Source organism: Citrobacter sp. JUb117 (assembly GCF_024809055.1).
Taxonomy (GTDB): domain Bacteria; phylum Pseudomonadota; class Gammaproteobacteria; order Enterobacterales; family Enterobacteriaceae; genus Citrobacter; species Citrobacter gillenii.
Genome location: NZ_JANUFB010000004.1, coordinates 230,685 through 288,355 on the forward strand (window position 1 = coordinate 230,685; position 57,671 = coordinate 288,355).

The window sequence follows — 57,671 nt, forward strand, 5'->3', positions numbered from 1 at the left end:
GGGTGAAACCGTGAAACTGGCCTCCGTTGACCAGTTCCGTGACGCAATGGATAACAGCAAAACCGTGTGGGAAGAAGTGTCCGGCGGGCTGGATATCATGAAGATCGGCAACACCGAAATGCCAAGCCGCGCTTACGTAGGCCGCTTCAACTTCAAAGGTGTTGATCAGGGTAAACGCGTCGGCGAGTTGTCCGGTGGTGAGCGTGGTCGTCTGCACCTGGCGAAGCTGCTGCAGGTTGGCGGCAACATGCTGCTGCTCGATGAACCGACCAACGACCTGGATATCGAAACCCTGCGCGCGCTGGAAAACGCCCTGCTGGAGTTCCCGGGCTGCGCAATGGTTATCTCGCACGACCGTTGGTTCCTCGACCGTATTGCCACCCACATTCTGGATTACCAGGATGAAGGCAAAGTCGAGTTCTTCGAAGGTAACTTTACTGAATACGAAGAGTACAAGAAACGCACGCTGGGCGCAGATGCGCTGGAACCGAAGCGTATCAAGTACAAGCGTATTTCTAAGTAATTGCCGTTAAGTGCCGGATGGCGCTGTGCGTGTCCGGCCTACGAGGTGAGTGCAACTTGTAGGCCTGACAACGCGTTTACGCCGCCATCCGGCATTAAAATCTACCCCTGCTCACCCATCAATTCTTTCACCAGCTCCACGCAGCGCAGGAAGCGACCGTCATAGTCAGGCTCCTCGACGTGGACAAAATCGATGTTATTTTCCTGCAGCATTTCCACCAGCAGCGACTGAAACGCCTTCCGGTCAACCGAACTGCCCAGACTGCGTAGTCCATCTGCCACCCACGGCGTGTTATTTTCCAGCAGAATCACCAGGTCAAAGCGGTACTCGTCGATCAGCGCCTGCACAAACGGGTGCTCACGCCCTTCGTACTTTTTACAGAACGCCTGCGTCGTGACAAAGTCGGTGTCGATAAACGCCACTTTATTAGCATATTTAACTGCAAAATCAATGTATTGCGCTTGTCCAAGCGCGATTTTATCGTAATCGGAATACTGCAGAGCCATCTCATCGCCGCCCAAATGGGAGAAGACGTAATCACGGCCATATTCCCACGCACTGGTGGTGTTGAAGATATTGGCGAGTTTGTTCACCAGCGTCGATTTTCCGCTCGACTCACCGCCAAGGATCGCCACGGTGCGCACGAAAAACGGTTTCACCTCGGTGGGAATATACTCCCAGTAGCGAAACGGGTTCTCACGGATTTGCCCGCCGCTGATGCTCATGAATGTGCGCTTGGGATCGACCAGCACCGTTTCGATTCCCAGATGTTCCAGATACTGCGGCGCATCGGCTTCTTCAGAGGTGTAGATCCAGTTTGGCTGGATCCCTTTCTCCTGCATAAACGTTTTTATGCCGTTACTCCAGACATCCCAGCCGTGCGGATAGGGCTCCATGCCTTCTTCATTAAAGGCATGAATACGGATATTTTTCTGATATTTGAAGGTTTGCAGCAGCCAGCGAAGACGGTCAGAAACTGTGGGCTGCTGTGACATGGCGCTGTCTTCAAACAGGCTACGGTCGCGCGTTTCGTCATAGCCCATGATGATATGCAGCTCGTCAACCTGGCTACAGGCGCGCTGGATCAGATAGATATGCCCGGTATGCAGCGGATAAAACTTACCGAATACCACACCGATATTTTTCTGCTGACGGGGAAACTCAAGCCCGAGAAAACGGTGCAGCGCCTCCAGCTTTTGCGCGCTGGGGCTTTTGATTTTGGCATTCAGCAGTTGGCTTAAATATCCCTTGGTCATACCACTGGCATCCGCCACCTGTTGCAAGGTACAGCCCTTTTGCTTAATGGCGGTTTTGAGATAGTCGAACGATGACACAAGAGCCTCCTGCTGGAAAAATCGCGTAACACTGCCTGATGGCGCTTCGCTTATCAGGCCTACAGGGTGAAACAAATAATTACCCTATGGATTTCTGGTGGCAGCCAACATACCTGCCGACAGAAAGACGACGGGTAATGAATTATAAGTCGTCAAACACGTTTAACGCATCCGCGAGCTTTTTAACGCCAAAAACCTGCATTCCTTCCGGCACCTTTTTCGGCACATTGGCGGCAGGGACAATCGCCCGACGGAAACCGTGCTTCGCCGCTTCAGAAATTCGCTCCTGGCCGCTGGGAACCGGGCGAATCTCCCCCGCCAGCCCCACTTCGCCAAAGACCACGAGATCGTGCGGTAGCGGCCTGTCGCGCAGGCTGGAAACCATCGCCAGCAGTAACGCAAGATCGGCACTGGTTTCGGTGACTTTGACGCCACCAACCACGTTAACGAACACGTCCTGGTCAGACATTTGCAGGCCGCCGTGACGGTGCAACACTGCCAGCAAGATCGCCAAACGGTTTTGTTCCAATCCGACTGCTACGCGCCGAGGGTTCGCCATCATCGAGTGATCGACCAGCGCCTGAATCTCCACCAGCAGCGGACGCGTCCCTTCCCAGACCACCATCACCGAGCTGCCGGAGGTCACTTCATCGCCGCGGCTTAAGAAAATAGCGGAAGGGTTACTGACTTCGCGCAGGCCCTGTTCGGTCATGGCGAAGACGCCAAGCTCATTCACCGCACCAAAGCGGTTTTTATGGCTACGCAGGGTACGGAAACGAGAATCCGCATCGCCGTCAAGCAGCACCGAGCAGTCAATGCAGTGCTCCAGTACTTTTGGCCCAGCCAGAGAGCCATCTTTGGTGACGTGACCGACCATGACAATCGCCACGCCGCGCGTTTTAGCAAAGCGCGTCAGGTATGCGGCGGTTTCACGCACCTGCGCCACGCTGCCCGGCGAAGACTGAATATCCGCCATGTGCATCACCTGAATGGAGTCGATGACCATCAGCTTTGGCTGCTCTTCCTCTGCAATCAGGCAAATCTGCTCAATGCTGGTTTCTGACAGCATATTCAGATTTGCCGTCGGCAGACCGAGTCGATGGGCACGCATCGCCACCTGTTGCAGCGATTCTTCCCCGGTGACGTACAGGGTCTTCATCTGCTCGGCAAGCTTGCACAGCGTTTGCAGCAGCAGGGTGGATTTCCCGGCGCCTGGATTACCGCCGATCAGAATGGCACTGCCGGGCACCACACCGCCGCCCAACACGCGGTCAAACTCTTTAAAACCGGTAGAAAAACGCGGCAGCTCTTCCAGACTGATATCCGCCAGCTTTTGCACCTTAGCGACGCCTGCATTACCGGCATAGCCGCTGAGGCGCTCGTTACGTGCCACCGTCGGTGACGCCGCAAGACGCACCTCGGTGATGCTGTTCCAGGCCTGACAGGCGCTACATTGCCCCTGCCAGCGCGGATAATCGGCCCCGCATTCATTACATACAAAGGCGCGTTTAGGAGCTTTTGCCACGTTTTACCTCGTTATTTCTGGTTCATGCTGCCGGAGAGAATGCAGAACACCCCCATCAGGTCAGCGTGACGGATAGTAATCTCCGTCTTTTCATTCACTTTCGGCTTAGCATGGTAGGCGATCCCCAGCCCTGCCGTTTTGATCATCGGCAGATCGTTAGCGCCGTCGCCAATCGCCACCGTTTGTGTCATTGGGATTTCATATTCCTGCGCCAGTCGGGTCAGGGTGGTGGCCTTGTACTGAGCATCGACGATATCGCCAATCACGTTGCCGGTAAATTTCCCGTCCATGATCTCCAGCTCGTTCGCCACAACCGCCGTCAGGCGCAGCTTTTCGCGCAGATATTCAGCAAAGAAGGTAAAGCCACCGGAGGCTATCGCGACTTTCCAGCCCAGCGTTTCCAGCTTCAGCACCAGTTGCGTTAAGCCGGGCATCAGCGGGAGATTTTCACGTACCTGCATCAAAATATTGGCATCCGCACCCTTCAGCGTGGCGACGCGGCTGCGCAGGCTGGCGGTAAAATCCAGCTCCCCGCGCATCGCGCGTTCCGTCACTTCTGCGACCATCTCGCCGGTTCCGGCCAGTTTAGCGATTTCATCAATGCACTCGATCTGGATCGCCGTCGAATCCATGTCCATCACCAGCAGGCCTGGCGTGCGCAAATGCGGGATTTTCCCCAGCGGGGCAACATCCAGTTTGGCATCATGCGCCAGTTTTGTTGCCCGCGGCGTTAACGATCCCGCGAGGCGAATCACCTGATAATCCTCGACGCACCAGGCCGCCACAATCACCATCGCCGCCCCCAGTTTGCTCTGGTATTGCGTTAAGCGTTGTTTATCCAGCCCACGACCATACAGCAGCCAGCCGCTACGGCCCGCGTGGTAATCCAGTGGCATCACTTCATCACCACTTAAAGAGAGGGGCAGACCTGGCCACAGAGAGACATCTTCAGGTAGATCGCACCAGGTAATGTTAGGCATTAAAGCTCCTGTAAAATCGTTCGGGTCGGAATCATCAGGGGAAAATAACGCATGAGGCTACCCTGTAACCAGCGCTTCTGGCAACATTAAGTCTCAAATTTTCAGCAGGTGGAATATGGCTCGCGCAAAACTGAAATTCCGACTTCATCGTGCAGTGATTGTATTGTCCTGCCTCGCGCTGCTCGTCGCCCTGATGCAGGGCGCGTCGTGGTTTAGTCAAAACCATCAACAGCAGCGGAATCCGCAGCTGGAAGAGCTGGCCCGCACGCTGGCCCGCCAGGTTGCGTTAAACGTCGCGCCGCTGATGCGTACCGAAACGCCGGATGAAAAACGCATCGCTGTCGTGCTGCGCCAACTCACCGACGAGAGCCGTATTCTCGATGCGGGCGTCTATGATGAACAGGGCGATCTCATTACGCATGCCGGTGAGAGCGTGAATGTTCGCGACCGGCTGGCGCTGGACGGTAAAAAAGCCGGGGGCTATTTTAATCAGCAAATTGTCGAACCCATTCAGGGCAAAAATGGTCCGCTGGGCTACCTGCGCCTGACGCTGGATACCCACACCCTTGCCACCGAGGCCAAACAGGTGGATAACACCACCAACATTCTACGCCTGATGCTGCTCCTGTCACTGGCGATTGGCGTGGTATTAACCCGGACATTACTGCAAGGTAAGCGCACCCGCTGGCAACAATCGCCGTTCCTGCTGACCGCCAACAAACCGGTGCAGGAAGAAGACAGCGAGAAAAAAGAGTAATTCACCAGGAAGGAAATCAACCATGACCACATTACGCCTGCTTATCTCCGACTCTTACGATCCGTGGTTTAATCTGGCGGTTGAAGAGTGCATTTTTCGTCAAATGCCCGCCACGCAGCGCGTGCTGTTTTTATGGCGCAACGCCGATACGGTGGTCATTGGCCGGGCGCAAAACCCGTGGAAAGAGTGCAATACCCGACGCATGGAAGAGGATAACGTCCGGCTGGCTCGCCGTAGCAGCGGCGGCGGCGCGGTGTTTCACGATCTCGGTAATACCTGCTTTACCTTTATGGCAGGCAAACCGGAATACGACAAAACCATCTCCACCACTATCGTACTCAATGCCCTGAACGCACTGGGCGTCAACGCTGACGCCTCCGGGCGTAACGATCTGGTGGTCAAAACGGCCGAAGGCGATCGCAAAGTTTCAGGTTCGGCGTATCGAGAAACCAAAGATCGCGGGTTCCACCACGGTACGCTGTTGCTGAATGCCGACCTCAGTCGTCTGGCGAATTACCTCAACCCTGATCAGAAAAAGCTTCAGGCGAAGGGGATCACCTCCGTGCGTGGTCGGGTCGCGAATCTGGTTGAACTGCTGCCTGAGATCACTCATGAAAAAATCTGTGAAGCCGTGACCGACGCCTTTTTCCAACACTACGGCGAACGCGTAGCGGCTGAAATTATTTCCCCGGATAACACGCCGGATCTGCCCAACTTCGCCGAAACGTTTGCCCGCCAGAGCAGTTGGGAGTGGAACTTTGGTCAGGCCCCTGCCTTCTCTCATCTGCTGGATGAGCGTTTTACCTGGGGTGGCGTCGAGTTACATTTCGACGTGGAGAAAGGCCATATCACCCGCGCGCAGGTCTTTACCGACAGCCTCAATCCCGCGCCATTAGAAGCGCTGGCGGGCAGCTTGCAAGGGTGTCTGTATCGGGCGGACAGGCTGCAACAGGAGTGCGAGGCGTTGATTGGCGATTTCCCGCAACAGGAAAAAGAGCTACGAGAACTGTCGGCGTGGATAGCGAGCGCGGTACGCTAATAAAAAAGCCCGCTGGCGCTGTGCTTAGCGGGCTTACAAAACCGTAGGCCGGGTCAGGCGAAGCCGCCCCCCGGCACTAAAGATATTAATCTTTATCGCCCAGCAGCACGGATTCCAGCGCGATTTTGATCATGTCGTTGAAGGTCGTCTGACGTTCAGCAGCCGTGGTCTGCTCGTGAGTACGGATATGGTCGGACACGGTGCAAATGGTCAGCGCTTTCGCACCAAACTCAGCCGCAACACCGTAGATACCCGCCGCTTCCATTTCCACGCCCAGCACGCCGTATTTTTCCATCACGTCGAACATTTCGCCGTCCGGCGAGTAGAACAGGTCAGCGGAGAACAGGTTGCCCACGCGCGCGTCTACGCCCAGCGCTTTGGCCGCATCAACAGCATTACGCACCATGTCGAAGTCAGCAATAGCGGCAAAGTCATGATCTTTAAAGCGGATACGGTTAACTTTGGAGTCGGTGCAAGCACCCATTCCAATCACCACGTCACGTAGTTTGACGTCCATACGCACAGCGCCACAGGAGCCTACGCGGATGATTTTCTTCACGCCGAAATCGGTGATCAGTTCTTTGGTGTAGATGGAGCAGGATGGGATACCCATACCATGACCCATGACGGAGATCTTACGGCCTTTGTAAGTCCCGGTGAAACCTAACATGCCGCGAACGTTGTTCACTTCACGGACATCTTCGAGGAAAGTTTCAGCAATGTGCTTCGCACGCAGCGGGTCGCCAGGCATCAATACGACGTCAGCGAAATCACCCATTTCTGCATTAATATGTGGAGTTGCCATCTTTTATCCTTATTTCGTTGTTATTGCCTGATGGCGGCTACGCCTTATCAGGCCTACAAAACCGTAGGCCCGGTAAGCTTGCGCCACCGGGCAATTGCATTACAGCATGTTTTTACCGTAGTCCATCGGCGACGTGCCAAAGTAGCTCGCCAGCGTCTGACCGATATCCGCGAAGGTTTCGCGGTGACCCAGTGAACCCGGTTTGACTTTCGGGCCATAGATCAACACCGGAATGTGCTCACGAGTGTGGTCAGTGCCCGGCCAGCTTGGGTCACAGCCGTGGTCAGCGGTCAGGATCAGAATGTCATCTTCCCCCACCAGCTCCATCAGCTCAGGCAGGCGGCGGTCGAACAGCTCCAGGCCTGCGGCATAGCCGGCGATATCGCGACGATGGCCCCAGGAAGAGTCGAAGTCGACGAAGTTGGTGAAGACGATGGTCTCATCACCCGCTTCTTTCATCTCTTTGATGGTGGCGTCGAACAGCGCGTCCAGACCGGTCGCTTTCACTTTTTTAGTGATACCGCAGTTCGCGTAAATGTCAGCAATCTTACCGACAGAGACAACATGGCCTTTTTTCTCGTCGACCAGTTTCTGCAGAACGGTCGCCGCTGGCGGTTCTACGGCCAGATCGTGACGGTTACCGGTACGCTGGAAGTTACCAGCTTTATCACCAATAAACGGACGGGCGATCACGCGACCAATGTTGTAGCCGCCTTCGGTCAGTTCTTCACGGGCGATTTCGCACAGCTCGTAGAGTTTATCCAGACCGTAGGTCTCTTCGTGACAGGCAATCTGGAACACGGAGTCAGCGGAGGTATAGAAAATCGGCTTGCCGGTTTTCATATGTTCTTCGCCCAGTTGATCCAGAATGACCGTACCGGAAGAGTGGCAGTTGCCGAGGTAGCCCGGCAGGTTGGCGCGCTTAACCAGTTTGTCCAGCAGCTCCTGCGGGAAGCTGTTTTCATGATCGGAGAAGTAACCCCAGTCAAACAGCACCGGCACACCGGCGATTTCCCAGTGACCAGACGGCGTGTCTTTGCCGGAAGAGAGTTCATGCGCCCATGCGTAGGCACCGATCACTTCCGCATTACCGTCCATTCCGGCGGCAATTTTACCTGTAGAACCTTCGTGAGCTTTCACCAGGCCCAGACGGGTCAGGTTAGGCAAATTCAGCGGACCTTTGCGACCATTGTCAGCTTCGCCTTTCGCACAGGCTTCTGCAATATGCCCCATAGTATCGGCGCCAACGTCGCCAAAGCGGTCAGCGTCTTCAGTCGCACCTATACCAAAGGAGTCCAGCACCATAATAAATGCACGTTTCATATTATTCTCCGTACCTTTTGCGCCGCAAAAAAGCGATCAGATCAGTATACAGTTATTCGGTTATACGACGATAGACTGTCGGTGTAATTTCTGGCGCTTTGTCGTCAAGACTGATTGCCGCTTTGACCGCTTTCGCCGCTTCCTGCCAGCTGGCTTCATCTTTGGCATGGATCACCGCCAGCGGACGCTGCCCGTCTACGCTGTCGCCCAGACGCGCCATGTCGCTAAAGCCGACGCTGTAATCAATGGTGTCCGATGCCTGACGACGACCGCCGCCCATGGAAACTACCGCCATCCCCAGCGCACGGGTATCCATTGCGCTAACAAAACCTTCGGTATCAGCATATACCGCTTTGCTGAGCATTGCCGTCGGCAGATACTTCGCATAATTTTCCACGAAGTCGGTCGGACCTTTTTGCGCCGCGACCATGCGACCAAAAATTTCCGCCGCTTTACCGTTATCCAATACCGCCTGCAGCTTGGCGCGGGCTTCGGCATCGTCTTTCGCCAGTTTGCCGGAGATCAGCATTTCCACACTCAGCGCCATGGTGACGTCTAACAAACGTGGATTGCGGTATTCACCGGTCAGGAACTGCACGGCTTCGCGGACTTCTACTGCGTTACCGGCGCTGGAAGCCAGCACCTGGTTCATATCGGTTAACAGTGCGGTGGTACGCACGCCTGCCCCGTTCGCCACGCCGACAATTGCTTCAGCAAGGGCTTCTGAAAGTTCGTAGGTTGGCATAAAGGCGCCGCTACCAACTTTCACGTCCATGACCAGCGCATCCAGCCCTTCCGCCAGCTTTTTCGCCAGGATCGAACCGGTGATCAGCGGAATGGAATCCACCGTCGCGGTAATGTCGCGGGTGGCATAAAAACGTTTATCCGCCGGTGCGAGCGAGCTGGTTTGCCCAATAATCGCCACACCCACGTCTTTAATAATTTCACGGAAACGCGCGTCATCCGGGAAGATGTCAAATCCCGGGATCGCTTCCAGTTTATCCAGCGTACCGCCGGTATGACCCAGACCCCGCCCGGAAATCATCGGAATATAGCCGCCGCATGCTGCGACCATTGGACCTAACATCAGTGACGTTACATCACCCACGCCGCCGGTAGAGTGCTTATCCACAATCGGGCCGTTCAGCTGCAGACTCTTCCAGTCCAGCACGGTTCCTGAATCACGCATTGCCATGGTCAGTGAAACACGCTCAGGCATTGTCATATCGTGGAAGAAAATGGTCATCGCCAGGGCGGCGATTTGCCCTTCAGAGATGGTGTTGTCGCGAATACCGTTAATAAAGAAACGAATTTCTTCATCACTCAGCGCATGACCATCACGTTTTTTACGAATAATTTCTTGTGCGAGAAACAAGGGAACCTCCCGATTATGGGCCGGGTAAGCAATGCGCCACCCGGCAAGTCGTATTCATGCCGGATGGCGGCTTGCGCCTTATCCGGCCTACGATGGGCAATAAAAACTTAGTAGCTGCTTGCGCTCTTACCGTCGCCGTGACCCAGCGCCTTCAGCAAGCTTGCCAGCAGGCTGGATGCGCCAAAGCGATAGTGACGGGAATCCGCCCAGTCTGCGCCAAACAGTTCATCAGCAATGGCGAGGAATTGCTGCGCGTCTTCCGCAGTACGCACGCCGCCAGCCGGTTTGAAACCAACGGTTTTCGAAACGCCCATATCGCGGATCACTTCCATCATGATGCGTGCGCTTTCCGGCGTCGCATTAACCGGGACTTTACCGGTAGAGGTCTTGATGAAATCAGCCCCTGCTTTGATGGAGATTTCAGATGCTTTGCGAATCAACGCTTCTTCTTTCAGTTCACCGGTTTCGATGATCACTTTCAGCAGCACGTTTGCCGCTGCACACGCCTCTTTACAGGCTTTCACCAGGTCAAAACCGACCTGCTCATTACCGGCGATCAGCGCACGATACGGGAATACCACATCAACTTCGTCTGCGCCGTAGGCAATCGCTGCACGGGTTTCTGCCAGCGCAATATCGATGTCATCGTTGCCGTGCGGGAAGTTGGTTACCGTTGCAATACGGATATCCGGCGTGCCCTGCTCGTTCAGCGTTTTACGCGCAATAGGGATGAAACGCGGATAGATACAGATTGCCGCCGTGTTACCCACTGGGGTTTTTGCCTGATGACACAGCGCGATCACTTTTTCGTTGGTGTCGTCATCATTCAGGGTGGTCAGGTCCATCAGTTTCAGGGCACGCAGGCTGCTTGCTGTTAAATCGGTCATAACATTCTCCAACGGCATCGCCGTATAAAATTTCACCTTGCGAGTTTGTTAGTATTCTAACATCCGCTCGCTATTACACTTCGATATACATCACAGTTAATGAAAACCACATACAGATTTGCATTACTCTAATGAGATCTACTTCAAATAATCGAGCTTTACTGGCGAGAAGCGATGGCATCAGGCGCATCCGGATCAAAGGTTGAGGATCGGTTGCTTCCTACAATGTTGCTTAACCTTCGGCACATAAAGGAATCGACGATGCCCACTTCAAGCGAACTCGCGCTGCAACAGCGCTGCCAACAAATCGTGACCAGTCCGGTGCTCAGCCCTGAGCAGAAACGCCACTTTCTGGCGCTGGAGGCAGAAAACGCACTGCCTTATCCGCAGTTGCCTGCTGAAGCACGCCAGGCGTTGGATGACGGGGTTATCTGCGATATGTACGAAGGTCATGCCCCGTTCAAACCACGTTATGTTTTGCCCAATTATGCGCATTTTCTGGCCAACGGTTCAGCCTGGCTGGAGCTGGAAGGTGCACAGGATCTTGATGACGCCTTATCCTTGCTCACCATTCTGTACCACCATGTTCCGTCAGTGACGTCGATGCCGGTGTACCTTGGTCAGCTCGATGCCCTGCTGCAACCGTATGTTAGAATTCTAACACAAGAAGAGATCGATATTCGAATAAAACGTTTCTGGCGGTATCTCGACAGAACCCTGCCAGACGCCTTTATGCATGCCAATATTGGCCCGGCCGATACGCCGATCACCCGCGCCATTTTACGTGCAGATGCAGAGCTAAAGCAGGTCTCGCCTAATCTTACCTTTATTTATGATCCACAAATCACACCTGACGACCTGCTGCTGAACGTGGCACAAAATATTTGCGAATGCAGTAAACCGCATATTTCCAACGGTCCTGAAAATGATAAAATTTTCACAAAAGGCCATTATGGCGTCGTCAGTTGTTACAACTCGCTGCCGCTGGCGGGCGGCGGAAGTACACTGGTTAGGCTGAATCTGAAAGCCATCGCAGAGCGCAGCACGTCTGTCGATGACTTCTTTACGCACACCCTACCGCACTATTGCCAGCAGCAAATTGCCATCATTGATTCACGGTGTGAATTTCTCTATGAGAAATCACATTTCTTTGAGAATAGCTTCCTGGTGCAGGAAGGGTTGATTGATCCCGAACGTTTTGTGCCGATGTTTGGTATGTACGGCCTGGCGGAGGCGGTAAACCTGCTGTGTGAGAAGGCCGGGTTGCACGCACGCTACGGCAAAGATGAGAGCGCTAATGAGATAGGCTATCGGATCAGCGCCCAGCTTGCCGACTTTGTGGCCAACACTCCGGTGAAATACGGCTGGCAGCAGCGGGCGATGCTGCATGCGCAGTCGGGGATCAGTTCAGACATTGGCACCACGCCGGGCGCGCGTCTGCCGTATGGCGACGAGCCGGATCCTATTACTCATCTGCAAACCGTGGCCCCGCATCACGCGTATTATCACGCCGGGATCAGCGACATCCTCACGCTGGATGAAACCATCAAGCGTAACCCACAGGCGCTGGTACAGCTTTGCCTGGGCGCGTTTAAAGCCGGAATGCGTGAATTTACCGCCAACGTCAGCGGTAACGATCTGGTCCGCGTCACCGGTTATATGGTGCGCCTGTCGGATCTGGAAAAATACCGTGCCGAAGGCTCACGCACCAACACCACCTGGCTGGGCGAAGAGGCCGCTCGCAATACTCGCATTCTGGAACGTCAACCTCGCGTGATGAGTCATGAACAGCAGATGCGCTTCAGTAAGTAGGCTGATCCCTTTCTCCTGCGTCGACGGGCCGGGCAGTCGCCTGGCCCTGTTCCTACAAGGGTGCAATCTGCGCTGTAAAAATTGCCACAATCCGTGGACGATGGGGCGATGCAACGATTGCGGGGAGTGCGTACTGCATTGTCCACATGACGCCTTAAGTCTGAGTGCGGGAAAAGTGTGGTGGCAGTCCGATGTTTGCCAGCAGTGCGACACCTGCCTACAAATGTGCCCGCAGCAGGCCACGCCAATGACGCAGACGATGAGCGTCGATGAGGTGCTGCATCACATTCGTAAGGCATCGTTGTTTATTGAAGGGATAACCGTGAGCGGCGGTGAGGCGACAACGCAGCTTCCTTTCGTGATTGCGCTGTTCTCAGCGATCAAAGCCGATCCGCACCTGCAACACCTGACCTGCATGGTGGACAGCAACGGCATGCTGCGTGAAACCGGCTGGGAGAAGCTGCTGCCGGTTTGCGATGGTGTCATGCTAGATTTAAAAGCCTGGGACAGCGCATGTCATTTACAGCTCACCGGGCGCGATAACGCGGCAATCAAGCGCAGTATTCTCTTTCTGGCCGAGCGGGGAAAACTGGCGGAGCTTCGCCTGCTGGTCATTCCCGGACACGTTGATTACCTGCAGCACGTTGATGCGTTGGCCGCGTTTATTCACCGCCTGGGCAACATTCCCGTGCGGCTTAACGCGTTTCATGCGCATGGCGTGTATGGTGAAGCCAAAGCCTGGCCGAGCGCGACGCCAGAGGACGTGGAAGAATTGGCAAAGGAATTACGGGCACGCGAGGTTGATAACCTAATTTTCCCGGCGTTATATCTGTGACTTGCCGGATGCGACGCCAAAGCGTCTTATCCGGCCTACAAGCGGCGTCGCCCGCAGTCAAACATTAAACAATGCCGTCGTATTGCGATACAACGCCTCGGCGATGACCTCTGCGGGCTCCGGGCGCAGCTCACATAATACTTCAAACACCCTGGTGACCTGCTCCGGGCGATTGGGCTGACCCTGAAAGCCGTTGAGCGGCATATCCGGCGCATCGGTTTCCAGCAGCAAGGATCCCAGCGGCAGCCGCGCCATCACCTCGCGCGTTTTGCTGGCACGGGGATAGGTAATGGTTCCGCCCACGCCAATTTTATATCCCAGCTGCACAAAGCGTTCCGCCTGCTGCAAGCTCCCGGCAAAGCCATGCACTACGCCGGTACGCGGTAGCGCATGGCGCTTAAGGTGCATCGCCAGTTTGTCATGAGTACGTCGTGAATGCAGGATCACCGGCAGTTCGTAGCGCTTCGCCAGTTGAAGCTGCGCGTCCAGCATCCTTTCCTGCTTGTCGAACTGCGGATCATCACGATACAAATCCAGTCCTATCTCCCCTACCGCCACCACCTTCTGTACACGCTTTTCCAGCGCCTGTTGCAACTGGTCAAGGGCATCATCGTCATGATGTTCAATCACAATCGGATGTAAACCCAGAGCTGCAAATAGCGGGGGGTAGGTTTGCGCCAACGCCAGCACGCGGGAAAAGTTCGCCGCCTCGGTCGCCGGCATAATAATGCGGCTCACACCGGCTTCAATTGCCCGCTGAATGCTGGCAGGTTCGTCGCCGGTGAACGGCGGAAAATCAAAATGACAATGCGTATCGATAAACCGATAGCTCACGCCAGATCCTCATGGCTAAACGTCGTGTCGTTGGCCTGAGGTGCATCGGCCACCACGGGTATAAGGGCATCGTTGGCAACCGGTGCCGGAGGGACCACCACTGGTCCAGGCACCATAATCTTCGGCGTCTGGCGGGGCAACGGTGTGTTTTTCGCCAACAGTTTACCGACGGTCGCCAAAAAGTAACGTCCACACAGGCGTCCGGTTTTGTAGTCTTCCCGCAGGGCCGGAATTCGGCTTCCCAGCGCCATACTGTGGAGCGGCTTGGGCGGATAGATCTCAAAGATACGCAGCTTACCCGGCGGTTTTTCAATAAAACTCTGAATGGCGCGGTAGCTGGCCTCATGATGCTGCACCAGATTGACCAGCGGTTGCAGGCTACTTTCCCCCAGCCAACGTTCCATGCGTTTGAACCACTGCGGGGTGTAGTACATTTGCGAGGGCACGGTGCGGATCACCACCAGCGTTTTCGCCCCCTGCTTTACCGCCTGCTGAACGGGGATGGCGTCACTGACCCCACCATCCAGATAGTTCACGCCGTCCAGCGCTACCCCGCTACGATAAAATCCAGGAATGGCGCTGGACGCACGCAGAAGGTCGAGCCAGTTTTGTCGGTTCGGCGAAAAATAACCCGGCGTGTAGTCATCTCCGCGACAGGCGCACATGTAAAACGCTTTTCCCGCGGCAAATAATTGTTCGGCATGGTCTATCGCCAGCGGCATCTGCGCGGCGGTGGCCTCTACCAGCCAGTCGAGATCGATGAGATTTCCCCCGCGCACAAACCGCACCGGGTCAAAGAATTCACGTCGGGTGGTGTAGCGCATAATCACTTTGCGCCCGTAACCTGGCTGGTTACAGAGATAGGCCGACAGGTTTTGCGCACCAGCGGACGTCCCGTAGAAGAGATCAAAAGGATTAAACTGCGCGCGCATAAACTCGTCCAGCACGCCCGCGGTAAAAATGCCTCTTTGCCCTCCGCCCTCGCACACCAGCGCCATGCTGCCGGGTTGAAACGGACGTAACGATAACGGCGCAATATTACCGAGCGTGACGGGTATTCTCTGCCCCACCTCTGCCTTCCTGTTTTTTTTATGATAGAGCGACAAAGTAACGCAAATTACGTATCACTAAAACCGTAAAAGCCAGTCCGCTGGACTGGCTGAGTAGCAATTTTTCTTTACGGTTTACCAACTAGGGTCGTTTACGCCCGGTAAACAGGCTGACCAGGAACAAGATAATCCCCACCACGAAGACAATTTTCGCTGCACCTGCAGCGGTACCCGCCAGTCCACCAAAGCCCAGAGCGGCGGCAATTAACGCGATAACCAGAAATATGATGCCCCAACGAAACATACGCTTCTCCTTTACCATAGTTAATGTCAACCGCTTGATATGGGCGCTCAGGCCGCCCATTGCGATATTTTAGTGTGGTGCACAACGCGCCTTCCGACAAATATCAGGTTGGCGAATTAAGTCGAATTACTGAGTTTTGAGGTCGTTTTTAACGCTTTTCACGCCATCAACGGCTTTGGCGATACTCTCAGCGCGCTCGATTTGCGCCTGTGAGTCAACGGTGCCTGAAAGCTGAACCACGCCATCGGTGGTCTCCACTTTCACTTTGCGAGAAGGAACGATGTCATCAGCCAGCAATTTGGCTTTGACTTCACTGGTGGTTGCCGTATCGCCCGCATAGCCTTTTACAGAAGTGCTTTTGCTGTCACGCACGTGCAGTTTGTCGCTCACGGAGGTAACTCCCTCAACGCCTTTCGCCACTTTTACCGCTTCTTCTGCCTGCGCCTGGCTTTCAACAAATCCGCTTAACGTGACCACTTTCTGGTCTGTTTTAACCGAGATATCGGTGCTCTTAATGCTTTCGTGATCGACCAGCGCGGCTTTCACTTTTGCGGTTATGGAGCTGTCATCCATGAAATCGCCGACTTTATTCATCGAGCTATCGACTTTCTGCCCTGCGCTTTCAAGACCGGATTGCCCTTTATCGGTGGTCGCGTTTTCTGCAAATGCAGACCCCGTGGCAACAGCAGACGTCAGCATCACAGCCAGCAGCGTTTTTGAGATCTTCAGTTTTGTCATTGTCATCGATTTAATCCTTTTTTTGCTCATATCGATGCTCTGCCGCTTATCGGGCTGAGCCAGCAACTAATCTCGTAATCAAAATAAATATCAGCTAAAACAACTAAGATGAGAAAGTAGCGTAGAATTTAAAGCCGATATTTATGTCATCACATTGTTAAATATAGATCACAATTTTGATGCCGCAGACAAATACGGTCAAAAAATAGGCAAAATGAGGAAAAAGTGCGGGATTTAAGAACATTCCGTAAGGGATTAATAAGGCAGGGAAAGTCGCAGGGCACGGCATAAGCCGCACCCTGGAAGGTCGATTAGTGTTCGCGAGTTTTACGGAACGTCACGTCTGGATAACGTTCCTGGGTGAGGTTCAGGTTAACCATGGTCGGGGCGATATAGGTCAGGTTATCGCCGCCATCCAGCGCCAGCTGAATTTCGTTTTTACGCTTAAACTCTTCGAATTTCTTCACGTCTGAGCATTCTACCCAGCGCGCGGTCGCCACGTTGACCGATTCGTAGATCGCTTCAACGTTGTATTCGCTTTTCAGGCGGGAAACGACGACGTCAAACTGCAGCACACCAACGGCACCGACGATCAGGTCGTTGTTGGCAATTGGACGGAAGACCTGCACCGCACCTTCTTCAGACAGCTGTACCAGCCCTTTCAGCAGCTGTTTTTGCTTCAACGGATCTTTCAGGCGAATACGACGGAACAGTTCTGGCGCGAAGTTCGGAATACCGGTGAACTTCATCATCTCACCCTGGGTAAAGGTGTCGCCAATCTGAATGGTGCCGTGGTTGTGCAGACCGAGGATATCGCCCGGGTAGGCTTCTTCCACGTGAGAGCGGTCACCCGCCATAAAGGTCAGCGCATCAGAGATCACTACGTCTTTACCAATGCGCACCTGACGCATTTTCATGCCTTTCTCGTACTTGCCGGAAACCACACGCATGAACGCCACGCGGTCGCGGTGTTTCGGGTCCATATTGGCCTGAATTTTAAACACAAAACCGGTGAATTTCTCTTCAGATGCCTCAACGATGCGGGTGTCGGTTTTGCGCGGCATAGGCGCAGGCGCCCACTCCACCAAACCGTCAAGCATATGGTCAACGCCGAAGTTACCTAACGCGGTTCCGAAGAACACCGGAGTGATTTCACCGGCGAGGAACAATTCCTGGTCGAACTCGTTAGACGCGCCCTGCACCAGTTCCAGCTCGTCGCGCAGCTGCTGCGCCAGGTCTTCACCGACGGCGGCATCCAGCTCCGGATTATTCAGGCCTTTAACAATACGGACTTCTTGAATAGTGTGACCTTTACCGGTCTGGTACAGATAAGTTTCGTCTTTATACAGGTGGTAAACACCTTTGAACAATTTACCGCAGCCAATCGGCCAGGTAATTGGCGCGCAGCCAATTTTCAGTTCGTTTTCGACTTCATCCAGCAGCTCCATCGGATCGCGGATATCACGGTCGAGTTTGTTCATGAACGTCAGGATCGGCGTATCGCGCAGACGCGTTACTTCCATCAGCTTACGGGTACGGTCTTCTACACCTTTCGCGGCGTCGATAACCATCAGGCAGCAGTCCACCGCCGTCAGCGTACGGTAGGTATCTTCCGAGAAGTCTTCGTGCCCTGGGGTATCCAGCAGGTTTACCAGGCAGTCATGATACGGAAATTGCATCACAGAGGTGGTAATAGAGATACCACGCTGCTTTTCCATCTCCATCCAGTCTGATTTCGCGTGCTGGTTAGAGCCGCGGCCTTTAACGGTACCGGCGGTCTGGATTGCCTGTCCGAATAACAGCACCTTTTCGGTGATCGTCGTTTTACCGGCATCCGGGTGAGAAATAATGGCAAAGGTGCGGCGTTTGGCCACCTCTTGCAAATAAGGAGACAACGTCATAGTTCAATCTTCTTGAGTAAGCGCGGCTCTACGTCACGCATGTTGAATACGAAAAATTGCGGCTATTTTACCCATCAATGGGGGGGAGGCAATCAGTGTTTACACAGGAGTTGTTCCAGTTCGCTTAATGAAGCCACGGTCCAGGTCGGTTGAATGCCCACCGGCTGTTCGCGTTGGTGCGCATTTAGCCAGCAGGTTGATAGCCCGGAATTGATGCCACCCAGAATATCGGACTCCGCCGTGTCACCCACCATCAGCACGCGGGAGCGTTCGGGATTGCCCGCCTGCTCCAGCGCATAATCAAAAATACGCGGGTCGGGTTTTGCTACACCAACCTGCTCAGAAATAACCATCAGGTCAAAGTAATCGCGCAGACCGGTGCGCTCAAGACGGATTTGCTGCAACGCGGTAAACCCGTTGGTAATAATACCGATTTTCGTTTTGCCACGAATCGTATTCAGCAGCGACACCGCACCTGGCAACGGAGAGCAGATTTCTGCCATCGCATTAATAAACGCATCATTGAGCGACCCAGGCGGCACGTTCAGACGCTCAGCCCAGCTCAGGAAACGGGCATGCTGCAGTTGTAATGAGGTGATCGCACCGTTTTGATAATCCACCCACAGCGGTTTATTCACGGCCTGGTAGTCCTGAAAATCCTCAGCGGTAAAGGTAATGCTGTAGTCAAGAAACATCCGCTGTAGGCCGGTAAACGCGTCAAATGTGAACAGCGTTTCGTCGGCATCAAAGAAAATCCAGTCCCACTTCTTCATCATTACACCTTGTCTTACATACTGATTGGCAATGCCATAATAATGGCGTCTTCGTGGCCGTCGGCTGTCGGGTAGTAATTGCGGCGGATCGTCGCCTCGTTAAAGCCCAGGCTTTCGTACAGCGCAATCGCCGCAGCGTTCGAGGCGCGAACTTCTAACCACAGCGTCAGAATGCCGCGTTTTTCCAGCTCGTCGATCAGGTACTCCAGTAGCTCACGTCCCAGTCCCCGTCGCTGAAAATCAGGATCGACGGCAATGTTGAACAGCGTGGCTTCATCCAGCACGACCTGCGTTATCGCAAAGGCGGCCATCGTTCCATCAACGGTTAACTGATAGTTGAGATAGCGATCGCCCTGGTTGCTGGCAAATGTTTTTTCGCTCCATGGAAAAGCATGGGCGCGTTTTTCAATCTGAAATGCTGCGGGTAAATCAGTCGGATTGAGGGAAGAAATCGTGTTCATATGCGCAGATTTGTTGCCATAAGGCGGCGCGTGCCGCTGGGTTTTCCCGTAATTCATTAAACGCAGGACTGGTGACCTGAGCGCCATCCAGTTGCAGAGGCTCTTCGGTTCCCAGCCGCCAGCTATTACAGCGACTGCCTTGCGGCAGCATGGCGACACGGTCTGGCGTCAGTTGTAAAACCTGATCCGCACTGACGGTCAATGCGCGTAAAATATCGTTCATCAACGGTTCGGTTAATGCGGGTAGCTCCGCCGCGACCATCACCAGACGGACGTGCGCAGGAATGGAAATCGCAATCTCCCCTTGCAGTGCGCCAGGACGGCGCAGCGACCACTGCGTAATGCCCAGTTGCTGTAACTGCCAGTCTCGTCGGGATGTCATAGCGAAACACTCCTGTCTATCAGGGGCGCAAATATAGCAAATCTGTCGAATCTACGCCAACAAACAACGATACACGACATCCCGCAGGCCGCCTTGATTCAGCTTGACTGATTTTGTGTATATAATCGCAACCTGTATAAATTGAGGAGCATTCCATGTCTGCTTTTACCCCGGCAAGTGAAGTCTTGCTGCGCCACAGTGATGATTTCGAACAAAGCCGTATTCTGTTTGCCGGTGATTTGCAGGATGACCTGCCTGCCCACTTCGAAAGTGCCGCCAACCGCGCGCATACCCAACAACTCCACCACTGGCAGGTGTTAAACCGCCAGATGGGCGATAACGTACGCTTTAGCCTCGTAGCCCAGGCCGAAGACGTTGCGGACAGCGATACGCTGATCTATTACTGGCCGAAGAATAAGCCGGAAGCCCAGTTCCAACTGATGAACATTCTGTCGCTGCTGCCAGTCGGCACCGATATTTTTGTCGTTGGCGAGAACCGCAGCGGTGTACGCAGCGCGGAGCAGATGCTGGCCGAATTCGCGCCACTGAATAAAATCGACAGCGCACGCCGCTGTGGTCTCTATCACGGTCGCCTGGAAAAACAGCCGGTCTTTGATGCCGAAAAATACTGGGACGAGTACAGCGTCGACAACCTGACCATCAAAACGCTGCCGGGCGTGTTCAGCCGTGACGGCCTGGATGTCGGCAGCCAACTGCTGCTCTCAACCCTGACGCCGCACACCAAAGGTAAAGTGCTGGATGTCGGTTGCGGGGCGGGTGTTCTCTCCGTAGCCTTAGCCAGTCATTCACCGAAAGTGCGACTGACCCTGTGTGATGTCAGTGCATCCGCGGTTGAAGCCAGCCGAGCTACGCTTGCGGCAAACGGAATTGAAGGCGATGTCTTCGCCAGCAACGTTTTTTCTGACGTGACCGGTCGCTTTGACATGATCATCTCCAACCCGCCGTTCCACGACGGGATGCAAACCAGCCTCGATGCCGCACAAACCCTGATTCGCGGCGCAGTGCGTCATCTGAACAGCGGCGGTGAACTGCGTATTGTGGCCAACGCCTTCCTGCCGTACCCGAAAATTCTGGATGAGATGTTTGGCTTCCATGAAGTCATCGCCCAGACCGGTCGTTTTAAGGTGTATCGCACGGTAATGACCCGCCAGGCAAAGAAAGCCTAACGGAAATCACTCACGGCCATGTACGTGGCCGTTTTTGCGCCAATCAACCCAGACCGCGCAATTAGCTATTGACGAAAAGTTGAAAACCACTAGAATGCGCCTCCGTGGTAACGATACTTTTTGAGTGTCGATGGGATGCGAAGGTGGCGGAATTGGTAGACGCGCTAGCTTCAGGTGTTAGTGTCCTTTCGGACGTGGGGGTTCAAGTCCCCCCCCTCGCACCATAATCCACGTTTGATATTGCTCGCACTGGGCGAAGGTGGCGGAATTGGTAGACGCGCTAGCTTCAGGTGTTAGTGTCCTTAGGATGTGGGGGTTCGAGTCCCCCCCCTCGCACCAACGAGGCGATATCAAAAAAAAGTAAGATGACTGTGCGAAGGTGGCGGAATTGGTAGACGCGCTAGCTTCAGGTGTTAGTGTCCTTAGGATGTGGGGGTTCGAGTCCCCCCCCTCGCACCAATTATCTTATTTTCCTCTCGATTATCTTCCTTGCTTTGTTCATCCCTGATTCCAGTTCATCATCATCAGAACCACACCGGCGATCACTGCTGCGCATGAAGGCAGTAAAACAAAATGCCGTAAACGCTTGTGGTACAGCATCAGTGAAGTTAACAGTAATCCTAATACAATCATCGCTTTCCATGCGTGAACTGACAGGTCAGTAAAAGCCAGACCCGCAATGAATATCCCCGGCAGCAGCACACCCCATCCACTGCCCAGCGCACGTTGCAACATGGTTTCACCTATGAGATTGATAATGATAACCAATATCATATGATATATTTTCTCATTTGTCAGCGGGGAGGTACTATCAATTATATGAGTTTTACTTAACGATTGATGACATGAATAATTTAAGGTGATAAATTGCTCGCCGGTTAGCTTTTCAACTAAAAACAATAAAGACCCCGGCTAATGATACCTCGTTCGTTATTTGTTTTATTTACCAACACACCTTCGTATATAGCAGATAAATAACAACATTTACCTATGACAGTACAATCCTGGCGAACGCTACGCACCAAAAAATATCAACTCTCTTTACGACTGTTTCTGCTGCTCAACGCAGTCTCCGCACTGTTTACACTCTTTTTTCCACTTTTTGCCGTTAAAGCGTTATCAGAACCGGCGTTGACGATACTCGTGATGAGTACACTGTTGCTGGCATGGCATGGGAAATATGCGGATAAACGAATTAATCTTCCTTTTATTTCACTCGCTTTTGGCTTGTTGTGGGCATTACATATTTCCTTGAAATATAACGCACTAGGTCATAATGATTATTCTTTTCTATTGATAGCGCTGCTCAGCGTACTGTTTATTGGATCAATTGCTTTTGCCAATAATATCATCGCCTTTACCTTCCATTCACTCCCCTCCGTTGCCGTCTGCTTGTGGCTGAACGGCAGCGAACATGGACTGCGCGTGATCTATTTTATGGCGCTGCCGATGGCCGGGATCGCCATTCAGCACGTGATACAAAAGCGCTATGACGGTTTTGCTCAGCAACTGATGTACAAGCTACTGGAAGAACGGGAAACGCTAAACGGTCTCAGTATGCTCGACCCGTTAACCGGGTTGTATAATCGCCGGGGACTGCAACACCGACTCGATACGCTGCTGGCCCTGAGCAACGCGAAGCATTACGTGCTGCTGCTGGATATCGACCATTTCAAAGCCTATAACGACCATTACGGGCATATGATGGGTGACCAGGCGCTGATCCGTGTTTCTGCCGCCATTCGGGATTCCGTACGCTCACGAGATGTGGTGGCACGCTTTGGCGGCGAGGAATTTATGGTTTTACTGACAGCAGTCGATCCGCAGCAGGCACAGGCCGCCGCCGAGCGTATTCGCCAGAAAGTCTACGATCTTAAAATTCCCCACATGTTTAACGAAAACGTGGCCACCAACGTGACCGTCAGCATCGGCATTGCGCCGTTGGTGGATCAGGATATTGATGCCGCAATAAGCAAAGCGGATAAAGCCCTTTACGAAGCCAAAAATCAGGGACGCAATAACACGCTAGTCAGCGATGAACTGCGGATAAACTAACCCCTGCCTACGCTATCCGTGCGCTGCCTCCCGACACCACGACAAAGATCTTGCCATCGCCAGCCCTCGCCTATAGGATTAGCAATCATTATCATTTAGATTAACATCCTTATATAGCTATGGCTTATCGTTCCGCACCGATCGTTGAAATCGTTGAAGATGTCATCTGGCGCAGCCACCTCCCTACGGAGATGCCGTCGCTGGCCGATTCAGTGCGTGCAACCATTGCTCAAACCCGTGAGCACCTACTGGACTTCATTCGTCTTGATGAAACACCGCCACAAGGTGCCATGACGCTGCATGAATGGGCCCAACCCGCCACGCTGCATTCACTCCTGGCAGTTTATTCCGATCATATCTATCGCAATCAGCCCACGTTAACTCGTGAAAACAAACCGCTGATTTCACTCTGGGCACAGTGGTATATCGGCCTGATGATGCCCCCGCTGATGGTGGCGCTGCTGACGCAAAAAGACGCCATTGATGTTGCACCCGAACATATGCACGTCGAGTTTCACGAAACGGGTCGTGCAGCCTGCTTCTGGATAGACGTTCACCCCGACAGGCAGACCACCGCCCGCTCACCACAACAGCGGATGGATACACTGATTCTTTCTGCACTGACGCCGGTTGTCCGGGCGCTGGAAGCAACGGGAGAGATTAACGGCAAGCTTATCTGGAGCAATACCGGATACTTAATTCACTGGTATTTGACAGAGATGAAGCCGCTGCTGGGTGATGAACTACTGGCAGCGTTGCGCCAGGCCTGCTTCTTTGAGAAACAACTCACCTGTGGCGAGGATAATCCACTCTGGCGCACCGTGGTGCCACGTGACGGGCTGTTAGTCCGCAGAACCTGCTGCCAGCGCTACCGTCTGCCAGACGTCCAGCAATGCGGCGACTGTACGCTGAAATAAGCGAGAATCCTCCCCCTCACCGCTCGTCTTAAACGTCCTGCTGATGTTGCTTTGTTGTAACAATAAAATATTTACAGCCACGCTTCCCCTGTGACAAATTACGCCATGCGGTTTTCTGCCGTGCAGAACTGCGCGTACGCTATCGGGAGAAAAGAATGAGTTTGCAATCAGTACGGCAATTTTTGGCGGAACATGCCCCGGATATTGAAATCATTGAACTGGACCAGAGCACGGCCACCGTCGATCTGGCAGCGAAAGCCCACAATGTCGAACCCGGACAGATCGCTAAAACGCTTTCTCTAAAGGTAAAAAATGACATTATCCTGGTCGTCGCCAAAGGCGATGCCCGTCTGGATAATAAGAAGCTAAAAGGTACGTTTGGCGCGAAAGCCCGCATGCTGAGTAGTGATGAAGTGGTCAACGCAACGGGACATCCGGTTGGTGGCGTCTGCCCTTTTGGACTGGAGACCCCCATTTCAGTCTACTGTGATATCTCCCTGAAGCATTACGCTGAAGTCCTTCCCGCAGCTGGAGCCACGCACAGCGCAGTGCGTATCACGCCAGACAGAATGGCTGAACTGACTTCTGCTACCTGGGTTGATGTCTGTCAGTAACGAATACCCACCCTGGTGCCGGAGAGTGAATCCGGCACACGCGTAATCGCCCCGTTACGAAACCGCATGGAGAAAAGGCGCTGGCTCCCCGGCACGCAGGTACAGCAGAATATCAGCGGCATCCAGGAGTCCGGCGTCAGAATTCACACCCAGTTTAGACATCACGTTAAATTTATGCGCCCGAATGGTTTTAATGTTCCGTTCAAGCTGAATGGCGATCTGCGGCATCGAGTATCCATTCGACATAAAACGCAGTATTTCGCGCTCAGTAGGGCTTAACATACGGTTTTGGTTAACAAACCAGTGATTTTTTGTCCCTTCGATTCCCCGTTTGGCGCAATTCAAGGCCGCGAGTAGCCCTTCCTGTAATACATCCAATGATGATGCTTTGCTGATGACCCCATCCAGCGGCAGCGGGGAAAGCGAGCTAATTAATCGCACTTCCGCATCATCATCAGCGATCACCACGCGCCGGATACGCGGGTAATTGACCGCCAGTTCCGTCAGGTAGACCAGCCCTGCGCGGCGATCCGCTCTTAACGCTGAAAGTGAAAAAATGACCGCAGAAAAAGACGTTTTTAACATTTCCTGGCTAAAGGTCGGCTGATTAGAAAACTGATAAAGATGGTATGGGCTATCTGGCATGGTATTAAATAAACTCTTAATACCTACACGACTCATTGCGCACTTTTCTACCAGTGCGACATTGCTTTTGTTATTTCTGCTTTCCATTCCGTGGTCTCTCCATAAACTGAAGGTAAGTTCAGCTCTCGTGCTCCTTGAGAACTGTTTATCCATGCATACATTTCTGCATTGCTATGGATTGATAAACGACGCATCGCGCTATTTTTTTGCGCGCTAATTGTTTTATTACTTTTCTTTAGTAACATCGCAATCTGGTTAATTCCCCAACCTTTTCCGAGTAGCCGTAACACTTTTCTTTCAGAAAGGGTGAGCACAATTGACCGAGCGCTGTGATCCTGTAATTCAGGGATAATTGGCGGAGAGAGCAGCACCTTACTGATTCTCTCGGCCCGGGTATTTCCCGAATGAATAACATTCACCAGACTCTCAATGGGTTCCGCATCAGATAAGAGTGAGCTGACAGGACACATGAGCAACTCAACAGCCAGAGGATAAAACAGGCGTGAAACGAGAAAAACCCAGTGGATATCGCGATATTGAGACAGTAAAGAATAGTATTGATCGCAGATTGCACGCGGATTACTACAGTCCCTGGTTAAGTCGGCTATCACCAGGTCAGAGCAGCGCAACTGCAGCAAAGTTAGTTCTTCTACGGAGCGACAATACGTCAGTTCATAATCAGAGAACTGCCCTTGCATCACCCCTTTAAGCCCAGTTTGTATGATTGGTAATTTACTAATGATAATTGCGTTCTTGCAGCGTCCTGGCAACATAAATCCTCCATATTCACCTGTCCGCAATCTTGTTCACCTGAAATTCTTTCATAAATAAAAAAACAATAAGACAGCAGGTAAAAAAGATAGACAGTATGAATTGTTTATCCTTGGTTTTTATTTTAAATATATGAAAAAGTGATGACACTACAATCCTAATAGCATCACACTATAAAACCATCCTGACATAATCACTTAGAGGAACATTAATTGTACAATTAAAATATCTACATTAATTTATTAGCGCTACTTACGTAATTGCTGCACACAGGAATAACCGCACCAGGGAAGTTAACCCTATAGCATAGAAAAGAGAGCCGTACATCGGCAAAACTCACCGCTCTGCCTCTTTTTTCAACACAAAGATTGATCTTAGCCAGAGCCAGCGGGATCATGCTTCATGATAAAAAGAAGACAGTCGTTATCCAGAGTGCATCTTTTCAGTCAGAGCGAGCCATGCAAACAGAGCAGTCGTCACAGCGAACGGTTACACGGTTATGTATACAATGCGGACTTTTTTTATTGCAACACGGAGCGGAAAGCGCGCTGGTTGACGAACTCTCTACCCGCCTCGGCCTGGCGCTTGGTATGGATAGCGTAGAAAGCGCCATCTCCTCTAACGCTATCGTCCTGACCACCATTAAAGACGGACAATGCCTGACATCGACCCGAAAAAATCAGGATCGCGGCATCAATATGCACGTCGTTACCGAAGTTCAGCACATCGTCATTTTAGCCGAGCATAAGCTGCTGGACGGCAAAGGCGTGGAGAAACGCTTTAGTCAGATTAAACCGCTGCGCTACCCTCGATGGCTGGTTTCATTGATGGTCGGCCTGTCCTGCGCCTGCTTTTGTAAGCTGAATAATGGCGGATGGGATGGGGCGGTTATTACCTTTTTTGCCAGCATGATTGCCATGTATATCCGCCAGATTCTGGCCTCCCGGCATTTGCATCCGCAAATTAACTTTTGCGTCACCGCTTTTGTCGCCACCACCATTTCCGGTCTGCTGCTGACGTTGCCGACGTTTAATCACACGCCGACGGTTGCCATGGCGGCCAGCGTGCTGCTGCTGGTTCCAGGTTTCCCATTGATTAACGCGGTCGCAGATATGTTTAAAGGGCACATAAATACCGGGCTGGCGCGCTGGGCCATTGCCAGCCTGCTCACGCTAGCAACCTGCGTTGGTGTAGTGATGTCGATGACTCTGTGGGGGTTACGCGGATGGGTGTAATTGATTTCATTTTTGCCCTGCTGCAGGACATGATCCTGTCTGCAATTCCGGCTGTCGGATTCGCCATGGTCTTTAACGTACCGCATCGGGCGCTCCCCTGGTGTGCCCTGCTCGGCGCGCTTGGGCACGGTTCACGCATGGTGATGATGACCGCGGGGCTCAATATCGAATGGTCAACCTTTATGGCATCATTACTGATTGGCTGCATCGGGATCCAATGGTCACGCTGGTATCTGGCGCACCCGAAAGTCTTTACCGTCGCGGCAGTAATCCCCATGTTTCCGGGGATCTCTGCATACACAGCGATGATCTCTGCGGTAAAAATCGGTCATTTCGGTTACAGCGAAGAGCTGATGATTACCCTGCTGACTAACTTCCTGAAAGCCTCGTCCATCGTGGGGGCTCTGTCCATCGGGCTTTCCGTACCGGGATTATGGCTGTATCGCAAACGCCCGCGCGTGTGACGGTGCACCTGCTTAATACCATAGCGGATGGGGAATCACCCTCATCCTGCTGCTCTCCTTCTTCTCTGTGTTACTATAAAAGCAGTCCCCTTCTCGGTTGTTGTTCAGTATTGAGAAACATTATGCCCTGTAAAATTTTGACTCCGGACGTCGTCGGTATTGACGCCTTATTACACGATCACCAGGCCGTGCTGGCAAAGTCAGCAGGTGGCGCAGTGGCCGTTTTCGCCAATAATGCGCCCGCGTTTTATGCCGTAACCCCTGCGCGTCTGGCCGAACTACTGGCGCTCGAAGAGAAGCTGTCACGTCCGGGAAGCGATATCACGCTGGATGCACAATTTTACGAAGAGCCGCAAGCGGCACCTGTTGCCGTACCGATGGGGAAATTTCCGATGTACGCTGACTGGCAGCCCGATGCTGACTTTCAGCGACAGGCCGCGCTATGGGGCATCGCGCTCAGAGAACCGGTCACCGCCGAAGAGCTGGCCGCGTTTGTGGCCTACTGGCAGGCAGAAGGCAAGATCTTTCACCATGTTCAGTGGCAGCAAAAACTCGCGCGTAGCGTACAAATTGGCCGGGCCAGCAATGGCGGAATGCCCAAACGTGATGTTAACAGTGTCAGCGAACCTGACAGTCATATTCCACCGGGTTTTAGAGGATAACGATGAAAAACGTTGGCGACCTGATGAAACGTCTGCAAAAAATGATGCCGCCCAATGTCGAGCCCGCATTCAAAACGGGCGAGGAACTGCTGGCGTGGCAAAAAGAACAAGGTGAAATTCATGCCGCGGCGCTGGCGCGCGAGAACCGGGCCATGAAAATGCAGCGCACGTTTAACCGCTCCGGTATCCGTCCGCTGCACCAGAACTGCTCGTTTGAGAACTATCGGGTCGAGTGCGAAGGACAAATGAATGCCCTGAGCAAAGCCCGTCAGTACGTCGAAGAGTTTGATGGCAATATCGCCAGCTTTATCTTCTCCGGCAAACCTGGCACCGGAAAAAACCATTTGGCTGCCGCCATCTGCAACGAACTGCTGCTGCGCGGCAAGTCAGTGCTGATCATTACCGTGGCAGACATTATGTCGGCAATGAAAGAGACGTTCAGCAATCGTGAAACCAGCGAAGAACAGCTGCTCAACGATCTCAGCAACGTAGATCTGCTGGTGATCGACGAGATCGGCATGCAGACCGAATCGCGCTATGAAAAAGTGATCATCAACCAGATCGTCGATCGCCGCTCTTCCTCCAAGCGACCGACCGGCATGCTGACAAACAGCAATATAGATGAAATGAACAAACTGCTGGGTGAGCGCGTGATGGATCGTATGCGGCTCGGCAATAGCCTGTGGGTGATTTTTAACTGGGAAAGTTATCGCAGCCGAGTGACAGGCAAAGAGTATTGAGACCATTCCTAACATCAGCAGCGCTATACTGCGCTGAAAAGGCATAACACGAGTTACCTATAATGATAATGATGAAAGCAACAAAACGATTTCTGTGCTGTGCGGTTGCCGCCAGCACGCTGATCTCCACCAGCGTTTTCGCCGCCTCCTGGCAGGATTCACTCTCCAGCGCGGCTGGCGAACTGAGTAAGCAAACCTCTGGCTCTCAGAGCAGCAGCTCACTTTCTTCCCTGACCAGCCTGCTCGGCAGTAATCAGTCGCTCACGTCCAGCAGTATGAACAACGCAGCCGGGATTCTGGAATATTGTGCGAAACAGAAACTGGCTTCGGTCACCGATACCGAAAACGTCAAAAATCAGGTGCTGGATAAACTAGGCCTGGGCGCAACGGAGCAGAAAAAAGACACCAACTATCTGGACGGCATTCAGGGCATGCTCAATGCCAAAGATGGTCAACAGCTTAATCTGGATACGATTGGTAACAGCTCGCTGGCAAAGCAAGTCAAAACCAAGGCCTGCGATCTGGTGTTAAAACAGGGTATGAACTTCATTTCCTGATGCACAAATGCCGCGCACGGTTTTTCACAGCCTGCGCGGTATCAATTTATGTCCCGCAAACATTCCTCAAAATAATCAGTAATACCCTTCAACACCCTGCATATCTAAACCAATTCTGAATAACAACGTAATTAAATGTCACTACAATTGCAGCAATGTAACAACGCTATTACATTGTACTTTCCAGAAATGATTAGCCTGCCAGGTATTTACCCGGCTTACTGAGGATCGTCCGTTGTCTGAATTATTCTCCATCACTCTGTTTCTCGCGTCGGTATTGATTTACGCCTGGAAAGCGGGTCGCAACACCTGGTGGTTTGCCGCCACGTTAACGGTGCTGGGGATTTTTATTGTCCTGAATATCACGCTGTATGCCAGCGACTATTTCACCGGCGACGGCATCAACGACGCAGTGCTGTACACGTTGACCAACAGTCTGACCGGCGCGGGCCTTGGCAAATATGTTCTGCCCGGCATTGGGATTGCACTGGCGCTGGCCACCGTGTTTGGCGCGCTGGGTTGGGTGCTTCGCCGCCGTCGCCACCATCCTCATCACGTGGGTTACAGCCTGTTGGCTCTGCTGCTGGCGCTGGCGTCGGTGGATGCCAGCCCGGCGTTTCATCAGATAACCGAACTGGTGAAATCCCAGTCGCGCGATGGCGACCCGGATTTTGCGGCGTATTACAAAGAGCCGTCAAAAACCATTCCCAACCCGAAGCTGAACCTGGTATATATCTACGGCGAAAGCCTGGAACGCACCTATTTTAACAATGATGCATTCCCGGATCTGACCCCGGAGCTCGGGGCATTAAAAAACGAAGGGATGGATTTCAGCAATACTATGCAGCTGCCGGGAACGGATTACACCATCGCCGGCATGGTCGCTTCACAGTGCGGCATTCCGCTGTTTGCCCCGTTTGAAGGTAACGCCTCGGCATCAGTTTCCAGCTTCTTCCCAAACAATATTTGCCTGGGCGACATCCTGAAGAACTCCGGCTATCAAAACGTCTTTGTACAGGGCGCAAATCTGCGCTTTGCCGGGAAAGACGTGTTCCTGAAATCCCATGGTTTTGATCATCTGTACGGCGCAGAAGAGTTAAAAGGCGTAGTCGCGGACCCGGCCTATCGTAATGACTGGGGCTTTTACGACGATACCGTCCTTAATGAAGCGTGGAAAAAATTCGAAGAGCTTTCACAGTCTGGTCAACGTTTTTCACTGTTTACCCTGACGGTCGATACTCATCACCCGGATGGATTTATTTCGCGCACCTGCAACCGCAAACGCTATGACATCGATGGCAAAGCCAATCAGTCATTTAGCGCAGTCAGCTGTAGTCAGGAAAACATTGCCGCGTTTATTAATAAGATCAAAGCGTCACCGTGGTTTAAAGATACCGTTATTGTAGTGTCCTCCGATCATCTGGCGATGAACAACACCGCCTGGAAATACCTGAACAAGCAGGATCGCAACAACCTGTTCTTCGTGCTACGCGGCGACAAGCCGCAGCAGGATACGCTGGCGGTGAAACGCAACACGATGGATAACGGCGCGACCGTCCTGGATATTCTCGGCGGCGATAACTTTATCGGTCTAGGACGCAGTAGCTTGTCGAGCGAGTCGGTGTCAGAAGTATTCCTGAACATCAAAGAGAAAATGCTGGCCTGGAAGCCCGATATTATTCGCCTGTGGAATTTCCCCAAAGAGATGAAAGCATTCACCGTCGACACGGACAAAAGCATGATCGCGTTCTCCGGCAGTCACTTCCGCCTGCCGCTGCTGCTGCGCGTGTCGGAGCAACGCGTTGAGCCACTGCCGGAAAGTGAATACTCTGCCCCGCTACGCTTCCAGCTGGCGGATTTCGCCCCGCGCGATAACTTTGTCTGGGTAGACCGCTGCTACAAAATGGCCCAACTGTGGGCACCGGAACTGGCGCTTTCCACCGACTGGTGTGTATCACAAGGGCAACTGGGCGGGCAGCAAATTGTACAACACGTCGATAAAGCCAAATGGCAAGGTAAAACCGCGTTTAAAGACACGGTGATCGACATGGAGCGCTACAAAGGTAACGTCGATACGCTGAAAATTGTTGATAACGATATTCGCTACAAGGCCGATAGCTTCGTCTTTAACGTGGCTGGCGCGCCAGAAGAGGTGAAACAATTTAGCGGGATTTCGCGCCCCGAATCCTGGGGGCGCTGGTCCAACGCGCAGCTGAGTGACGAGGTAAAGATCGAATACAACGCCCCGTTACCGAAGAAATTCGATCTGGTGATCACTGCCAAAGCGTTCGGTGACAACGCCAATCGTCCCATCCCGGTACGCATCGGCAACGAGGAACAAACGCTGGTGTTAAGCCATGACGTCAGCACCACCACGCTGCATTTTGATAACCCAGCAGACGCCGACACGCTGGTCATTATCCCACCCGATCCCGTCGCTACCAACGAGGGCAACATTCTGGGCCACTCTCCGCGTAAGCTGGGGATCGGAATGGTTGAAATCAAAATCGTGGACCTGCAAGGATAAAAAAAACAGCGCCCAACACACCTCCGGGCGCTGCATGGCAACCTTATCAGAAGGTGATCACGCCCTTAATCAGTTCACGGTTGTTGATCACATCCCGCTCGTAGATCTCTGCAAGCGTGGCAAACGCGTAACGGTGAGTCAGCATCATGTCCGCCGTCAGCTTACCTTCCGACATCAGGCGACCGACTTTGGCAAAGTCTTCCGGCGTGGCGTTGCGACTGCCCATCATGGTGGTTTCTTTCTTGTGGAATTCTGGGTCAGAAAACTGCAAATCACCTTTGAACAGCCCAACAAACACAATGCTGCCGCCGTGACGAATCAAATTCACCGTGTTGTTCATTGCATGCTGATTCCCCGTCGCATCAATCACTTTTTGCGCCAGAGAACCGTCAAACTGCGCGCGTAGCTGCGCGTCAAAATCCTCAGCAGAGGGATCGATAACCGGTAATCCTAAGCGGGAGACTACATGCTCCCGCCTGGCAGGGCTGGTATCCGCCACCACCACCTGTGCACCATCGGCTTTGGCAATCGCCGCTGCGCCAAGACCAATCGGCCCCGCTCCCACCACCAGCACCTGCTCGCCAGGCACCACGGCAGCCCGACGCACAGCATGCGCACTGATAGCATACGGTTCGATCAGCGCCGCCGCCTGCGGATCAATGCCCTGCGCATCCAGCAAGTTGGTCTCCGGCACGGACAGGTATTCGCTGAAGCCCCCATCCTGGTGCACGCCAATCACCGAAATCTTCTCGCAGCAGTTGGTGCGCCCGCTCTGGCACGCCGGGCACTGTTGGCACGCAACGTAAGGAATAACCGCAACCTGCTGGCCTATTTCCAGATTTTGTATATTCCGCCCCAGACTGACAACTTCCCCACATATTTCATGGCCTAATACGCGTGGATAGCTGAAAAAAGGTTGATTGCCACCCCATGCATGAATATCGGTCCCACAAATCCCGACAGACTTTATTTTTATTAATACTTCGCCATTACCCGGAATAGGTATATCACGTTCTTTCCAGACTAATTTTTTGGGTTCCTGGCAAATCAGTGTATTCATCGTAGACATGATTCTGCTCTCCTGTTTTTTTGTTGCCTCAGATATCGATGAAAATAAAAATGCTGGCGCAAGCAGAAACATAATCTGTGAAACCCAACGCATAAAAATGTTTTAAATCGGGTTTTAATAGGTAAAAAGGAGACGCCATGAGCCGTTCACAGAATCTACGCCACAATGTGATTAACCAGATAATTGATGATATGGCGCGGGGTCATATTCCTTCCCCACTTCCTTCGCAAAGCGCGCTGGCAGAGATGTACAACATCAGCCGCACCACCGTGCGCCATATGCTGGGCCATTTAGCTGAATGCGGTGTGCTGACTCAGGTGGGTAGCCACTACGTAATCGTACGCAAACCGGATCATGACGACGGTTTTGATTGCACTACGGCCTCCATGGCTGAGCAAAATCGTATTTTTGAACAGGCCTTTTTCACTATGATTAACCAGCGCCAGCTGCGCGCAGGCGAAACGTTCTCCGAGCTGCAGCTTGCCAGAGCAGCGGGCGTCAGCCCGGTCGTTGTGCGGGAATACCTTTTAAAATTCGAACGTTACAACCTGATTAAAAACGAAAAACGTGGTCAGTGGAGCATGAAACAGTTTGATCAAGCCTATGCCGAACAACTGTTCGAACTACGCGAAATGCTGGAAACGCATTCTTTGCAGCATTTCCTGAATCTGCCCGACAACGACCCGCGCTGGCTACAGGCCAAAACGCTGCTCGAGCGCCACCGGATGCTGCGCGACAGCATTGGCAGTAGCTTTCGTATGTTCTCGCAGTTAGACCGCGAGTTCCACGCCCTGCTGCTTTCCGCTGCTGATAATATCTTTTTCAATCAGTCACTTGAGATAATTTCTGTGATTTTCCACTTCCACTATCAGTGGGACGAAAGCGACCTCAAGCAGCGCAACATCATTGCCATCGATGAGCATATGACCATTCTCAGCGCGCTGATCTGCCGCAGCGACCTGGATGCCACCCTGGCACTCTGTAACCATTTGAATTCAGCCAAACAATCGATGATTCGCTCTATCAATCAAACCAGTGACAGCACCCATTAAGAACGGATAAAAAACAGCAAACCACTACCGGGAGCACGATTTTATAAAAATAAAAACGCCAGAAAAAACCTCTTGCCTATGCTCACGCTAAGTCGACTGCATTAAAAAAATTTCGTGAGCGGTGATGAATAACGTGATTTATCACTGGTATTTTTCAATACAGCACGGTCTGGCACCGTGTAAAAATAAATTATTGAGGTTCAGGAGTCCGGCGTGGAAAAAAATAATATTACCCTCGACCCGAGTTCTTCGTTTGGCACCTCGTCATCTGCGGATATTAATGTCCCGCCAGACGGCATGGTGCAACGCAGCAGTCGAATAAAACGTATTCAGACCACAGCAATGATTTTATTATTTTTTGCGGCGGTCATTAATTATCTCGACCGCAGTTCACTGTCAGTAGCTAACCTGACAATTCGTGAAGAACTGGGACTCAGCGCAACCGAAATCGGCATCCTGCTGTCCGTGTTCTCTCTCGCTTACGGTATTGCGCAACTGCCCTGCGGTCCGCTGCTGGATCGCAAAGGCCCGCGCATTATGCTGGGGCTAGGCATGTTCTTCTGGTCGCTGTTTCAGGCGATGTCCGGCATGGTACATACCTTCACTCAGTTTGTGCTGGTACGTATCGGGATGGGGATTGGTGAAGCGCCAATGAACCCGTGCGGCGTGAAGGTGATCAACGACTGGTTTAACATTAAAGAACGCGGCCGCCCGATGGGATTATTCAACGCTGCCTCAACGATTGGTGTCGCCATTAGCCCACCGATTCTGGCCGCGATGATGCTGGTGATGGGCTGGCGCTGGATGTTTATCACTATCGGCGTACTGGGTATTTTCCTCGCCATCGGCTGGTACATGCTGTATCGCAACCGCGAGCAGATTGAACTGAGCGCCACCGAACAAGCGTACCTGAACGCCGGTAGCGTCAATGCCCGCCGCGATCCGCTGAGCTTTGCCGAATGGCGCAGCCTGTTCCGTAACCGTACCATGTGGGGCATGATGCTGGGCTTTAGCGGCATCAACTACACGGCATGGTTGTATCTGGCCTGGCTGCCGGGTTACCTGCAAACGTCCTATAACCTGGATTTAAAAAGTACCGGGCTCATGGCCGCGATCCCGTTCCTGTTTGGCGCAGCTGGCATGCTGATTAACGGTTTTGTCACCGACTGGCTGGTGAAAGGCGGCATGGCGCCGATTAAGAGTCGTAAGATTTGTATCATTGCCGGGATGTTCTGCTCTGCTGCATTCACCTTCGTGGTACCGCAGGCGACAACCTCAATGGCCGCAGTGTTACTGATTGGGATGGCGCTGTTCTGCATCCACTTCGCCGGCACGTCCTGCTGGGGTTTGATCCACGTCGCAGTGGCTTCCCGTATGACCGCGTCCGTGGGCAGTATTCAGAACTTTGCCAGCTTTATCTGTGCGTCGTTCGCACCGATTGTCACCGGATTTATCGTGGATACCACCAATTCTTTCCGTCTGGCGCTGATTATCTGCGGTTGCGTGACGATGGTAGGGGCGTTCGCTTATATCTTCCTGGTTCGCCAGCCGATTAGCGACCCGCGTCAGGAGTAATGACGTGTAGCCCGATAGCATCGGGCTACACATACCTTCCCGGTAAGCCGGATGAGCAATAGCGCCATCCGGCATCACAGGCTTAGAACGTTTCCCAGTTCTCACCCGCATCCGTCGCCACGGCTTTACGCGGCTGGGTGGTTGTCGATGCCGGTTTTACGGCAGCAACATCACGCGGACGCTTTTGATCGTGCTGAATACGGAACACAGCAACGGCCTGGGTCAAACGGCTGGCTTGTTCTTCCAGCGCCGCCGCGGCGGCAGCGGACTCTTCCACCAGCGAGGCGTTCTGTTGGGTTACACGATCCATCTCGGCAACGGCCAGACCGACCTGATCGATACCGCGGCTCTGCTCGTCAGATGCTGAGGCGATTTCCCCCATGATATCGGTCACGCGGGTCACCGCATTGACGATCTCATCCATGGTTTCACCGGCGCTTTCAACCAACGTTGAACCGACATCCACGCGGCTGACCGAGTCTTCAATCAGGCTCTTGATCTCGCGCGCGGCCTGCGCACTGCGCTGGGCCAGGTTACGGACTTCACCGGCGACCACCGCAAATCCACGGCCCTGCTCACCTGCGCGTGCCGCTTCTACTGCGGCGTTCAACGCCAGAATGTTAGTCTGGAAGGCAATGCCGTCGATCACGCTAATAATGTCGGCAATTTTCTGTGAACTGGAGGCAATGTCACGCATGGTTTGCACCACATTGTCCACCACTTTGCCGCCTTTCTGCGCCGTTTCAGAGGCACTCAGCGCCAGATGGCTGGCCTGACGGGCGTTTTCGGCGTTCTGCTTCACGGTTGCCGTCAACTCTTCCATGCTGGCCGCGGTTTCTTCTAGCGAAGCCGCCTGCTGCTCAGTACGTGACGAGAGATCGTTATTGCCCATCGCAATCTCGCTGGCACCGCTGTAAATGGCGTTAGCACCGTTACGCACATCACCCACGGTGCTCATCAACTCACTCTGCATGTGGCGCAGGCTCTCGGCCAGTTGCCCAATCTCGTTGGAGCCTTCCACGTCGATGCGCTTCACCAGGTCACCGCTGGCAATATGACGAATGCTGTCAATCAGGCGGTTCATCGGGGCGATCAGCGAGAACTTAATGCCAAACCAGACGGCGATAATGGCCGCCAGCACGGTAATCAGCACGCAAGCCAGCACCCACATCGCCTGGCTGTAAGAGCTGTTGTTATCTTCAACCGCAATGTCATACAGACGATCGTTCTGCTGCATGTAGTTCATATACTGCTTCTCAAAGCCATCCTGATAGCTTTGCGTCGGCTGATCAAAGAACGCATTGATCTTGCCGTCGCCCAGCAACTGGATCAGCTCTGCCAGCGCACCGTGGTAGATGTCATAGGTACGATTGATCTCCTGGAACGCGGCTTCGCTTTGACGCGGATCGCGCGGCAGCGATTCATAGGTTGCCCAGTTTTTCTCGGTCATTTTCAGCGCAGTGCTCGCCACCTGCATCAGCTCCGCCACGGTGGCGCCGCTGCCGATATTGCTCTGATCCATCATGTAGCGGATCCCTGCCCTGTTCAGGGTATTTCGCGTTTGCAGCAGTTCAACCCAGGTCGCATTCAGCGCAGACTGCTGCTGGCGAATGGTTTGCAGAACGGTAAAGTTCTCCTTGTCATTCTTCAGTGAATTAAAGAACAACCCGCCCGAGGCCAGTTGTAAAAGGCCAAACAGCGCCAATACCAGCAGTAAGCTGGTAACAATCTTCATTCGTTTTAACATGTTTTCTCTTTCCGCTAGACAGATGTCAGAATTTTCGGCCTGAAAAGAGAAAACTTTACGGAATTCGTGCTTCCTGAATCGATCGCAGCATCGACGAATCGGCGATACCGCCTTCCGTAAGGGCTCTAAAGGAGTTTTTTAGTGATCTCAATCACATAATCACCCCCGTTTACCGCTCCCCGGAACCGCTCGCTGACACTTGGGACCGCTTAAGCTGACATATAACCACTCACATATTTACCTTACTTTACGCGCGTAATTCTCTGGCAAGATCCTCCCAACATAGCAGTCAACTTATCTCCTCAAACACACACTCAAACCCACGCGGCTTCGGCCAATTATTAATCGGTACCCTAGATAATTCGAGTTGTAAGAAGGCGGCAAATGAGAGAATCCTCAGGAGCTTACAAAAGTAAGTGACTGGGGTGAACGAATGAAGCCAACGCACATACAACTTGAAGTATGACGGGTAAAAAACCAGGTTTTACTATGGATACGAAAAAGATATTCAAGCACATACCCTGGGTGATTCTCGGAATCATCGGTGCATTTTGCCTCTCGGTAGTGGCATTACGTCGGGGTGAACACATCAGCGCCCTGTGGATCGTGGTCGCCTCTGTCTCTGTTTATCTGGTGGCCTATCGTTACTACAGTCTGTACATCGCCCAGAAAGTGATGAAACTTGACCCCACGCGTGCCACGCCAGCGGTCATCAACAACGACGGTCTGAACTACGTCCCAACCAACCGTAACGTCCTGTTCGGTCACCACTTTGCTGCTATCGCCGGGGCAGGTCCGCTGGTTGGACCGGTACTGGCCGCGCAAATGGGCTACCTGCCGGGTACGCTGTGGTTGCTGGCGGGCGTGGTGCTGGCCGGTGCAGTACAGGACTTCATGGTGCTGTTTATCTCTTCTCGCCGTAACGGCGCGTCTCTCGGTGAGATGATCAAAGAAGAGATGGGCCCGGTACCGGGAACCATCGCGCTGTTCGGCTGCTTCTTAATCATGATCATCATCCTGGCAGTGCTGGCACTGATCGTGGTGAAAGCGCTGGCGGAAAGCCCGTGGGGTGTGTTCACCGTCTGCTCAACCGTACCGATCGCGCTGTTCATGGGGATCTACATGCGCTTCCTGCGCCCGGGACGTGTGGGCGAAGTGTCGGTGATTGGTATTGTTCTATTGGTTGCCTCCATTTACTTCGGCGGCGTGATTGCCCACGACCCGTACTGGGGCCCGGCACTGACCTTTAAAGACACCACCATTACCTTTACGCTTATCGGCTACGCATTTATCTCTGCGCTGCTGCCGGTATGGCTGATCCTCGCCCCGCGCGACTATCTGGCCACCTTCCTGAAAATCGGCGTTATCGTTGGTCTGGCTGTCGGTATCGTTATCCTGAACCCAGAGCTGAAAATGCCGGCGATGACCCAGTACGTTGACGGTACCGGTCCGCTGTGGAAAGGGGCACTGTTCCCGTTCCTGTTCATCACCATCGCCTGTGGCGCGGTGTCTGGCTTCCACGCGCTGATCGCCTCCGGTACCACACCGAAGCTGCTGGCCTGTGAAACCGATGCGCGTTTCATTGGTTATGGCGCCATGCTGATGGAATCCTTCGTCGCAATTATGGCGCTGGTTGCCGCCTCCATCATCGAACCGGGTCTGTACTTCGCGATGAACACCCCGCCTGCGGGCCTTGGCATCACCATGCCAAACCTGCATGAAATGGGTGGCGAGAACGCGCCGCTGATTATGGCGCAGTTGAAAGACGTGACCGCGCAGGCAGCGGCAACCGTCAGCTCCTGGGGCTTCGTGATTTCGCCTGAGCAGATCCTGCAAACCGCGAAAGACATTGGTGAACCGTCCGTTCTGAACCGCGCCGGTGGCGCACCGACGCTGGCTGTCGGTATCGCGCACGTGTTCCACAAAGTGCTGCCGATGGCTGACATGGGCTTCTGGTACCACTTCGGTATTCTGTTTGAAGCGCTGTTCATCCTGACCGCACTGGATGCAGGTACCCGTTCTGGCCGCTTTATGCTGCAAGATTTGCTGGGTAACTTCGTCCCGTTCCTGAAGAAAACCGACTCCCTGGTTGCCGGTGTTGTGGGTACTGCGGGCTGCGTAGGCCTGTGGGGCTACCTGCTGTATCAAGGCGTGGTTGACCCGCTGGGCGGCGTGAAGAGCCTGTGGCCGCTGTTCGGTATCTCTAACCAGATGCTGGCCGCCGTGGCGCTGGTTCTCGGCACCGTGGTACTGGTTAAAATGCAGCGCACCAAATACATCTGGGTCACCGTGGTTCCGGCCGTATGGCTGCTGATCTGCACCACCTGGGCGCTGGGTCTGAAACTGTTCAGCACCAACCCGCAGATGGAAGGCTTCTTCTTCATGGCAAGTCAGTACAAAGAGAAGATTGCTAACGGCGGTGAACTGACCGCGCAGCAGATTGCCAACATGAACCATATCGTCATCAACAACTACACCAACGCAGGCCTGAGTATTCTGTTCCTGGTGGTGGTGTATAGCATCATTTTCTACGGGTTCCGTACCTGGCAGAAAGCCCGCGCCATCAACGGCCGCTCTGATAAAGAGACGCCGTATGTACCGGTGCCGGAAGGCGGCGTGAAGACCTCTTCACACCACTAACCTGATGCCGGGAGGCGCGCAGCGATCCCGGCCTACAGAATGCAGTTAACGTAGGCCGGATAAGGCGCAAGCCGCCATCCGGCTTTATTCATTAACAGGACGGCAGAATGTTTGGTACTTTAGGTCAGGCAAAAAAGTATCTCGGTCAGGCGGCAAAAATGCTGATTGGTATTCCGGACTACGACAACTACGTCGAGCATATGAAGACCAACCATCCCGATAAGCCGTACATGACCTACGAAGAATTCTTCCGCGAGCGCCAGGAAGCCCGCTACGGTAGCGGCGGAAGCAGTTGCTGTTAGAAGGAGAAATGAATGACCCCGATTGCAGTCACCCTACTCACCGGTTTTCTCGGCGCGGGTAAAACCACCCTGCTGCGCCATATTCTCAACGAGCAGCACGGTTACAAAATTGCCGTTATCGAAAACGAATTCGGCGAAGTCTCGGTGGACGATCAGCTAATTGGCGACCGCGCCACGCAGATCAAAACCCTGACCAACGGCTGCATCTGCTGCACCCGTTCCAGTGAACTGGAAGACGCCTTGTTAGACCTGCTCGACAACCTCGACAAGGGGGCGATCGATTTTGACCGTCTGGTGATTGAGTGCACCGGCATGGCCGATCCCGGCCCGATTATTCAGACCTTTTTCTCCCATGAAGTGATTTGCGAACGCTACCTGCTGGACGGCGTGATCGCGCTGGTTGACGCGGTGCACGCCGACGAACAGATGAACCAGTTCACCATCGCCCAGTCGCAGGTTGGCTACGCCGACCGCATCCTGCTGACCAAAACCGACGTAGCAGGTGAAAGCGAGAAACTGCGTGAGCGCCTGGCGCGCATCAACGCCCGCGCGCCGGTGTATACCGTCACTCATGGCGACATCGACCTCGCGCAGCTGTTCGACACCAACGGTTTTATGCTGGAAGAGAACGTGGTCAGCGCCAAACCGCGTTTCCACTTTATCGCCGACAAACAAAACGATATCTCCTCGATCGTCGTCGAACTGGATTACCCGGTGAATATCAGCGACGTGTCCAGGGTGATGGAAAACCTGCTGCTGGAATCTGCCGAAAAACTATTGCGTTACAAAGGCATGTTGTGGATCGAAGGCGAACCCAACCGCCTGCTGTTCCAGGGCGTCCAGCGCCTGTACAGCGCCGACTGGGACCGCCCGTGGGGCGACGAACAGCCGCACAGCCAGCTGGTGTTTATCGGTATTAACCTGCCGGAAGACGAAATTCGGGCGGCATTTGCGGGCTTGAAGAAGTAATCCCCTGCTGAATTGCCCGGTGGCGCTACGCTTACCGGGCCTACAAAGCCTTCTCCCGTAGACCGGATAAGGCGCAGCCGCCATCCGGCACTCACAACCTCGGTATAGGGCTATTTCTTGTTTTGCTCTCTCAGCATAGCCTCGCGCAAAATAGCATTTAGCCGCGTCTGGTAACCCTTCCCGGGGCGCTTTAACCACTCCATCACATCGGCATCAATGCGCACCGATGCCTGAGTTTTCAACGGACGGAAAAACGTACCGCGATTAGCCTCTGACCACTGCTCATCTTCAGTCACCGGAATGTCGCTATAATCAATATCATCATCCGGTTTATTCGCCAGCGCCTTCAGTTCCGCCTCATGCTGAGCACTCAGCGCGGATGCGCTGCCACGTTTATGTTTAATCATGCTCATAACGATTCCCCGGCTTACTTTGTGCCTTGTTTGCATCCCACTCAAACTCCATTGGCATGTATTTTATCCCTAATTGTATATACAAAAATGTATCTACAATTATCTTACGATTATACCTGGATTGTTGGAAATAGCTTCACAACTTGACGATCAGGGATTAAATTTTGTAGGCCGGATAAGGCGGTTACGCCGCCATCCGGCACTGACAGCCTCTGTCGATGAAAGAACAATTACTCCACCTGATCGCGTCGCAGCCCGACATCCTTTAGCCGCTCATCGCTCATCTGTTGCAATACGCGCCGCGTTTGCGCCCGCAGATGCCAGCGTTTAATCGCCCTCCAGACCTGCACCAAACCAATAAATGGCTGCTTTGCTCTGTTCTCATGAAATTCCATACCCGCCTCCCCGTCTTATCTGAGACGTTATCTTCGCGGATCCAGGGGGATACAATACAGATTCACAAAGTACTTTTATTTAACATACAGATTGGTTAAAAAGGATCCTGAATCACCTTTTTCACGCCAGTCTGTACGGGTTTTTTGATCTGTATGGTACCCATGAGGGATACAGCATGACGCGTTACCAATATCTGGCCAGTCTGCTGGCCGAACGCATTGAGCAGGGGTTGTATTGCCATGGCGAAAAGCTGCCGTCGGTGCGCAGCCTGAGTCAGGAACATGGGGTCAGCATCAGCACCGTACAGCAGGCATATCAGATGCTGGAACAGCGACAGCTGATCACCCCGCAGCCGCGCTCTGGCTATTTTGTCGCCCCGCGTAAAGCACAGCCGCCGGTGCCGCCAATGTCGCGCCCGGTACAGCGTCCGGTGGAGATAACCCAGTGGGATCAGGTGCTGGACATGCTGGCAGGTCACGCAGACACATCAATCGTCCCTTTCAGCAGCGGCGTTCCCGATATTAATCAACCCAGCCTGAAACCGCTGTGGCGCGAGTTAAGCCGCGTGGCGCAGCATAATCTGCGCGCGGTGCTGGGTTACGACGAGCTGCCCGGCTGTCGGGAACTGCGCCAACAGATAGCCCGGCTGATGCTGGACGGCGGTTCGGTGGTCAGTGCGGACGATATCGTAATCACCAGCGGCAGCCAGAGCGGAATGTCGCTGGCGCTGCTGACGGTCTGCCAGCGCGGCGATATCGTCGCTGTGGAATCCCCCGCCTATTACGGCACCATGCAGCTGCTACGCGGTCTTGGCATCAAAGTGATTGAGATCCCGACCGATCCGGATACCGGGATCAGTATTGAAGCCCTGGAGCTGGCGCTGGATCAGTGGCCGATTAAAGGGGTGCTGCTGGTTCCCAACTGCAATAATCCCCTCGGATTTATTATGCCGGATGCCCGCAAGCGAGCGGTACTCGCCCTCGCCCAGCGTCACGACATTGTGATTTTTGAAGATGATGTGTATGGCGAACTGGCGACGGAGTATCCGCGTCCACGCACAATTCATTCCTGGGATAGCGACGGTCGGGTGCTGCTGTGCAGCTCATTTACCAAATCTGTGGCACCGGGTCTGCGCGTGGGTTGGGTGGTTCCGGGTCGCTATTATGACAAACTGCTGCACATGAAATACGCCGTCATCGGCACCAGCGTTCCCGCCACGCAGCTGGCGGCGGCAACCTTTGTGCGCGAGGGTCATTATCATCGCCATGTCCGGCGTATGCGCCAGATTTACCAGCGCAATATGGAAATCTACACCTGCTGGGTACGGGAATACTTCCCCTGCGGGATCTGCGTCACCCGACCAAAAGGCGGCTTTATGCTGTGGGTCGAATTGCCACCACAGGTCGACATGGTCTGCGTCGCCAGACAGCTCTGCCGCCTGAAAATCCAGGTCGCGCCAGGTTCGCTGTTCTCGGCGTCAGGAAAGTATCGCAACTGCGTACGTATCAACTGCGCACTGCCACCAGACGAAAAGCACCGGGAAGTGATGCAGAAACTCGGAGAGGCGGTGATGGTGGCGATAGAGTAAATCGGCACACCCGGCTTCGCCTCTGTCTAGTGGTTTAACCCCTGGATATCCTCAGCGGACAGTCGGGTAATTTTTTGTATCGTGTTGATATCGATACCGTCGGTCAACATGGTGCGGGCAATACGCAATGCTTCATCACGCCGCCCCTCCATCAGCCCTTCCTGTTTACCTTCCTGTTTACCTTCCTGTTTGCCTTCCTGTTTGCCTTCCTGCCATCCTTTTTTAAATCCCGCCTCATGCAATCTGTCCGCGATCGTCATCAAATGCTCCTTATGCTGCGGTGAACGTTCGGCAATCGCACTGATAAACGTATTGAAGCGAGGTGCATCACCGGTTCGCAAAATATAATTAAACAGCGTCTTGAGCTGGCTGTCATTAGTGGACCCGGTAACTAACAGAGAAACAATGTTCTCGACCAATCCCATAAGATCGCGCTGACGGATATGTTTTTGTATTAATTCCAGCAGCGCCATACGGCGATGCTGCACAATCTCATCGTCCGGAATAACTGTAATATCGACCAGCGGAAACGCTGCGGCATAAAGCCGACGAGCCAATGTTGGATTGGCAAATTCATCCAGCCAGCACAGTGACCAGGGATACGGACTTTTAGCGCCGTGATAAAACAGCATCGGCACCACCAGCGGTAATTGCGGGTGTCCGGCATCTAAATGTTTTTGCATGGCCGCTATCGCATAGCGCATCAACCTGAACGCCATATGCGCATCCGGTGTACTCTGATGTTCAATCACTACGTAAATATATCCATCCCCTTCCGTCGTTTTCAGCGACCACAGCACATCGGAGTAATACGCGCGTAAATCCCCCTCAATAAAACTGTCAGACTCGAGCTTTAGTGTCTGCAGGTCACATATTTCGCGTAACGCATCAGGGAGATGAATCTGTAGAAAATCCCGGGCAGTCTCCGGATGACGTAAAAATGTTTTAAAGACCGCATCATGCGGGGTTGAGGTCGGTGTTTTTTTCATGGAGATCCATCGTCCGAGGAAAAAGATGGCGCGACTATAACGGCTAAATTTATGACTCTCATTCAACACGTTTTATGTCTGCGAGGCACTATCCACAGTAAATACCGCCCTCTGCAAGGCAGACATTTTCTCAGAACACTCCCCGCAAAAACGCGTTTGCTTACGCGCCCATTCGCATTACACTGCGGATGTCTATTTTCCATTCAACTGACGCCACCCGAGGTGCGATCTCGCTATTCCCGTTGAGGGTTTTCTCCCGACAAGGAGCTGTTTTATGCAACGGATTTTCGCGTTTTTCTCGCAACGCGCCACGACGCTGTTTTTCCCCATCGCGCTGATTCTGTACGACTTCGCCGCCTACCTGTCAACGGACCTGATCCAACCCGGCATCATTAATGTCGTGCGGGATTTCAACGCTGATGTCAGCCTGGCACCGGCTGCGGTTAGCCTGTATCTGGCGGGTGGGATGGCGCTACAGTGGTTGTTAGGTCCGCTTTCCGATCGAATTGGACGCCGACCGGTGCTGATTACCGGCGCGCTCATCTTCACCCTTGCCTGCGCGGCTACACTGTTCACCACCTCAATGACGCAGTTTCTGATTGCACGCGTTGTGCAGGGCACCAGCATCTGCTTTATCGCCACCGTCGGCTACGTCACGGTGCAGGAGGCATTTGGCCAGACAAAGGCCATCAAGCTGATGGCCATCATCACCTCCATTGTGCTGGTGGCACCGGTAATTGGCCCGCTCTCCGGGGCGGCGCTGATGCACTTTGTCCACTGGAAGGTTCTGTTTGCCATCATTGCCGCGATGGGCCTGGTCGCCTTTATTGGCCTGCTGTTGGCGATGCCAGAAACGGTGCAGCGCGGCACGGTGCCGTTCAGCGCACGCGGCGTACTGCGGGATTTTCGCGATGTATTTCGCAACCGGGTGTTCCTGTTTGGGGCCGCCACGCTGTCGCTGAGCTACATCCCGATGATGAGCTGGGTGGCGGTATCACCGGTGATCCTGATCGACGCGGGCGGCATGACCACCTCGCAGTTTGCCTGGGCGCAGGCTCCGGTATTTGGAGCGGTTATCGTCGCCAATATGGTGGTGGTGCGATTTGTGAAGGACCCGACAAGGCCGCGCTTTATCTGGCGGGCAGCACCTGTCCAATTGAGCGGGCTGGCGATACTGATTGGTGGCAATTTACTCTGGCCGCACGTCTGGCTGTGGTCGGTGCTGGGCACCAGTCTGTATGCATTTGGTATCGGGATGATTTTCCCGACGCTGTTCCGTTTTACGCTGTTTTCCAACAACCTGCCGAAGGGCACGGTCTCCGCATCGCTGAATATGGTGATCCTGACGGTAATGGCGGTTTCTGTCGAAATTGGGCGCTGGCTGTGGTTTAACGGCGGCAGGATTTCGTTTCACCTGTTGGCGGTTGTCGCAGGTATTGTCGTGGTATTCACGCTCGCCGGATTGTTGAAGCGGGTACGTCAGCACGAGGCCACGACGTTAGCCACGGAAAACTAACCTGCCATGCTTATTCGGCCTACGCCATCGTGGTAGGCCGGATAAGGTGCTGGCACCGCATCCGGCATTTATCACATCACATTACGCGATACGCGCGAACCCGGCGTCCAGATCGGCAATCAAATCACCGACATCTTCCAGGCCAATATGCACCCTGACCAGCGTGCCACTGAAGTCGACATCCCCGGCAGGGCGAATGCTATTCAGCTCCTCCGGCTGGTTAGCCAGAATCAGCGACTCGAATCCGCCCCACGAATAGGCCATATGGAACAGCGAGAAGTTATCGAGGAAATTCGCCATCTGTTCATCAGTCAGGCGCTTTTTCAGGATAAACGAGAACAGGCCCGAGCTACCGGCAAAGTCGCGCTGAAAATACTCATGGCCCGGACACTCCGGTAACGCCGGATGATTCACCCGCGCCACCTCCGGTCTTGCCGACAGCCAGCGGGCAATATGGATACTGCTTTCCTGATGCTGTTTCAGACGTACCGCCAGCGTGCGCAGTCCACGGCTGCCGTTATACGCCGTGTCGGCATCCAGCGTTTGCCCCATCAGATACGAGTTCTCACGCAGACGATCCCAGCAGCGGGCGTTGGACACCGCCGTGCCCAGCATGCCGTCCGAGTGGCCAATGGTGTATTTCGTCCCCGCCTGAATGGAAATATCCACGCCGAAATCCAGCGCCTTAAACAGTACGCCCGCCGCCCAGGTGTTGTCGATCATGATGACGATGTCCGGGTTCACTGCGCGGATCGCCTTCACCATTCCCGGCACATCCTGTACTTCCATGGTGATTGAACTGGGCGATTCCAGAAACACCACTTTCGTCTCAGGGCGCAGAAAATCGACGATACCTGCGCCAATCAGCGGATCGTAATAGGTGGTTTCCACGTTGAATTTACTCAGGATCTTATTACAGAAATCCTGGGTTGGCTCATAGGCCGCGCCGGTCATCAGGATATGATCGCCGCTTTGTACAAACGCCAGAATCGCATTGGTAACCGCCGCGGCCCCGCACGGGTACAGCGCACAGCCCGCACCGCCTTCCAGCTCGCTCATCGCCTTCTGAAAAGCGAAGTGGGTATAGGTACCGCGACGACCATAAAACAGTTCCCCGTTAGCGCGATTGGCGGTAGCGAATTTTTTATCCTTCACGGTATCAAACACCAGCGAAGAAGCGCGTTGGATAACCGGATTCACCGCCCCCTGGGTGTAACGTTTGTCACGTCCGGCGACGACCAGTTGGGTTTCAATCTTCATTGCGTCTTTCATAACATCTCCTGTTTCTTAATCCGTGTGCAAACCTATACCGCAGCGGCGGTCGCGTTGATTTCAGCGTCGTTCTGCTTTTTTCCAGCAAACCGCTCAACAATTTGTGCCGCGTTCAAATCATGGATCACGTTGATAAGCGTGGCGGGCGCATCGGTAATCGTACCCAGCACCACCAGCATCGGGATCGCTTCCATCGGCAACCCGAGCGTGGTGACAATAAAGATCTCACCCAGAAACGCGCCGCCCGGTACGCCGCCGACGATAATGGCCGAGAGCACGGCAATCAGCATGGTCAGGAAGAAGGTCTCGGTGGTGAACGGCATGCCGAGCACGGAATAGATAAAGACAATTTTCAGCGCGGCAATCATCGCCACGCCGCCTTTGTTCAGGTTAACCAACAACGGAATAGAGACATCCACAATTTCCGGGTTAATCCCCATCGCCTTACCGGCGCGCAGCGTGACAGGTAATGTGCCCAGTGAAGAACAGGTTCCCAGCGCGGTGGCAGAAGGTTCAATCGCATTACGCCAGAAGGCTCTGACCGCCGGAACACCGCCGCCAATATACGAATAGAGAATTGAGCCGAAAACAAAGTAGACCAGCGTGGCGACCATAAACAGGCCAATGGCGCGGGCAAAGGTTAACAGCAGCGCGGAATCCTGGCTGGCCATGGTCGCAGCGAAATAGCAACCAAGACCAATCGGCGCCACTTTCATAATGATAGAGACGATCTTCATGATCACGGTATTGGCATCTTCCAGCAGTGACGCAATGCGTTTCCCCGCCTGATCTGATTGCCCAATCGCCACACCGGCAATGATCGCCATGACGATCAGCGCCAGAATATTGGACTTCGAAAATAGTCCGATAAAATCATTGGTGGTGATCATGCTGACAAAATCCATCTTGCCACTGCCCGCCTGCACGGACTGCGAGAGATCGATAGTGACGCCCTGCGCCGGGTTGTACCATAGCGCCAGCGCCACAATCCCGGCAGCCGGAATAAAGGCCATCGCGATCGAAACAATAAAGATAATCGCCATAATGCGTCCCAGCCTTTTCAGGTCGGTCATACTGGCGATAGAAGACATGACGCTGATCCCCACCAGCGGCACGATGATCATAAATAACAGGTTTAAGAATATCTGACCGACTGGCTGGAGTGTGCTGGCAAACGTCGGGGCATAAATACCTAATAAGCCGCCAATAACCAGAGCAAATAATAAAATAATCGACGATCTGTAGGGTTCGAGTCGTGACCACATAATGGGTACCTTTTAAATTATATAATTTTTAATGAGACTACATTCACAACTTGATGCGTTTCAGGCCTGCCTCCTTATATTTTGTGATGCAACTCACTTAACCTGTTATTTTTTCATTTTGCCAGCGAGTTGTTTCCTGTGATTCAATAGTTGCATGTTTAAAATGCGAATGTAACGGCCTATTCGTACCGTTTTTGCAAATCACTTGTGAATTAAAGGAAATTATGGGTACGCCGATTTCACTCAAGCATTTGGAATTTTTCGTCAAAATCGTTGACTGCGGAGGGTTATCGGAGGCCGCCGCACAGCTCAACGTCTCGCCTTCCGCGGTAAGCAAAAGCCTGACGGCAATGGAAGACACGCTGGGGACAACGTTAATTAAACGCACCACCCGCAGTATTACCCTGACCGATGCCGGGCAATATTTATTTAACCGCGCCAATAAGCTACTGACAGAGTTTGATGAAACGCTGAATACTACCTCCGGTTATTACCACAGCCCGCAGGGCGAATTACGCATCACCTGTTCCATTGCCTTTGGTTATTCGCGACTGGTAAACCTGGTGGATAAATATCGTACCCAGTTCCCGGATGTGAATCTGTACATCGATCTCAACGATAACTTCGTCAATCTGAACGAAACCGATTTCGACATCGCCCTGCGCATCTCCACCGCGCCGCCGCAGAATTACGCCATGCGTAAACTGGTCCCTATCCGCTGGGCGTACTGCGCGTCGCCGGGATACCTCGCAAAAAAAGGGATGCCCCAGCGCCGCAGCGACTTGGTGAATCATGATTGCCTGGTTTACCCCGGCCTCACGCCAGTGCTAAAAGTGGCAGACGAGCAGGATCGTTTGCATCAATTGAAGCTGCATATGCCGATCCAGGCCAACAGCAGCCTGGTGTTATTGAAGTCGGTGTTAGAAGATCAGGGCGTGGCGTATTTACCCACCTATCTGATTGGCGATCATATTCAAAAAGAAGAGGTCACGCCGCTGATGCTCGACGGCACCATCACCTGTGAAACCCACGCCCTGTATGCGCTGTATTTTCCCAGCAAGTACAGTAATCCGAAGGTACGATCGTTTATCGATTTTCTGGTGGCGGAACTCGGTCCGTTACCCGCGTGGGACAACTGGATCCCAGGATAAGATCGTTCAGTCTAAAAATGGGAGGCGTGCCACAATTTTTGCACGTTCCCCCCGTCTGGCTCTATCCTTAAGTCTATGAATAAAATTGCTGAACTCAAACGCGCCAAGCGACTGGCGCTCTCTCTGCTGCTGATTGCTGCCGCGACCTTCGTCATCACGTTGTTTCTGCCACCCAACTTCTGGGTGCTCGGGATCAAAGCGATTGCCGAAGCGGCGATGGTAGGCGCGCTGGCGGACTGGTTCGCCGTGGTCGCGCTTTTTCGCCGGGTACCGATCCCGTTTATCTCGCGCCATACGGCGATTATCCCGCGTAATAAAGACCGCATCGGCGAAAACCTGGGTCAGTTCGTGCAGGAAAAATTCCTCGACACCCAGTCACTGGTGGCGCTGATTCGCCGCCATGAACCGGCGCTGCTCATTGGCAACTGGTTCAGCCAACCGGAAAATGCCCGGCGCATCGGCCAGCATCTGCTGCAGATCATGAGCGGATTTCTCGAACTGACCGACGACGCCCGCATCCAGCGGCTGATCAAACGCGCGGTGCATAAGGCTATCGACAAGGTCGATCTCTCCGGCACCAGCGCATTAATGCTGGAAAGCATGACCAAAAACAACCGCCACCAGGTGCTGCTCGACACGCTGATTACGCAGCTGATCGCCCTGCTACAGCGCGACAGTTCGCGGGCGTTTATCGCCCAGCAGATTGTGCGCTGGCTGGAGACCGAACATCCGCTCAAAGCGAAGATCCTGCCAACCGAATGGCTCGGTGAACACAGCGCCGAGCTGGTCTCTGATGCGGTCAACTCCCTGCTGGATGACATCAGTCACGATCGGGCGCATCAGATCCGCCACGCCTTCGATCGCGCCACGTTGAACCTGATCGATAAGCTCAAACACGATCCTGACATGGCCGCACGTGCAGAAAGCCTCAAAAGCTACCTGAAAGAGGACGAAGCCTTTAACCGCTATCTCGGCGAGTTGTGGGCGGATCTGCGTCAATGGGTGAAAACCGACATTAACGCCGATGATTCTCGCGTGAAACAACGCATTGCCAGCGCCGGACAGTGGTTTGGCGAAACGCTGGTTGCCGATGGTGCCCTGCGTGCGTCGCTGAATGAACACCTGGAGCAGGCTGCGAAAAAAGTCGCACCGGAGTTCGCTACCTTCCTGACGCGACACATCAGCGACACGGTCAAAAGCTGGGATGCTCGGGAGATGTCGCAACAAATTGAGCTCAACATCGGCAAAGATTTGCAGTTTATTCGCGTCAACGGCACGCTGGTTGGCGGTTCTATCGGGCTGGTGTTATATCTGTTGTCGCAACTTCCGTCTCTGCTCACGCTGCCGAATTTTTAAGGAGAAAAAAGAAATGGACCTGAAGAAAATCCTCTGACGGTAAAACCTGCATCATTTAACTTTAAATTATCATTTGCATATGTAATATAACAAATATCCACATAACAGCGTGAAGTGAGCGTCTGCATGCCGCAGGGAAGTCCTGGTTCAAATCATCATTCCATCCGCATCGCGCTGTTTGGCCTGCTGGTCTTGACGCTGGGCATGGGGATTGGCCGCTTTCTGTATACGCCAATGCTGCCGGTGCTGCTGACTGAAGGTCAGTTTACCTTTAGCCAACTCTCGTGGATTGCCAGCGCCAACTACGCCGGGTATCTGGCAGGCAGCCTGCTGTTTTCCTTCGCCTTGTTCCACCAGCCCTCACGCCTACGTCCGATGCTATTAGCGTCTGCGCTCGCGACCACCGGACTTATCCTGGCGATGGCGTTTTTTACCCAGCCCGCACTGATGATGGCGATCCGCTTTCTGGCAGGTGTCGCCAGTGCCGGTATGATGATCTTTGGTTCGATGGTGGTTCTGCAGCATACCCGTCATCCGTTTGTGATTGCGGCCCTGTTCTCCGGCGTCGGGACCGGCATTTTTCTCGGTAATGAGTATGTCATCGCTGGTTTACGCTTTGCGCTGCCATCGCATACGCTGTGGCTGGGTGCCGGAGTCCTTTCTGGCTTACTCCTTCTGCTGCTGGTCGTGCTGCTCCCCTCTCGTGACCGCGTGCTGCCCGCCGTACCACTAGCAAAATCCGCGCATCAACCGATGTCATGGTGGCTGCTGGCGTTGCTTTACGGGCTGGCCGGTTTTGGCTACATCATTGTCGCCACTTACCTGCCGCTGATGGCGAAAAATGCCGGTTCGCCACTGCTGACCGTACACCTGTGGTCGCTGGTTGGCATCGCAATCATTCCGGGGTGTTTCGGCTGGCTATGGGCGGCGAAACGTTGGGGAGTCCTGCAATGCCTGACCGCCAATCTGCTGACCCAAAGCGCCTGCGTGGTGTTAACACTTGCCAGCGACTCGTTGTTCCTGCTGGTTCTCAGCAGTATCGGTTTTGGCGCAACCTTTATGGGAACCACCTCACTGGTGATGCCGCTCGCCCGCCAACTCAGCGTGCCGCGAAACATTAACCTATTGGGACTGGTGACGCTGACGTACGGCATTGGGCAAATTCTCGGGCCGCTATTAACCAGCCTGCTGGGAAGCGGTGCTGTCGCCATTATCAACGCTACGCTGTGTGGTGCAGCGGCACTATTTTTTGCTGCACTGATTAGTGCAGTACAATGCTATAAACAGCGTTCTCTTACACCTAAAGAAGTATAAGCGCCCCCCTCTAAAAAATCTTAGATTCGGATTACTCCGCAATTAAATGTCAACATTTCATAATCCACAAATAACCAATAATTCATTTTCCAGACACTTTATAATCCGTCTTAACTCATTTGTAGAATAAACATAAAATGAGTAAAAATGGACATATCCATACAACATCAACAGCATATTCAGGAACAGTACATGTCGTGGTTTAAAAAAATCATACTTGGGTTAATTATTATCATCAGCTTATTTAGCACCATGAAGGATTATAAAGACTTCGGCTTTTTCGGGGCCGCAGGGCTGTTTATTATATTTGTACTCACCACGATTTTTCTCTGGCAGTGGGCTGCCGGAAAGTGGCCAGAGATAGGCACCATCAAAGCGATTCTTATTTTGCTGGCTAGTACCATTGCCTCTATATTCGTCATTAATATGGCCATCGCCGGAAATTTACATGTAGATCTGATGGAAGTAATGCGCGTTTCGATAACGCATAAACCACTTTTTTATCTCATTTTCTGCGTGGTGGCATGGGTAAAAGTGGGGATCTGGAAGTGGTTATTTAGCGAAGTGCGTGGCAACCCACAGCAGCCAGTCTGACAGGAAAAGCAATGTAAAAAAGGCGTCTGACTAGAGACGCCTTTTTCATGACATAACAAAAACTTAGAACTGGTAGGTCAGGCCAGCAACAACTTCGTTGTCACCGTCCTGGCCATTGAGCAGGTTAAACTTGTAACCCACATCGGCCACGATGTTTTTGTTGAAGTAGTAATCGGTACCCAGCGCCACGTACTCGGTCAGGTCAGTGTTGTCAGTGTCACGTGAGTGGACGTAAGCCACGTTCGGACGCAGACCAAAATCAAACACATAGGCCGCCATCGCTTCAAAGTGCTGCGCTTTGTTGGCATTCTGGATCAGGTTGTGGGATTCACCGTACATCGTCGCCACATAGACAGCATTGGCATCATACTTCAGGCCCGCCCCCCAGAATTCAGCGTTATCACCTTCCCAGCCCTGCTGTTTCTGCTCAGCAGTTACCGCGCTGGTAGAGTAAGCCGCGATGGCAGACACGCCAGAGTCCGCGATGTTGTCATAACCCAGAGAGAAGCCATAGCCATTGCCGTGCTGTTTAGCCGGGTCCGCATCGGTATCATCCTGACCCTGGTATTGCGCCGCCAGGTTTACACCATCAACGGCACCAAACAGATTTTTGGTACGGAGTGTTGCAACGCCAGAAGTGCGTGTAGTAAGGAAGCGGTCAGTATTTTCATAGGAATCACCGCCGAACTCTGAAAGAACGTCAGTGTAAGATCCCACGTCATAAGCGACACCGTAGTTACGACCGTAGTCAAAGCTAACGTCGTGACCGTAATCCAGGCCAGCAAACGCGAGACGTGTTTTAATACCATCCTGAGAACCTTCTGCTCCAGCGGCATCAAACTGACTTTCAAAGTGGCCATAACCGGTCAGCTGATCGTTAATTTGTGTCTCACCACGAAAACCCAGACGCGCATAAGTACCGTCGGCGTCGGTGCCGTCAGTCCAGGTATGTACTGCTTTAACTTTGCCGTACAAATCCAGTTTATTGCCATCTTTGTTATAAATTTCCGCTGCATGAACGGACGTTACCCCTAATGCCATCACGGCTAATGCCATTGCTGTCTTTTTCATTTTTTACTCACTTTTAATTGTGAATTTTGCTATCAACTTTGTTATGCGGGCGGCGCGCCAACATAAAAAAGCCCCCTATTGAACAAGGGGAAAACAAATAACACACCAGTAAAATTATTAAGGACGTAGCAAGGCATATATCATTATTGGGAATATAAATAAAACCCAGACAGAGCGTGATAGCATGTATTACTGAGAGTCACTCTCATTAATAGAGCGATGTAGCATTAATGCTTCAGCAATAATATCTTGTTTGCTTTTTCGTGTTTCAAATGCCAGCGTGCGAACGTATTCCCACAAAGAGGTATCGACACGCGCACTTAAAAGAACCATATCTTTCGAGCGGGTACCTCTGGCTTTTCGACTATCGGGATAATCTCGAGAAGGCATTGTCATCTCCTGAACGCAATAATACGCTTATGGCGATGAAATATGCATCCAGTGTAAAAACATGTCAACGGCAAAAAAAATGCACAATAGTAATGAAACTGTTAATAAATCATTTAAAAGTGGAACGCTATTTCAAATGAAAGATAACTTGATTGTAGAATAATGTGTAATTTTTACTTTACGCACATTCATTGTGACTCATTAGATTAAAAAAAAGACGTCTACCGCGTGGCTAACAATGTGCCATCAAAACATCATTCCAGCCAATAGGTTACATAACGTGTTTAATGTCTACTTTTACCTAAAACCCCTGTTTTTATATGCCTTTTTGCGTTGATTTTCGGTGCTATCCGCTGCGTAAATCGCGTTGATTCTCACTGCGTTGTCGCCTGCGTTGTCGAAAAATAAGCACGGAAAGGTAAAATTTTAGTAAACATTGCATTCTTTCGCTTTTAAAAATAAGTCGATTTAAATTGATTTAGATCAATTTTACCAGCCACGTAACGGCGTAAAAATCGCCACTTGCGGTGACTGGAAACAATGTTGTACGCCGATTTTATCAGCAGAAAAAACAGGTGCAGGAACGTTAAACCGCAGAGGAAAGCGCGGACCAGGACGCCATTTTCAGGCGATCCCTTGCGAAAGGAGAGTCCGCAGAGTGCGGAATGTCATCCCGCTCTGGGCTACAACGCCAGAGCGGTCTTATTCACGAATCTCAACAATCTTCAATAATCAGATACACCGCCTTCACCGGACCATGCACCCCGACCACTTTGATAAGCTCAATATCCGCCGTTGAGCTGGGCCCGCTGATGATGTTAATGCACGACGGCATACGCTCACCGGCCTGCGCTTTCTGATGCAGAACCTGCGCCAGTTGCGCCACACGCGGCAGGATGCTGCTTTTACGCAGCACGAAAATAGAGGACTCGGGCAACAGGCTGATTGAACGCCCGCGCTCCGGAGCGGAAAACAGCACCACGCCCCCGGACTCCGTCAGGCCATACTCGGCATACACCACGCCAACTTTCGCCTGCTCGGCCTGAACAATATTCTCGGCTCCACGCACCGGATCCCAGACCACAGCATTACACTCTCGCTGCAAACGCTCGGTTATCCCCAGTTCTGCCAGCCGACTGTCGCCGCTAACCACCACCGGCTGCTGCCCCAGCTGTTGGCACAGACGTAACGCCGCCTCAGGGGCCTGCGCCTCATGGGTCAGTTCGCACTGCGCCAGCATCACCTCGCTGGCAAACTGCACAAACGCATCGCAGCGCTGCTGCGGGCTGAGTTCGGTCAGCCGCTCGTTCGCATAGTTGTTCACCGGCGCGGCTTCGGCCTGCGGTTCCCGCCGCAGCGGACGGCCCAGCGCCTGGGCAACGGTGTTTAAAAACGCGGTACGGTTATCCATTCTTTTTCTCCTGCGCCTGATGTTTCTTAAACCAGCTACGGAAACTCTCTCCGTCAGCATCAGGAAGATCGCGCGCTTCCATCCAGTCGCCAATCGCGCCAACCTTGAGCGGCGTTTTACCGCCATTGATAAACCAGCTCGCCGCGTGGGCACCAGCCATCATGCCGACCTTCCACAACCCTGGATGGCTGTTGGCATAAGCGAACATTTTGATCGCCCGACGTTCCGCTTTCGGGGTAATCCCTTCCTCGGCCATTACCCGGCGATGGCGCAGGATCAGTTTTGACAGCGGGATCTGTACCGGACAAACGCTGTCGCAGGCCGTGCACAGTGAACAAGCGTAAGGCAGGTCTTTAAAATCTTTATAGCCGCCGAGCAGCGGAGAGATCACCGCCCCGATAGGCCCTGGATAAATAGAGCCGTAGCCGTGCCCGCCAATATGGCGATACGCCGGGCAGGTGTTCATACAGGCTCCACAGCGGATGCAGCGCAGCACATCGCGAAACTCAGAACCCAGCACCTGCGAGCGACCGTTATCCACAATCACCAGGTGAAACTCTTCAGGCCCGTCGACGTTATCCGCCTCGCGCGGCCCGGTAAGCCAGGTGTTATAGCCCGTCAGACGAGCGCCCACCGCACTGCGTGCCAGCATAGTGATCAGCACGTCCACGTCGGCAAACGTCGGCGCGATACGCTCCATGCCCATCACCGCAATGTGTGTTTTCGGTAACGTGGTACACATCCGCGCGTTACCTTCGTTGGTGACCAGACAAACCGAGCCGCTCTCCGCCACCGCGAAGTTACAGCCGGTAATGCCAATTTCAGCGCTGAGGAAATCCTCGCGGATCTTCTGGCGGATGAACAAGGTCATCGCTTCCGGCGTTTCCGGGCCGTCATAGCCCATCTGCTCATGCAGCACGCGACGGATCTGATAGCGATCTTTATGGATAGCCGGGACCACCACATGCGAAGGCGGATCCTGATCTAACTGGAGAATATATTCGCCCAGATCGGTTTCGATCACCTGAATACCGGCATCCTGCAGCACGTGGTTAACGCCGATCTCTTCGGTCACCATCGACTTGGACTTCACCACCTTCTTCGCATTTTTCGCTTTCGCGACCTGCAAAATGTAGCGGGTAGCCTCTTCCTTGGTCTTTGCGAAAAACACCTGACCGCCGTTTTCCGTCACTTTCTCGGAGAGTTGATACAGGTAGGCGTCGAGGTTACTCAGAACGTGGTCGCGGATCTGACTGGCACGGTCGCGCCATTCTTCCCAGTGCCCTAACTCATCGACCATTTTTTGCCGGTTCGCGCCGATGCGCCCCTGCGCGTTAGCCACGGCTTTGCGCATAATCGGATCGTCAATTTGCTGGCGAATGCGCGTTTTAAACTCTACATCGCTGGTTTTTATCGACATCTCTTTCCCCTCAGCGGCTCATCAGCACTTCAGCAATATGCATCACTTTGACCGGCTGGCCTTCACGCTGCAGTCGGCCGCCAATGTTCAGCAGGCAGCTGACGTCGGCACCAATCAAATACTCCGGTTTCGCATCCATGAGATGCAGGACTTTCTCTTT

The 57,671-nt window shown here is 53.2% G+C and carries 56 protein-coding genes and 3 tRNA genes (2 of these 59 cut by a window edge); 29 read left to right on the forward strand and 30 right to left on the reverse strand.

The window, feature by feature from the left end:
- Positions 1-523, forward strand: the final stretch of a protein-coding gene (gene ettA, locus M2374_RS11045; protein ID WP_096758394.1) for an energy-dependent translational throttle protein EttA. The gene continues 1,145 nt to the left of window position 1, outside the view; 523 of the gene's 1,668 nt are visible here — the last part of the coding sequence; its start codon lies off the left edge, out of view; its stop codon occupies positions 521-523.
- A gap of 101 nt (positions 524-624) precedes the next feature.
- Here ettA and nadR read toward each other — a convergent pair whose 3' ends face one another.
- The 3 genes from nadR to serB all read right to left on the reverse strand — a co-directional run bounded on the left by nadR (position 625) and on the right by serB (position 4,362).
- Positions 625-1,857 (reverse strand): multifunctional transcriptional regulator/nicotinamide-nucleotide adenylyltransferase/ribosylnicotinamide kinase NadR, encoded by a 1,233-nt coding sequence (gene nadR / locus M2374_RS11050; protein ID WP_135912622.1) that lies wholly within the window; start codon positions 1,855-1,857, stop codon positions 625-627.
- Between the two features lie 142 nt (positions 1,858-1,999).
- A complete protein-coding gene (gene radA / locus M2374_RS11055) occupies positions 2,000-3,382 on the reverse strand; it encodes a DNA repair protein RadA (protein ID WP_096758396.1) in 1,383 nt (460 codons plus the stop codon).
- A gap of 11 nt (positions 3,383-3,393) precedes the next feature.
- The gene (gene serB, locus M2374_RS11060; RefSeq protein ID WP_115259521.1) at positions 3,394-4,362 is read right to left on the reverse strand and encodes a phosphoserine phosphatase; all 969 of its coding nucleotides are present in this window, start codon (positions 4,360-4,362) and stop codon (positions 3,394-3,396) included.
- Positions 4,363-4,477: 115 nt separating this feature from the next.
- Between serB and M2374_RS11065 the strand changes: the two genes are divergently transcribed.
- The gene (locus tag M2374_RS11065; protein ID WP_096758398.1) at positions 4,478-5,119 is read left to right on the forward strand and encodes a YtjB family periplasmic protein; all 642 of its coding nucleotides are present in this window, start codon (positions 4,478-4,480) and stop codon (positions 5,117-5,119) included.
- 22 nt (positions 5,120-5,141) lie between these two features.
- Complete coding sequence (gene lplA, locus M2374_RS11070) at positions 5,142-6,158, forward strand: lipoate--protein ligase LplA (RefSeq protein WP_115259522.1); 1,017 nt, start codon at positions 5,142-5,144, stop codon at positions 6,156-6,158.
- 85 nt (positions 6,159-6,243) lie between these two features.
- Here the strand turns inward: lplA and deoD are convergent, their stop codons facing one another.
- The 4 genes from deoD to deoC form a co-directional block, all read right to left on the reverse strand.
- Entirely contained in the window at positions 6,244-6,963 is a 720-nt protein-coding gene (gene deoD / locus M2374_RS11075) for a purine-nucleoside phosphorylase (protein WP_181688488.1), read from the reverse strand.
- A 99-nt stretch (positions 6,964-7,062) separates the two neighbouring features.
- Positions 7,063-8,286, reverse strand: a complete 1,224-nt coding sequence (gene deoB / locus M2374_RS11080; protein ID WP_096758401.1) for a phosphopentomutase — start codon at positions 8,284-8,286, stop codon at positions 7,063-7,065.
- A 52-nt stretch (positions 8,287-8,338) separates the two neighbouring features.
- Complete coding sequence (gene deoA, locus M2374_RS11085) at positions 8,339-9,661, reverse strand: thymidine phosphorylase (RefSeq protein WP_115259523.1); 1,323 nt, start codon at positions 9,659-9,661, stop codon at positions 8,339-8,341.
- 107 nt (positions 9,662-9,768) lie between these two features.
- A complete protein-coding gene (gene deoC, locus M2374_RS11090; protein WP_197970842.1) occupies positions 9,769-10,548 on the reverse strand; it encodes a deoxyribose-phosphate aldolase in 780 nt (259 codons plus the stop codon).
- 261 nt (positions 10,549-10,809) lie between these two features.
- Here deoC and M2374_RS11095 point away from each other — a divergent pair, with 261 nt between their 5' ends.
- Both M2374_RS11095 and M2374_RS11100 read left to right on the forward strand, forming a co-directional pair.
- On the forward strand, positions 10,810-12,360 hold the full coding sequence (locus M2374_RS11095) for a YjjI family glycine radical enzyme (RefSeq protein WP_181688489.1): 1,551 nt from the start codon (positions 10,810-10,812) through the stop codon (positions 12,358-12,360).
- Positions 12,332-13,195, forward strand: a complete 864-nt coding sequence (locus tag M2374_RS11100; RefSeq protein WP_181637242.1) for a YjjW family glycine radical enzyme activase — start codon at positions 12,332-12,334, stop codon at positions 13,193-13,195. The genes M2374_RS11095 and M2374_RS11100 overlap by 29 nt, the downstream gene beginning before the upstream one ends.
- Before the next feature lie 57 nt (positions 13,196-13,252).
- On the opposite strand, the gene M2374_RS11105 is transcribed toward M2374_RS11100, so the two are convergent.
- From M2374_RS11105 to M2374_RS11140, 8 genes are all read right to left on the reverse strand, one after another.
- Positions 13,253-14,029: a metal-dependent hydrolase gene (locus M2374_RS11105; protein WP_153880658.1), complete on the reverse strand. Its 777-nt coding sequence runs from the start codon at positions 14,027-14,029 to the stop codon at positions 13,253-13,255.
- Positions 14,026-15,099, reverse strand: coding sequence for a patatin family protein (locus M2374_RS11110; protein ID WP_096758407.1), 1,074 nt, complete (start codon positions 15,097-15,099; stop codon positions 14,026-14,028). Before M2374_RS11110 ends, M2374_RS11105 begins: the two co-directional genes overlap by 4 nt.
- Before the next feature lie 121 nt (positions 15,100-15,220).
- The gene (locus tag M2374_RS11115) at positions 15,221-15,382 is read right to left on the reverse strand and encodes a DUF1328 domain-containing protein (RefSeq protein ID WP_003019081.1); all 162 of its coding nucleotides are present in this window, start codon (positions 15,380-15,382) and stop codon (positions 15,221-15,223) included.
- 126 nt (positions 15,383-15,508) lie between these two features.
- Complete coding sequence (osmY, locus tag M2374_RS11120) at positions 15,509-16,126, reverse strand: molecular chaperone OsmY (RefSeq protein ID WP_115259528.1); 618 nt, start codon at positions 16,124-16,126, stop codon at positions 15,509-15,511.
- 305 nt (positions 16,127-16,431) lie between these two features.
- Complete coding sequence (gene prfC, locus M2374_RS11125; RefSeq protein ID WP_115259529.1) at positions 16,432-18,021, reverse strand: peptide chain release factor 3; 1,590 nt, start codon at positions 18,019-18,021, stop codon at positions 16,432-16,434.
- 92 nt (positions 18,022-18,113) lie between these two features.
- Positions 18,114-18,794: a pyrimidine 5'-nucleotidase gene (yjjG, locus tag M2374_RS11130; RefSeq protein WP_096758410.1), complete on the reverse strand. Its 681-nt coding sequence runs from the start codon at positions 18,792-18,794 to the stop codon at positions 18,114-18,116.
- A 14-nt stretch (positions 18,795-18,808) separates the two neighbouring features.
- Complete coding sequence (rimI, locus tag M2374_RS11135) at positions 18,809-19,255, reverse strand: ribosomal protein S18-alanine N-acetyltransferase (RefSeq protein WP_096758411.1); 447 nt, start codon at positions 19,253-19,255, stop codon at positions 18,809-18,811.
- The gene (locus tag M2374_RS11140) at positions 19,224-19,637 is read right to left on the reverse strand and encodes a DNA polymerase III subunit psi (protein ID WP_137399159.1); all 414 of its coding nucleotides are present in this window, start codon (positions 19,635-19,637) and stop codon (positions 19,224-19,226) included. Before M2374_RS11140 ends, rimI begins: the two co-directional genes overlap by 32 nt.
- 155 nt (positions 19,638-19,792) lie before the next feature.
- Between M2374_RS11140 and rsmC the strand changes: the two genes are divergently transcribed.
- The 4 genes from rsmC (at position 19,793) to M2374_RS11160 (ending at position 21,283) form a co-directional block, all read left to right on the forward strand.
- On the forward strand, positions 19,793-20,824 hold the full coding sequence (gene rsmC / locus M2374_RS11145) for a 16S rRNA (guanine(1207)-N(2))-methyltransferase RsmC (RefSeq protein ID WP_115259530.1): 1,032 nt from the start codon (positions 19,793-19,795) through the stop codon (positions 20,822-20,824).
- Between the two features lie 137 nt (positions 20,825-20,961).
- A tRNA-Leu gene (locus M2374_RS11150) sits at positions 20,962-21,048 on the forward strand.
- A 29-nt stretch (positions 21,049-21,077) separates the two neighbouring features.
- Positions 21,078-21,163, forward strand: a tRNA-Leu gene (locus M2374_RS11155).
- 34 nt (positions 21,164-21,197) lie between these two features.
- Positions 21,198-21,283 (forward strand) — tRNA-Leu (locus M2374_RS11160).
- A gap of 39 nt (positions 21,284-21,322) precedes the next feature.
- Here the strand turns inward: M2374_RS11160 and M2374_RS11165 are convergent.
- The gene (locus tag M2374_RS11165; RefSeq protein WP_181490623.1) at positions 21,323-21,598 is read right to left on the reverse strand and encodes a DUF1435 domain-containing protein; all 276 of its coding nucleotides are present in this window, start codon (positions 21,596-21,598) and stop codon (positions 21,323-21,325) included.
- 216 nt (positions 21,599-21,814) lie between these two features.
- Between M2374_RS11165 and M2374_RS11170 the strand changes: the two genes are divergently transcribed.
- The 3 genes from M2374_RS11170 to M2374_RS11180 all read left to right on the forward strand — a co-directional run bounded on the left by M2374_RS11170 (position 21,815) and on the right by M2374_RS11180 (position 24,410).
- Positions 21,815-22,879, forward strand: a complete 1,065-nt coding sequence (locus tag M2374_RS11170; RefSeq protein ID WP_115259532.1) for a diguanylate cyclase — start codon at positions 21,815-21,817, stop codon at positions 22,877-22,879.
- Between the two features lie 119 nt (positions 22,880-22,998).
- Positions 22,999-23,796, forward strand: coding sequence for a siderophore-iron reductase FhuF (gene fhuF, locus M2374_RS11175; RefSeq protein WP_181688490.1), 798 nt, complete (start codon positions 22,999-23,001; stop codon positions 23,794-23,796).
- 155 nt (positions 23,797-23,951) lie between these two features.
- On the forward strand, positions 23,952-24,410 hold the full coding sequence (locus tag M2374_RS11180) for a YbaK/EbsC family protein (RefSeq protein ID WP_115259534.1): 459 nt from the start codon (positions 23,952-23,954) through the stop codon (positions 24,408-24,410).
- A gap of 54 nt (positions 24,411-24,464) precedes the next feature.
- On the opposite strand, the gene bglJ is transcribed toward M2374_RS11180, so the two are convergent.
- Together bglJ and M2374_RS11190 are read right to left on the reverse strand one after the other, a co-directional pair.
- Positions 24,465-25,142 (reverse strand): DNA-binding transcriptional activator BglJ, encoded by a 678-nt coding sequence (bglJ, locus tag M2374_RS11185; RefSeq protein ID WP_117342362.1) that lies wholly within the window; start codon positions 25,140-25,142, stop codon positions 24,465-24,467.
- Positions 25,103-25,828, reverse strand: a complete 726-nt coding sequence (locus M2374_RS11190; protein WP_117342363.1) for a LuxR C-terminal-related transcriptional regulator — start codon at positions 25,826-25,828, stop codon at positions 25,103-25,105. Before M2374_RS11190 ends, bglJ begins: the two co-directional genes overlap by 40 nt.
- 456 nt (positions 25,829-26,284) lie before the next feature.
- Here M2374_RS11190 and M2374_RS11195 point away from each other — a divergent pair, with 456 nt between their 5' ends.
- The 6 genes from M2374_RS11195 to opgB all read left to right on the forward strand — a co-directional run bounded on the left by M2374_RS11195 (position 26,285) and on the right by opgB (position 32,011).
- A complete protein-coding gene (locus tag M2374_RS11195) occupies positions 26,285-27,061 on the forward strand; it encodes a threonine/serine exporter ThrE family protein (protein WP_138140550.1) in 777 nt (258 codons plus the stop codon).
- Positions 27,052-27,525 (forward strand): threonine/serine exporter, encoded by a 474-nt coding sequence (locus tag M2374_RS11200; RefSeq protein WP_096758421.1) that lies wholly within the window; start codon positions 27,052-27,054, stop codon positions 27,523-27,525. Before M2374_RS11195 ends, M2374_RS11200 begins: the two co-directional genes overlap by 10 nt.
- 122 nt (positions 27,526-27,647) lie before the next feature.
- Positions 27,648-28,187: a primosomal protein DnaT gene (dnaT, locus tag M2374_RS11205; RefSeq protein WP_096758422.1), complete on the forward strand. Its 540-nt coding sequence runs from the start codon at positions 27,648-27,650 to the stop codon at positions 28,185-28,187.
- A gap of 2 nt (positions 28,188-28,189) precedes the next feature.
- Positions 28,190-28,927, forward strand: a complete 738-nt coding sequence (gene dnaC / locus M2374_RS11210) for a DNA replication protein DnaC (RefSeq protein WP_096758423.1) — start codon at positions 28,190-28,192, stop codon at positions 28,925-28,927.
- 68 nt (positions 28,928-28,995) lie between these two features.
- Positions 28,996-29,484: a DUF2501 domain-containing protein gene (locus tag M2374_RS11215; protein WP_115259538.1), complete on the forward strand. Its 489-nt coding sequence runs from the start codon at positions 28,996-28,998 to the stop codon at positions 29,482-29,484.
- A gap of 235 nt (positions 29,485-29,719) precedes the next feature.
- On the forward strand, positions 29,720-32,011 hold the full coding sequence (opgB, locus tag M2374_RS11220) for a phosphatidylglycerol--membrane-oligosaccharide glycerophosphotransferase (RefSeq protein ID WP_181688491.1): 2,292 nt from the start codon (positions 29,720-29,722) through the stop codon (positions 32,009-32,011).
- A 46-nt stretch (positions 32,012-32,057) separates the two neighbouring features.
- Here opgB and M2374_RS11225 read toward each other — a convergent pair whose 3' ends face one another.
- Complete coding sequence (locus M2374_RS11225; protein WP_181688492.1) at positions 32,058-33,080, reverse strand: zinc-binding alcohol dehydrogenase family protein; 1,023 nt, start codon at positions 33,078-33,080, stop codon at positions 32,058-32,060.
- Between the two features lie 137 nt (positions 33,081-33,217).
- Here M2374_RS11225 and M2374_RS11230 point away from each other — a divergent pair, with 137 nt between their 5' ends.
- Together M2374_RS11230 and M2374_RS11235 are read left to right on the forward strand one after the other, a co-directional pair.
- Complete coding sequence (locus M2374_RS11230; protein WP_096758427.1) at positions 33,218-34,132, forward strand: GntR family transcriptional regulator; 915 nt, start codon at positions 33,218-33,220, stop codon at positions 34,130-34,132.
- Positions 34,133-34,345: 213 nt separating this feature from the next.
- A complete protein-coding gene (locus M2374_RS11235; protein ID WP_096758428.1) occupies positions 34,346-35,707 on the forward strand; it encodes an MFS transporter in 1,362 nt (453 codons plus the stop codon).
- A gap of 82 nt (positions 35,708-35,789) precedes the next feature.
- Here M2374_RS11235 and tsr read toward each other — a convergent pair whose 3' ends face one another.
- Positions 35,790-37,454, reverse strand: a complete 1,665-nt coding sequence (gene tsr / locus M2374_RS11240) for a methyl-accepting chemotaxis protein (RefSeq protein ID WP_115259543.1) — start codon at positions 37,452-37,454, stop codon at positions 35,790-35,792.
- A 489-nt stretch (positions 37,455-37,943) separates the two neighbouring features.
- Between tsr and btsT the strand changes: the two genes are divergently transcribed.
- The 3 genes from btsT to yjiA all read left to right on the forward strand — a co-directional run bounded on the left by btsT (position 37,944) and on the right by yjiA (position 41,365).
- Positions 37,944-40,094 carry a pyruvate/proton symporter BtsT gene (gene btsT, locus M2374_RS11245; RefSeq protein WP_135912629.1) on the forward strand — a complete coding sequence of 717 codons (2,151 nt, stop codon included), beginning with the start codon at positions 37,944-37,946 and terminating at the stop codon, positions 40,092-40,094.
- Positions 40,095-40,201: 107 nt separating this feature from the next.
- Entirely contained in the window at positions 40,202-40,396 is a 195-nt protein-coding gene (locus tag M2374_RS11250; RefSeq protein WP_003830038.1) for a YbdD/YjiX family protein, read from the forward strand.
- 12 nt (positions 40,397-40,408) lie between these two features.
- A complete protein-coding gene (gene yjiA, locus M2374_RS11255) occupies positions 40,409-41,365 on the forward strand; it encodes a GTPase (RefSeq protein WP_096758431.1) in 957 nt (318 codons plus the stop codon).
- Between the two features lie 110 nt (positions 41,366-41,475).
- Here the strand turns inward: yjiA and M2374_RS11260 are convergent, their stop codons facing one another.
- Positions 41,476-41,778 carry a BrnA antitoxin family protein gene (locus tag M2374_RS11260; RefSeq protein ID WP_117342368.1) on the reverse strand — a complete coding sequence of 101 codons (303 nt, stop codon included), beginning with the start codon at positions 41,776-41,778 and terminating at the stop codon, positions 41,476-41,478.
- Positions 41,779-42,008: 230 nt separating this feature from the next.
- Positions 42,009-42,173 carry a DUF1127 domain-containing protein gene (locus tag M2374_RS11265; protein WP_117342370.1) on the reverse strand — a complete coding sequence of 55 codons (165 nt, stop codon included), beginning with the start codon at positions 42,171-42,173 and terminating at the stop codon, positions 42,009-42,011.
- A gap of 176 nt (positions 42,174-42,349) precedes the next feature.
- Here M2374_RS11265 and M2374_RS11270 point away from each other — a divergent pair, with 176 nt between their 5' ends.
- Positions 42,350-43,762: a PLP-dependent aminotransferase family protein gene (locus M2374_RS11270; RefSeq protein ID WP_181688493.1), complete on the forward strand. Its 1,413-nt coding sequence runs from the start codon at positions 42,350-42,352 to the stop codon at positions 43,760-43,762.
- A 26-nt stretch (positions 43,763-43,788) separates the two neighbouring features.
- Here the strand turns inward: M2374_RS11270 and M2374_RS11275 are convergent, their stop codons facing one another.
- Positions 43,789-44,751: an Rpn family recombination-promoting nuclease/putative transposase gene (locus tag M2374_RS11275; RefSeq protein ID WP_181688494.1), complete on the reverse strand. Its 963-nt coding sequence runs from the start codon at positions 44,749-44,751 to the stop codon at positions 43,789-43,791.
- A 274-nt stretch (positions 44,752-45,025) separates the two neighbouring features.
- Here M2374_RS11275 and mdtM point away from each other — a divergent pair, with 274 nt between their 5' ends.
- Positions 45,026-46,267 (forward strand): multidrug efflux MFS transporter MdtM, encoded by a 1,242-nt coding sequence (gene mdtM, locus M2374_RS11280; RefSeq protein ID WP_181688495.1) that lies wholly within the window; start codon positions 45,026-45,028, stop codon positions 46,265-46,267.
- Positions 46,268-46,348: 81 nt separating this feature from the next.
- Here mdtM and metC read toward each other — a convergent pair whose 3' ends face one another.
- Both metC and M2374_RS11290 read right to left on the reverse strand, forming a co-directional pair.
- Complete coding sequence (gene metC / locus M2374_RS11285; protein ID WP_117342374.1) at positions 46,349-47,539, reverse strand: cystathionine beta-lyase; 1,191 nt, start codon at positions 47,537-47,539, stop codon at positions 46,349-46,351.
- A 32-nt stretch (positions 47,540-47,571) separates the two neighbouring features.
- Positions 47,572-48,804: a dicarboxylate/amino acid:cation symporter gene (locus M2374_RS11290; RefSeq protein ID WP_115259547.1), complete on the reverse strand. Its 1,233-nt coding sequence runs from the start codon at positions 48,802-48,804 to the stop codon at positions 47,572-47,574.
- 224 nt (positions 48,805-49,028) lie between these two features.
- Between M2374_RS11290 and M2374_RS11295 the strand changes: the two genes are divergently transcribed.
- From M2374_RS11295 to M2374_RS11310, 4 genes are all read left to right on the forward strand, one after another.
- A complete protein-coding gene (locus tag M2374_RS11295; protein ID WP_115259548.1) occupies positions 49,029-49,955 on the forward strand; it encodes a LysR family transcriptional regulator in 927 nt (308 codons plus the stop codon).
- A 75-nt stretch (positions 49,956-50,030) separates the two neighbouring features.
- A complete protein-coding gene (locus M2374_RS11300; RefSeq protein ID WP_115259549.1) occupies positions 50,031-51,311 on the forward strand; it encodes a DUF445 domain-containing protein in 1,281 nt (426 codons plus the stop codon).
- A gap of 126 nt (positions 51,312-51,437) precedes the next feature.
- On the forward strand, positions 51,438-52,625 hold the full coding sequence (locus M2374_RS11305; protein WP_181688496.1) for an MFS transporter: 1,188 nt from the start codon (positions 51,438-51,440) through the stop codon (positions 52,623-52,625).
- A 192-nt stretch (positions 52,626-52,817) separates the two neighbouring features.
- Entirely contained in the window at positions 52,818-53,219 is a 402-nt protein-coding gene (locus M2374_RS11310; protein ID WP_137399037.1) for a hypothetical protein, read from the forward strand.
- Between the two features lie 63 nt (positions 53,220-53,282).
- Here M2374_RS11310 and M2374_RS11315 read toward each other — a convergent pair whose 3' ends face one another.
- From M2374_RS11315 to M2374_RS11335, 5 genes are all read right to left on the reverse strand, one after another.
- Positions 53,283-54,290 (reverse strand): porin, encoded by a 1,008-nt coding sequence (locus M2374_RS11315; protein WP_115259553.1) that lies wholly within the window; start codon positions 54,288-54,290, stop codon positions 53,283-53,285.
- A gap of 189 nt (positions 54,291-54,479) precedes the next feature.
- Complete coding sequence (locus M2374_RS11320; protein ID WP_096758446.1) at positions 54,480-54,680, reverse strand: hypothetical protein; 201 nt, start codon at positions 54,678-54,680, stop codon at positions 54,480-54,482.
- 715 nt (positions 54,681-55,395) lie between these two features.
- Positions 55,396-56,091 carry a lactate utilization protein C gene (locus M2374_RS11325; RefSeq protein ID WP_117342376.1) on the reverse strand — a complete coding sequence of 232 codons (696 nt, stop codon included), beginning with the start codon at positions 56,089-56,091 and terminating at the stop codon, positions 55,396-55,398.
- Positions 56,084-57,511, reverse strand: coding sequence for a LutB/LldF family L-lactate oxidation iron-sulfur protein (locus tag M2374_RS11330; protein WP_181688497.1), 1,428 nt, complete (start codon positions 57,509-57,511; stop codon positions 56,084-56,086). Before M2374_RS11330 ends, M2374_RS11325 begins: the two co-directional genes overlap by 8 nt.
- 10 nt (positions 57,512-57,521) lie before the next feature.
- On the reverse strand, positions 57,522-57,671 hold the 3' end of the coding sequence (locus tag M2374_RS11335; RefSeq protein WP_181688498.1) for a (Fe-S)-binding protein. It continues 570 nt past the right edge of the window; the window shows 150 of its 720 coding nt (coding positions 571-720); its start codon lies off the right edge, out of view; its stop codon occupies positions 57,522-57,524.

Bases quoted from the DNA above. Each gene is read 5' to 3' on its own strand.
- serB (WP_115259521.1), bottom strand. From the start codon at position 4,362: ATGCCTAACATTACCTGGTGCGATCTACCTGAAGATGTCTCTCTGTGG.
- M2374_RS11065 (WP_096758398.1), top strand. From the start codon at position 4,478: ATGGCTCGCGCAAAACTGAAATTCCGACTTCATCGTGCAGTGATTGTA.
- lplA (WP_115259522.1), top strand. From the start codon at position 5,142: ATGACCACATTACGCCTGCTTATCTCCGACTCTTACGATCCGTGGTTT.
- deoD (WP_181688488.1), bottom strand. From the start codon at position 6,963: ATGGCAACTCCACATATTAATGCAGAAATGGGTGATTTCGCTGACGTC.
- deoB (WP_096758401.1), bottom strand. From the start codon at position 8,286: ATGAAACGTGCATTTATTATGGTGCTGGACTCCTTTGGTATAGGTGCG.
- deoC (WP_197970842.1), bottom strand. From the start codon at position 10,548: ATGACCGATTTAACAGCAAGCAGCCTGCGTGCCCTGAAACTGATGGAC.
- M2374_RS11095 (WP_181688489.1), top strand. From the start codon at position 10,810: ATGCCCACTTCAAGCGAACTCGCGCTGCAACAGCGCTGCCAACAAATC.
- M2374_RS11100 (WP_181637242.1), top strand. From the start codon at position 12,332: ATGAACAGCAGATGCGCTTCAGTAAGTAGGCTGATCCCTTTCTCCTGC.
- M2374_RS11115 (WP_003019081.1), bottom strand. From the start codon at position 15,382: ATGTTTCGTTGGGGCATCATATTTCTGGTTATCGCGTTAATTGCCGCC.
- osmY (WP_115259528.1), bottom strand. From the start codon at position 16,126: ATGACAATGACAAAACTGAAGATCTCAAAAACGCTGCTGGCTGTGATG.
- prfC (WP_115259529.1), bottom strand. From the start codon at position 18,021: ATGACGTTGTCTCCTTATTTGCAAGAGGTGGCCAAACGCCGCACCTTT.
- yjjG (WP_096758410.1), bottom strand. From the start codon at position 18,794: ATGAAGAAGTGGGACTGGATTTTCTTTGATGCCGACGAAACGCTGTTC.
- rimI (WP_096758411.1), bottom strand. From the start codon at position 19,255: ATGAACACGATTTCTTCCCTCAATCCGACTGATTTACCCGCAGCATTT.
- M2374_RS11140 (WP_137399159.1), bottom strand. From the start codon at position 19,637: ATGACATCCCGACGAGACTGGCAGTTACAGCAACTGGGCATTACGCAG.
- rsmC (WP_115259530.1), top strand. From the start codon at position 19,793: ATGTCTGCTTTTACCCCGGCAAGTGAAGTCTTGCTGCGCCACAGTGAT.
- M2374_RS11165 (WP_181490623.1), bottom strand. From the start codon at position 21,598: ATGATATTGGTTATCATTATCAATCTCATAGGTGAAACCATGTTGCAA.
- M2374_RS11170 (WP_115259532.1), top strand. From the start codon at position 21,815: ATGACAGTACAATCCTGGCGAACGCTACGCACCAAAAAATATCAACTC.
- fhuF (WP_181688490.1), top strand. From the start codon at position 22,999: ATGGCTTATCGTTCCGCACCGATCGTTGAAATCGTTGAAGATGTCATC.
- M2374_RS11180 (WP_115259534.1), top strand. From the start codon at position 23,952: ATGAGTTTGCAATCAGTACGGCAATTTTTGGCGGAACATGCCCCGGAT.
- bglJ (WP_117342362.1), bottom strand. From the start codon at position 25,142: ATGGAAAGCAGAAATAACAAAAGCAATGTCGCACTGGTAGAAAAGTGC.
- M2374_RS11190 (WP_117342363.1), bottom strand. From the start codon at position 25,828: ATGTTGCCAGGACGCTGCAAGAACGCAATTATCATTAGTAAATTACCA.
- M2374_RS11195 (WP_138140550.1), top strand. From the start codon at position 26,285: ATGCAAACAGAGCAGTCGTCACAGCGAACGGTTACACGGTTATGTATA.
- M2374_RS11200 (WP_096758421.1), top strand. From the start codon at position 27,052: ATGGGTGTAATTGATTTCATTTTTGCCCTGCTGCAGGACATGATCCTG.
- dnaT (WP_096758422.1), top strand. From the start codon at position 27,648: ATGCCCTGTAAAATTTTGACTCCGGACGTCGTCGGTATTGACGCCTTA.
- dnaC (WP_096758423.1), top strand. From the start codon at position 28,190: ATGAAAAACGTTGGCGACCTGATGAAACGTCTGCAAAAAATGATGCCG.
- M2374_RS11215 (WP_115259538.1), top strand. From the start codon at position 28,996: ATGATGAAAGCAACAAAACGATTTCTGTGCTGTGCGGTTGCCGCCAGC.
- M2374_RS11225 (WP_181688492.1), bottom strand. From the start codon at position 33,080: ATGTCTACGATGAATACACTGATTTGCCAGGAACCCAAAAAATTAGTC.
- M2374_RS11230 (WP_096758427.1), top strand. From the start codon at position 33,218: ATGAGCCGTTCACAGAATCTACGCCACAATGTGATTAACCAGATAATT.
- tsr (WP_115259543.1), bottom strand. From the start codon at position 37,454: ATGTTAAAACGAATGAAGATTGTTACCAGCTTACTGCTGGTATTGGCG.
- btsT (WP_135912629.1), top strand. From the start codon at position 37,944: ATGGATACGAAAAAGATATTCAAGCACATACCCTGGGTGATTCTCGGA.
- M2374_RS11250 (WP_003830038.1), top strand. From the start codon at position 40,202: ATGTTTGGTACTTTAGGTCAGGCAAAAAAGTATCTCGGTCAGGCGGCA.
- yjiA (WP_096758431.1), top strand. From the start codon at position 40,409: ATGACCCCGATTGCAGTCACCCTACTCACCGGTTTTCTCGGCGCGGGT.
- M2374_RS11260 (WP_117342368.1), bottom strand. From the start codon at position 41,778: ATGAGCATGATTAAACATAAACGTGGCAGCGCATCCGCGCTGAGTGCT.
- M2374_RS11265 (WP_117342370.1), bottom strand. From the start codon at position 42,173: ATGGAATTTCATGAGAACAGAGCAAAGCAGCCATTTATTGGTTTGGTG.
- M2374_RS11270 (WP_181688493.1), top strand. From the start codon at position 42,350: ATGACGCGTTACCAATATCTGGCCAGTCTGCTGGCCGAACGCATTGAG.
- M2374_RS11275 (WP_181688494.1), bottom strand. From the start codon at position 44,751: ATGAAAAAAACACCGACCTCAACCCCGCATGATGCGGTCTTTAAAACA.
- mdtM (WP_181688495.1), top strand. From the start codon at position 45,026: ATGCAACGGATTTTCGCGTTTTTCTCGCAACGCGCCACGACGCTGTTT.
- metC (WP_117342374.1), bottom strand. From the start codon at position 47,539: ATGAAAGACGCAATGAAGATTGAAACCCAACTGGTCGTCGCCGGACGT.
- M2374_RS11290 (WP_115259547.1), bottom strand. From the start codon at position 48,804: ATGTGGTCACGACTCGAACCCTACAGATCGTCGATTATTTTATTATTT.
- M2374_RS11295 (WP_115259548.1), top strand. From the start codon at position 49,029: ATGGGTACGCCGATTTCACTCAAGCATTTGGAATTTTTCGTCAAAATC.
- M2374_RS11300 (WP_115259549.1), top strand. From the start codon at position 50,031: ATGAATAAAATTGCTGAACTCAAACGCGCCAAGCGACTGGCGCTCTCT.
- M2374_RS11305 (WP_181688496.1), top strand. From the start codon at position 51,438: ATGCCGCAGGGAAGTCCTGGTTCAAATCATCATTCCATCCGCATCGCG.
- M2374_RS11310 (WP_137399037.1), top strand. From the start codon at position 52,818: ATGTCGTGGTTTAAAAAAATCATACTTGGGTTAATTATTATCATCAGC.
- M2374_RS11315 (WP_115259553.1), bottom strand. From the start codon at position 54,290: ATGAAAAAGACAGCAATGGCATTAGCCGTGATGGCATTAGGGGTAACG.
- M2374_RS11320 (WP_096758446.1), bottom strand. From the start codon at position 54,680: ATGCCTTCTCGAGATTATCCCGATAGTCGAAAAGCCAGAGGTACCCGC.
- M2374_RS11325 (WP_117342376.1), bottom strand. From the start codon at position 56,091: ATGGATAACCGTACCGCGTTTTTAAACACCGTTGCCCAGGCGCTGGGC.
- M2374_RS11330 (WP_181688497.1), bottom strand. From the start codon at position 57,511: ATGTCGATAAAAACCAGCGATGTAGAGTTTAAAACGCGCATTCGCCAG.